Raw genomic sequence first — 42,963 nt, 5'->3', positions numbered from 1 at the left:
AATTATACGCCATACGATAACTTAAACAAAGACTCCAATTCAGACGGATCGGCTTAGGCACATTAATATGCACAGGGCATGCTGTTCAACCAACTGCAACAGATGCAGGATCAGATATCGCGCCAGCAAGGTGTGATCGAAGAACTGCAGAATCAGGTTGCGCGCATGAAGCAGGAATCCCTGGAGCGATACCAGGATCTTGATCGGCGCATAGGATCCGGTGCTGCACCTGCCGCGACTCCTGAGAATTCTTCTGCCGGTGGCGACGCAAGTGCTGCTGCCGGTGCTGCCGCTGGCGCCGGGGCTGCTGCCGCCCAGGCCCCTGCTGCAAGTAGCGAACCGGGTGATCCGGCCAAGGAAAAGCTGTATTACGATGCGGCTTTCGATCTGATCAAAGCCAAGGATTTCGACAAGGCCAGCCAGGCTTTCTCGGCATTCCTGCGCAAATACCCGAACAGCCAATACGCGGGCAATGCCCAGTACTGGTTGGGCGAAGTGAACCTGGCCAAGGGCGATCTGCAAGGTGCAGGTCAGGCTTTTGCCAAGGTTTCGCAGCTTTATCCCAAGCACAACAAAGTGCCGGATTCGCTGTACAAGCTGGCTGACGTAGAGCGCCGCCTCGGTCATACCGACAAGGTCAAAGGCATTCTGCAACAGGTGGTTTCCCAATACCCGGGGACCTCCGCTGCTCAGTTGGCCCAACGCGATCTGCAACGCATGTAAGTGTGTTTGACCCGTTTGGAAGAAACCCGCGCTTGTCGCGGGTTTTTTCGTTAGAATTCACGCCCTTTTTCTGAAACACGCTTCTGGTGATCTACGCGATGGCGGGGTTGCCGGAAGTGCCTGACGGAGGCGGACAGCCTGTTTAGCTGTTACGCCCGTGGCGACTATGCAAGACACATTGAGAATCACCGAAGTTTTCTACTCGTTGCAGGGGGAAACGCGGACTGCCGGGCTGCCCACTGTTTTTGTGCGCCTGACTGGTTGCCCATTACGTTGCCAATACTGCGACAGCGCCTATGCGTTCAGCGGCGGTACGATCCGCACCCTCGACGACATCCTCGAGCAAGTGGCCGGATATCGTCCGCGCTATGTCTGTGTGACTGGCGGTGAGCCGCTGGCACAGCCGAACGCCATCCCTTTGCTCAAGCAGTTGTGTGATGCCGGTTACGAGGTCTCGCTGGAAACCAGCGGCGCTCTGGATATCTCGGCGGTTGACCCGCGCGTCAGTCGCGTTGTCGATCTGAAGACGCCGGACTCCAAAGAAGCCCATCGCAACCGCTACGAAAACATCGAACTGCTGACCCCCAACGATCAGGTGAAGTTTGTCATCTGCTCGCGGGATGACTATGACTGGGCGGTCTCGAAGCTGATCCAGTACGGTCTCGATCGACGTGCGGGTGAAGTGCTGTTTTCCCCAAGTCATCATGACCTCAATGCCAGGGATCTGGCGGACTGGGTGGTGGCAGACAACCTGCCAGTGCGGCTGCAATTGCAGCTGCATAAATATCTATGGAATGACGAGCCGGGGCGCTGATATGACTGAACAACTCAACACTAATGAAAAACGTGCGGTAATCCTGCTGTCGGGTGGCCTCGATTCGGCCACGGTCGTGGCGATGGCCCGGGCTGAAGGCTACGCCTGCTACACCATGAGTTTCGACTACGGCCAGCGCTCCCACGCCGAACTGCATGCCGCCGCGCGCGTCGCTCGCGATCTGGGTGTGGTCGAGCACAAGGTGATCGGCCTGAACCTCAACGGCATGGGCGGCTCGGCGCTGACCGACACCAGCATCGACATCCCGGAAGAGCTGGGCGAGGGCATCCCGGTGACGTACGTGCCGGCGCGCAACACGGTGTTCCTGTCGCTGGCCCTGGGCTGGGCTGAAGTGCTTGGCGCCCGTGACATCTTTATCGGCGTCAACGCGGTGGACTATTCCGGTTACCCGGATTGCCGTCCGGAGTTCATCGAGTCGTTCGAACGCATGGCCAACCTGGCGACCAAGGCGGGTGTGGAAGGCAACGGTTTCCGCATTCAGGCGCCGCTGCAGAACCTGAGCAAGGCGCAGATCGTGCAGGCGGGTGTGAAGCTGGGTGTGGATTACGGCCTGACCGTTTCCTGCTATCAGGCCGACGATGACGGCCGCGCGTGCGGCAAATGCGACAGCTGCCGCCTGCGTGCAGAAGGCTTCGCAGCGGCCGGTGTAAGCGATCCAACACCTTATTTTTGATTTTTTTCAAAAAGGTGTTGAATAGTCCTTAAAAATCAGTATTATACGCGCCACCACACAGCGGGTCGTTAGCTCAGTTGGTAGAGCAGTTGGCTTTTAACCAATTGGTCGTAGGTTCGAATCCCACACGACCCACCATATTTGGCGGTTTAGAAAATCCGGAAGGCCCACGAAAGTGAGGATTTCCGGGTTTTTTTTTGCCTGCGATTCGGGCGCCTCTCCTTTCATCGTTGCCTGCGCTGACACAGGTCAGAATCATCTTTTGTATCAACGGGATATTCTGTAGCCTTGCGCAGCTTCAACGCTGTCCGTGCCTGATAAAACTCACTCTCCCGGCGGTACCCTCAAGCGGTCCGGAGCCGGGTGTATACTCGACTTTCGCGCGAAAGCGCCTGCAGGTCTTGCGAACATGACGCAGATTTCCGAACGCCTTCTGGTTCAAGCCCACCTCGATGCCAAACAGCCCAAACCGCTGACTGCCGAGGAAGAGGCCTACTACCGTTCCGCCATCGCCGCCGAGCTCAAGGCTCAGGACGCGGTGCTGGTTGCCCACTTCTATTGCGATCCGGTGATTCAGGCCCTGGCTGAAGAAACCGGCGGCTGTGTGTCCGACTCCCTAGAGATGGCGCGCTTCGGCAATGCCCATCCGGCCAAGACCGTGGTGGTCGCCGGGGTGAAGTTCATGGGCGAGACTGCAAAGATCCTCAACCCGGAAAAACGCGTGCTGATGCCGACCCTGGACGCGACCTGCTCGCTGGACCTGGGTTGCCCGGTGGACGAGTTCTCGGCGTTCTGCGATCAGCACCCGGAGCGCACGGTGGTGGTGTACGCCAACACTTCGGCCGCAGTCAAAGCCCGGGCTGACTGGGTGGTGACGTCGAGCTGTGCGCTGGAGATCGTCGAAAGCCTGATGGATAACGGCGAGACCATCATCTGGGGCCCGGACAAGCACCTGGGTACCTACATTCAGCGCAAGACCGGCGCCGACATGCTGCTGTGGGACGGCGCGTGCATCGTCCACGAAGAGTTCAAGTCCAAGCAGCTCGAAGACATGAAAGCGCTGTACCCGGACGCCGCGATTCTGGTGCACCCGGAGTCGCCGACCTCGGTGATCGAGCTGGCGGACGCCGTCGGTTCCACCAGTCAGTTGATCGCTGCCGCGCAAAGTCTGCCGAACAAGACTCTGATCGTCGCCACCGACCGCGGCATCTTCTACAAGATGCAGCAGTTGTGCCCGGACAAGGTCTTCATCGAGGCGCCAACCGCCGGTAACGGCGCAGCGTGCCGCAGTTGCGCACATTGCCCGTGGATGGCCATGAATACCCTTGAACGCACGCTCAAGAGCCTGAAGGAGGGGACGAACGAGATCTTTGTCGATCCGGCGTTGATTCCGCAGGCGATCCGCCCGTTGAAGCGCATGCTGGACTTTACTCAGGCGGCACGGATGAAGCTGGCCGGTAACGCCTAAGCTTTTTCTGCCAGACAAAAACACCTGTGGGAGCGGGCTTGCTCGCGAAGGCGGTGTATCAGTCACCATTTGCATCGACTGACACACCGCCTTCGCGAGCAAGCCCGCTCCCACATTGGTATCTGGCGTCTGGAATTTATTTGCTGTTTTTCGGAATCCGCACCACGCGGGTATCGGAATAGATGTCGTGCCAGGTGCGCTTCTGCTTGTCGTACAGCGACCAGAAGAATCCAAGCCCTGCGCACAGCCAAGAAGCGATCGACACCATGAAGCGCAGCAGCGCCTGCCACAGGCTGATCGCGCTGCCATCGGCGTTCTGCACGCGAATCCCCCACACCTGCATACCCAGTGTCTGCCCGCCGTGAGTCCAGAACTTGGCGAAGAACGCAAACAGCACCAACAGCAGTACCGTGGAATACAGTGGATCGCCATCCATTTTCCCGGCGTCGGTCAGCACGCGCAGGCGCTCTTCACCGATGATCGCTGCCTGAATCAACTTGTAGATGAATCCGGTGACGATCAGCAGGGCGGTGCACAACAGGAAGTCATAGAACATCGCGGCCAGGCGCCTGCCGAGGCCAACGGCAGGAAAGTCGCCCTGGGGAGTGAGCAGGTTTTTCGACATGGCAGCCTCTGGGCACGAAATGAAGCGCCATTTTACGGATTCGCGCGCACAAAAAAGCCCCTGATATCAATATCAGGGGCTTTTTCGTTACAGAAGATTAGGCTTCTGCTTGTACTTCATCAGCCTGCATGCCTTTCTGGCCTTGCACAGCAACGAAGGTCACTTTCTGGCCTTCTTTCAGGCTCTTGAAGCCGTTGCCCTGAATGGCGCGGAAATGCACGAACAGATCCGGACCGCTTTCTGGAGTGATAAAACCAAAACCTTTCTCGTCGTTAAACCACTTGACGGTACCGCTCTGACGTGTCGACATTTCTTATATCCTTTGACGCATAAATTGATGACAGTCTCTTTCTCATGAAAGAGTACTGGGGCTGGTTGCAGGAGAGTAAGAAGACGTCGAGCGGGATGTAGCTAACTTTGTAGGCTACTGCCCAGGTCACGATTCCAAGCTGACCCATGCAAACACAGTGAACAAACTCTACGCCAACTACGGGAGAAAAAACAAGCCCCGCGAAGGCCCCGGTTTTCCTGCCCCTGCTGGCAGTTAGTCAGTCTGCTAGTGCGGCTTAGACGATTGGCTTGTTCAGTTGTTTTCAATCGTTATAAGCAAAGTTCATATTCGAATCAGATGTTAGAAAATGCACTTTTTTGTGGCGATTGCGTTACACATTAGTGCACGTATAACGCAACCGCGTTACTTATAGAAACAGTCAATCAACCACGATAGTAGCGTTGTGGAACAAATGGCATTTTGCTTACAAGCATTTGCACCTTTTTCCCACGAACGATGGCCCACACAGGTGTATCGAGGGTGACATAAGCGCTGTCGAGGTAACCCATCGCCAACGGGCCACCCAAGGTCGGACCGAAGCCGCCGCTGCACACGCTGCCGATGATTTCGCCGGCTTCGTTGACGATTTCTGCGCCTTCACGCACTGGCGTACGCTCCTGTGGCAGCAGGCCGACGCGTTTGCGCGCGACACCGTTCTGTTGCTGGGCAAATACCTGTTCCGCACCCGGGAAACCACCGGCCCGCGCGCCGTCGGCACGGCGTGGCTTGGAGATTGCCCACAACAGGCTGGCTTCGATCGGGGTGGTCTCGGTGTTCATATCGTGGCCATACAGGCACAGGCCGGCTTCCAGGCGCAGCGAATCGCGGGCGCCGAGGCCGATGGCCTGGACTTCCGGTTCGGCCAGCAGGGCACGGGCGAGTTTTTCCGCATCGGCGGCGGGCACTGAGATTTCGAAACCGTCTTCACCGGTGTAACCCGAGCGGCTGACGAAGCAATCCACGCCCAGCAGTTGCACACGGTTGAACTGCATGAACGTCATCTTCGCCACTTCTGGTGCAAGTCGCGCCAGCACGGTGACCGCAGCCGGACCTTGCAACGCCAGCAGCGCGCGCGCTTCGAACAGCTCCGTAATGGTGCACTGGTCGCCGGTGTGTCGTTGCAGATGCGCCAGATCCTGCTCCTTGCACGCGGCGTTGACCACCAGGAACAGTTCGTCGTTGCCCAGATTGGCGACCATCAAATCGTCGAGAATGCCGCCGCTGTCATTGGTGAACATCGCATAGCGCTGCATGCCCACCGGCAGGTCGATGATGTCCACCGGTACCAGGGTTTCCAGGGCCTTGGCGGCATTGGCGCCGGTCAGGCGGATCTGGCCCATGTGCGAGACATCGAACAGCCCGGCCTGCTCGCGGGTGTGCTGGTGTTCCTTCATCACGCCCAGCGGGTATTGCACCGGCATGTCATAGCCGGCGAACGGCACCATGCGGGCGCCGAGTTCGAGGTGCAGAGCGTGCAGCGGGGTTTTCGACAGTTGTTCGGTGGACATGCGGAACTCCTTGATTCACACCAACCCTCTCCCGGAGGGAGAGGGGGCTAATTAGCATTCGATGATGTTGACTGCCAGACCGCCACGGGCGGTCTCTTTGTATTTGCTTTTCATGTCGGCGCCGGTCTGGCGCATGGTGCGGATGACCTTGTCGAGCGAGACGAAGTGTTGCCCGTCGCCGCGCATGGCCATGCGCACCGCGTTGATCGCTTTCACCGAGCCCATGGCGTTGCGCTCGATGCACGGCACCTGCACCAGCCCGCCAATCGGGTCGCAGGTCAGGCCGAGGTTGTGTTCCATGCCGATTTCCGCGGCGTTTTCCACTTGCTGCACGCTGCCGCCGAGCACTTCGCACAGGGCACCGGCGGCCATTGAGCAGGCCACGCCGACCTCGCCCTGGCAGCCGACTTCGGCGCCGGAGATCGAGGCGTTTTCCTTGTACAGAATGCCGATGGCGGCGGCAGTCAGCAGAAAACGCACCACGCCGTCATCGTTGGCACCCGGGATAAACCGCATGTAGTAATGCAGCACTGCCGGGATGATGCCCGCCGCGCCGTTGGTGGGCGCGGTGACCACGCGGCCGCCGTTGGCGTTTTCTTCGTTGACGGCGAGGGCGTACAGGTTGACCCAGTCGAGCACCGACAGCGGATCGCGCAGCGCCGATTCCGGGTTCTTGCACAGTTGCCGATGCAGCGCTGCCGCCCGGCGTTTGACCTTCAGCCCACCCGGCAGAATGCCTTCGTTGCGACAGCCAGCGGCGACGCAGTCCTGCATCACTTGCCAGATTTTCAGCAGACCGGCGCGGGTTTCCGCCTCCGGGCGCCAGGCGCTTTCGTTGGTCAGCATCACCTGGCTGATCGACAGACCATAGGTGGCGCAATGACCGAGCAAATCCTTGGCACTTTTGAACGGGAAGGTCAGCGGGGTGGCGTCTTCAACGATGCGGTCAGCGCCGGCGGCATCTTCATCAACGACGAAACCACCGCCGACCGAGTAGTACTCGCGACTGCGGATCTGAATGCCCGCCGCATCGAAGGCGCGAAAGATCATGCCGTTGGGGTGAAAGGCCAGCGGTTTGCGAATCATCGCCAGGTGTTCTTTTTCGTTGAACGCAATGCTGTGTTCACCGAGCAGATTCAGCCGGCCATTGCCGCGAATTTCCTGCAGGCGCGCGGCGACGGTTTCGGTGTCAACGGTGTCCGGGTGTTCGCCCTCAAGGCCAAGCAGCACGGCTTTGTCGCTGCCGTGACCCTTGCCGGTGGCGCCGAGCGAGCCGTACAGCTCGACTTTGACGGTGCTGGTGGCCGACAACAGATCGTCGCGGCGCAGGCCTTCGGCGAAGCGCGCAGCGGCACGCATCGGGCCGACGGTGTGGGAGCTGGAAGGGCCGATGCCAATCTTGAACAGGTCGAACACGCTTAACGACATGAGTGGTTCTCCGGTTTCTTGTTATAGGAATTGGCGGATTTTTGCGGCTGACCGCATTCCCTTGTAGGAGTGAGCCTGCTCGCGATAGCGGTGTGTCAGATAACAGTAATGTCGACTTATACACCGCTATCGCGAGCAGGCTCACTCCTACAGGGGATCTGCGGTGTTTGCGGGATCAGCGATAACTGATCCCGCATCCGTTTAAGCGTAGCTTTCGATCGACGGGCAGGCGCAGACCAGGTTGCGGTCGCCGAACACGTTGTCGACGCGACCGACCGGCGGCCAGTATTTGCCTTCGACCAACGACGCCACCGGGTATACCGCCTGCTCGCGGCTGTACGGATGGGTCCACTCGCCAACCAGCTCCGCCGCGGTGTGCGGAGCGTTTTTCAGCGGGTTGTCGTCCTTGTCCAGCGTGCCGTTTTCCACCGCGCGGATTTCCTCGCGGATGCGGATCATGGCGTCGCAGAAGCGGTCCAGTTCTTCTTTGGATTCGCTTTCGGTCGGCTCGATCATCAGCGTGCCGGCGACCGGGAACGACATGGTCGGGGCGTGGAAGCCGAAGTCGATAAGGCGCTTGGCGACGTCATCGACGCTGATGCCGCTGCTGTCTTTCAGCGGACGCAGATCGAGGATGCATTCGTGCGCCACCAGACCGTTGCTGCCGGTGTACAGCACCGGGTAGTGCTCTTCCAGACGACGGGAAATGTAGTTGGCATTGAGGATCGCCAGTTGCGAAGCACGCTTCAGACCGGCGCCACCCATCATCCGAATGTACATCCAGGTGATCGGCAGAATGCTCGCGCTGCCGAACGGCGCTGCGCAGACCGCGCCTTCCTTGCGCTCCATCTGGCCGTGACCCGGCAGGAACGGGGTCAGGTGCGACTTGACGCCAATCGGGCCGACGCCGGGGCCGCCACCGCCGTGCGGGATGCAGAAGGTTTTGTGCAGGTTCAGGTGCGACACGTCGCCGCCGAACTTGCCCGGCGCGCAGAGGCCAACCATCGCGTTCATGTTGGCGCCGTCGATGTACACCTGGCCGCCGTTGTCGTGAATGATCCCGCAGATTTCGCGGATGCCTTCTTCGAACACGCCGTGAGTCGACGGGTAGGTGATCATCAGCGCAGCGAGGTGTTCGCGGTGCTCGATGGCTTTGGCGCGCAGGTCTTCGATGTCGACGTTGCCGCGAGCATCGCACGCGGTCACCACCACGCGCATGCCGGCCATGTTGGCGGTGGCCGGGTTGGTGCCGTGGGCCGACGACGGGATCAGGCAGATATCGCGGCGCTCGTCGCCACGGCTCTGGTGGTAAGCGCGAATCGCCAGCAGGCCAGCGTATTCACCTTGCGAACCGGCGTTCGGTTGCAGCGAGATCGCGTCGTAACCGGTGGCGGCGCAGAGCATCGCTTCCAGTTCATCGGTCAGTTGCTGGTAGCCGGCGCTTTGTGCGGCCGGGGCGAACGGGTGCAGGGCGCCGAATTCAGCCCAGGTCACCGGGATCATTTCGCTGGCGGCGTTGAGTTTCATGGTGCACGAGCCCAGCGGGATCATGGTGCGATCCAGGGCCAGGTCCTTGTCCGCCAGTTTGCGCAGGTAGCGCATCAGCTCGGTTTCCGAGTGATAACGGTTGAATACCGGGTGGCTGAGGATCGGCGACTGACGTACCAGCGCCGCCGGGATGGTGCTTTGTACCGACGCGGCCAGCGCAGCGAAGTCCGGCAGGGTTTTGCCGTCGGCGAACAAGCCCCACAGGGATTCGATGTCAGCCTGAGTGGTGGTTTCGTCCACCGACAGGCCCAGACGCTGAGCGTCGATCACCCGCAGGTTGATCTGTGCAGCATGCGCCTTGTCGTGCAGCGCGGCGGTGTGTGCGCCGGTGGCGAGGGTCAGGGTATCGAAGAAGCTGGTCTGCTCGACGGTCCGGCCCAGTGCGCTCAGGCCCTTGGCCAGGATCGCGGTCAGGTGATGCACGCGGTTGGCGATCCGGGTCAGGCCTTTCGGGCCATGGTACACGGCGTACATGCTGGCGATGTTGGCCAGCAGCACTTGTGCGGTGCAGATGTTCGAGGTGGCCTTCTCGCGGCGGATATGTTGCTCGCGGGTCTGCATCGCCAGACGCAGGGCCGGCTTGCCGAAACGGTCAACCGAAACACCGACCAGACGGCCCGGCATGTCGCGCTTGAATGCATCCTTGGTGGAGAAGTAAGCCGCGTGCGGGCCACCGAAGCCCAGCGGCACGCCGAAGCGTTGCGCGGAACCGATGGCCACGTCGGCGCCGAACTCGCCCGGGGCGGTCAGCAGGGTCAGGGCCAGCAGGTCGGCAGCCACGGCCACCAGCGCGTTGGCGGCGTGGAAGCGCTCGGTCAGTTCACGGTAGTCGAACACATCGCCGTTGCTCGCCGGGTATTGCAGCAGTGCGCCGAAGAACGGCGTGACGTCACTCAGTTCACGCTCATCGCCGACCACCACGTCGATGCCCAGCGGCTCGGCACGGGTGCGCAGCACGTCGAGGGTTTGCGGGTGGCTGTGGATCGAGGCGAAGAACTGGTGGCTGCCCTTGTTCTTGCTCAGGCGTTTGCAGAAGGTCATGGCTTCGGCAGCGGCGGTGGCTTCGTCGAGCAACGAGGCGTTGGCGATCGGCAGGCCGGTGAGGTCGCTGATCAGGGTCTGGAAGTTCAGCAGCGCTTCGAGACGGCCCTGGGAAATTTCCGGCTGGTACGGGGTGTAAGCGGTGTACCAGGCCGGGTTTTCCAACAGGTTGCGCAGGATCGGCGACGGCGTGTGGCAGTTGTAGTAGCCCTGGCCGATGTAGGTCTTGAACAGCTGGTTTTTGCCGGCGATGGATTTGATCATCGCCAGTGCATCGGCTTCGCTCAGACCGTCGTCCAGGCCGAGCACGCTGGTGCCCTTGATGCTTTCCGGGATGACGCTGGCGCTCAGCGCTTCGAGCGAGTCGAAGCCGAGGCTGTTGAGCATGGCTTGCTCGTCACCGGCGCGCGGGCCGATGTGACGGGCGATGAATTCGTTGGCAGTGCCGAGGTTTACTTGGGTCATGTCGTTACTCCTCAGGCTTCGGCTTGGGCTTTGATCAGACGGTCGTAGGCGTCTTGATCCAGCAATTTCGCTACAGCGGCGGCGTCGCTTGGCTGGAAGCGGAAAAACCAGCCTTCGCCCAGCGGATCTTCGTTGACCAGTTCCGGGCTGCCGTCCAGTGCCGGGTTCACTTCCACGACTTCACCGTCGAGGGGCATGTACACGCCGCTGGCGGCCTTGACCGATTCCACGGTGGCGGCTTCGGCGCCTTTTTCGTAAGCCTGCAGCTCAGGCAGTTGCACGAACACCACGTCGCCCAGGGCGTTCTGCGCGAAAGCGGTGATGCCGACAGTAACGCTGCCGTCAGCTTCGGTGCGCAGCCATTCGTGATCTTCAGTAAAACGCAACTCGCTCATGGAAACTCCTAAGGGGGCCAGACTCGTCTGGTGGACGCGGTGGAAGGCTTGGGCATGAAAGCCCTGATTTTATGAACGGTTACTTAGCAAGAACGCGGCCATCTTGAATTTATCTATATAAATCAAATAGTTGTCTGTTTTTAGGAGTGGTCAGAATCGAGTGTCTGTAGCGAAATCGCTACAGCTTGGGGCGGGGAGAAAAGCTGAAGCGGATCAAAGCCTTGCACAGCGGTGATCGGAGGAGTTTGTAGCGATATCGTTCCGCTGTAGCGCTTTCAGTACAGATGGAGGTCGCTTTCAAGCAGAAAATACAAATCCAGAACTGCGAACCCGGACTGTAGGAGCTGCCGAAGGCTGCGATCTTTTGATTTTGTTTTTCAAGATCAAGATCAAGATCAAGATCAAAAGATCGCAGCCTTCGGCAGCTCCTACAGGGGGTATTTAAGACTTGCCTGGAATGCCGTATTTGCGCAGTCGATGGGCGATCGCCGTGTGCGAGGTCTGCAGGCGGCTGGCCAGTTGGCGGGTCGAGGGGTAGCTGACGTAGAGTTTTTCCAGCAGCGATTTTTCGAAGGATTCCACGGCCTGTTCGAGGCTGTCGACGTCGCTGTCGGCCTGCCGCGCCACCGAGGTGCCGGCGATATCGAGGTCGCCGATGTCGACCAGACTGCTTTCGCAGATCGCCGCCGCGCGGAAGATCACGTTCTGCAACTGCCGCACGTTACCCGGCCAGCGGTTGCCGAGCAGCGCCGGATAGGTGCCGGGGGCGAGTCGGCAGACCGGGCGCTGGATCTGCGCACAGGCCTGCTGCATGAAATAGCGCGCCAGCAGCAGGATGTCCTGCCCGCGTTCACGCAGCGGCGGCACTTCGACATTGAGCACGTTGAGACGATAGAACAGGTCTTCGCGGAACAAGCCTTCGCTGACCATTTTCTCCAGGTCGCGGTGCGTGGCGCTGAGGATCCGCACGTTGACCTTCACTTCGCGATCACCGCCGACCCGGCGGAAGCTGCCGTCGTTCAGAAAGCGCAGCAGCTTGGCCTGCAAGTACGGCGACATCTCGCCAATCTCGTCGAGAAACACCGTGCCCTGGTTCGCCAGTTCCATCAGCCCCGGTTTGCCGCCACGTTGCGCGCCAGTGAAGGCGCCGGGGGCGTAGCCGAACAGCTCGCTCTCGGCGAGGTTTTCCGGCAGGGCCGCGCAGTTCAGCGCGAGGAACGGCGCACTGTGCCGCGCACTGATCGCGTGACAGGCGCGGGCCACCAGTTCTTTGCCGGTACCGGTTTCGCCTTGAATCAACAGCGGTGCGTCGAGGGCGGCGACTCGTTGCGCGCGGGCCTTGAGGGTGCGGATCGCCGGGGACTCGCCGAGCAGCGCATCGAAGCCTTCGGCATGGTCATGGTGCAACGCCGAGAGCTGTTCGCCGATGCGGTTCGGCTGATACAGGGTCAGCAGGGCGCCGGCGTCGGTGATCGGTGTAGCGTCGAGCAGCAGAGTCTGGCCATTGACGGTGATCTCGCGGAGCGGCAGGCGAAAGCCTTGTTCGAGCAGGGTTTCCAGCAGACCGGTATCGTTGAACAGCTCAGATACACTTTCCCCCGCCGGTTCACGCCCGTACAACGCGATCAGTGCCGGGTTGGCCAGCAACACCTTGCCGGCGCTGTCCAGTGCCAGCACCGGATCGGTCATCGCCGCGAGCAACGCGTCGAGCTGCAAGTGCCGACGCTGGCCGGGGAGAATGTCGACCACCGTCACCGCTTCGACACCGAGTACGCGAAACAACGCATCTTTGAGTTCTTCGAGCACTTGCGGGCTCAAGGTCGGGGCGTCGATGTAGACGTTGGGCGGGATCATCTCCACCGCATCCAGATTGAGGTTGCGCCCACCGAGGATCGCCAGGACTTCCTGGGTGATGCCGACGCGGTCGATGAAGCTGACGTGGATACGCATGGGGGCGGTTCAGTGTTCTGCAATGCGGAGGGGGGCAAGTATGCCTTGATGGGGGACTGGGGTGAAATCTTGAGATTGTTGTCGTGCTGGAGATCTACCCCTCACCCCAGCCCTCTCCCCAGAGGGGCGAGGGGGAAAGGGAGCAGATTGGGGGCTTTTCAAAACTTGAGTTCGGCTCGCTATTTCAGGTCGGTGTACCTTGAGCGAGCAACTCGGTCAGTCCCCTCTCCCTCCGGGAGAGGGTTAGGGTGAGGGGGCTTTTGGGGTTACTCGAAATGCTCGGGATTAACCGGATCCCCGGATTGCATATTCAACTTCTGCCGGATGTCCTCAAACATCAGATCGTAATGTTTGTGCACCGAACCGATCTGGCTGTGAGCCTTTGGAATCCCGTATTTCTCGGCAATCCGGGTCACGTCGCGGGCGAAGTTGTAAGCCTCTTCCTTGGGCAGGAAGAAAGTCTCTTTCATGTCCTTGCCCTGAAGGTTGCCGTGCATCGTGAACTGTATGCCTTTGCCTTTCTGCGGATCGGTGAACACTTCATAGTCGAGGTGCACGTTGTAACTGACGTCATCCGGAGTCAGCGCGTGCCGCTCAATATGCAAATGACCGGGTTCAAACTGGGCCATGGGTTCCTCCTTTCAAGGCATGGGAGAAGGGCAGACTCTGGGCCTGCCCTCGGAGTTTCCAGTTATCGATAGCTGATGCCCGGCTTCGCCGTGCTGACCCGGGTACCGGCGGTGCCCTGGACGATGGCTTCGATGTCCGCCAGCGAGCCGATCACCGCGACCTTGCCAGTATGGCGCGCGAATTCACAGGCTGCCTGCACCTTCGGCCCCATGGAACCGGCGGCAAAACCGAGTCGTTCCAGTTCATCCGGATGTGCTTCGAAAATGGCTTTCTGCGTCGGTTTGCCGTAATCAATGAATGCCGCGTTGACGTCGGTGGCGATCACCAGCAAGTCGGCTTCCAGTTGCTCGGCGAGCAGCGACGAGCACAGGTCCTTGTCGATCACCGCCTCGATGCCCTTGAGGTTGCGGTGCTCGTCGTACATGGTCGGAATCCCGCCGCCACCGGCGCAAATCACGATGCTGCCCTTGTCCAGCAGCCACTTGATCGGGCGGATTTCGAAGATGCGCTTGGGCCGTGGGCTGGCCACCACACGGCGGAATTTGTCGCCGTCCGGGGCAATCGCCCAGCCTTTTTCGGCGGCGAGTTTTTCCGCTTCGGCTTTGTCGTAGACCGGGCCGATCGGTTTGGTCGGGTTCTGGAAGGCCGGGTCCTTGGCGTCGACTTCAACCTGGGTCAGCAGGGTGGCGAACGGCACTTCGAAGTCCAGCAGGTTGCCCAGTTCCTGTTCGATGATGTAGCCGATCATGCCTTCGGTTTCGGCACCGAGCACGTCCAGCGGGTAAGGGGTGACGGAGGTGTAGGCCGCCGCCTGCAGCGACAGCAGGCCGACTTGTGGGCCATTGCCGTGGGCGATGACCAGTTGGTTGCCGGGATGGATCTTGGCGATTTGCTCGGTGGCGATGCGGATGTTGGCGCGCTGGTTGTCAGCGGTCATCGGCTCGCCACGACGGAGCAGGGCGTTACCGCCCAGAGCTACGACGATACGCATGGTGCAATCCTTTTCAGCAGAGAAATGGCAAACGACTCGGTCTCCCTGTCGGAACCGGAATCCCCTGTGGGAGGGGGCTTGCTCCCGAAGGCGGTGTGTCAGGCTCCTTTGATGTCGCCTGACACGGCCTCTTCGCGAGCAAGCCCGCTCCCACATTTGGAACCGGTTCCTTCAGTGGGAGCTGTTTCAGTTACAGATCAGCCAGGGTCGAGACCAGGATCGCCTTGATTGTGTGCATGCGGTTTTCCGCTTGCTCGAAGGCGATGCAGGCTGGCGACTCGAATACGTCGTCGGTCACTTCGATGCCGTTGGCCAGGTGCGGATACTGTTCGGCGATCTGTTTGCCGACCTTGGTATCGCTGTTGTGGAACGCCGGCAGGCAGTGCATGAACTTGGTGCGCGGGTTGCCGGTGGCCTTCATCAGCTCTTTGTTGACCTGGTACGGCAGCAGTTGCTGGATGCGCTCGGCCCATGCCTCGACCGGTTCGCCCATCGACACCCAGACGTCGGTGTGGATGAAGTCGACGCCTTTGACTGCGGCTTTCGGGTCTTCGGTCAGGGTGATGCGGGCGCCGGATTCTTCCGCGTATTTCTTGCAGCGATCAACCAGATCGTCATGCGGCCACAGGGCTTTCGGCGCGCAGATGCGCACGTCCATGCCGAGCTTGGCGCCGACCAGCAGCAGCGAGTTGCCCATGTTGTTGCGCGCGTCGCCGAGGTAGGCGTAGCTGATTTCGTGGATCGGTTTGTCAGCGTGTTCACGCATGGTCAGCACGTCGGCGATCATTTGTGTTGGGTGATATTCGTCGGTCAGGCCGTTGAACACCGGCACCCCGGCGAACTTCGCCAGCTCTTCGACGATTTCCTGTTTGAAGCCACGGTATTCGATGGCGTCGTACATGCGACCCAGCACGCGGGCCGTGTCTTTCATGCTTTCCTTGTGGCCGATCTGCGAGGAATTCGGGTCGATGTAAGTGACGTTGGCGCCTTGGTCGTAGGCCGCCACTTCGAACGCGCAACGGGTACGGGTCGAGGTTTTTTCGAAGATCAGGGCAATGTTGTTGCCCTTCAGGTGTTGCTGCTCGGTGCCGGTGTATTTCGCGCGTTTCAGATCGCGGGACAGGTCGAGCAGGTAACGCAGCTCACGTGGGGTGTGGTGTTCCAGGCTGAGCAGGTTACGGTTGTGGATGTTAAAAGCCATGATGGATCTCCTTCGGTGTCGGTTATCCCCCTGGCCGCGCTTTGTAAGTCGCGGCCAGGGCTCAGAGGTTTAGTAATCGATTGGGTCGCGGATGATCGGGCAGGTCATGCAGTGGCCGCCGCCGCGTCCGCGACCGAGTTCGCCGGCGCTGATGGTGATGACCTCGACGCCTGCCTTGCGCAGCAGGGTGTTGGTGTAGGTGTTGCGGTCGTAGCCGATGACCACGCCCGGCTCTACCGCGACCACGTTGTTGCCGTCGTCCCATTGCTCGCGTTCGGCGGCGAAGCTGTTGCCGCCGGTTTCCACCACGCGCAGCTTCGGCAGGTTGAGGGCTTTGGCCACGGTGTCGAGGAAGGTGCCTTCTTCGCGGCGGATGTCGATGCCGCCCTGTTTGCTTTCGTCAGGACGCAGGGTGAAGGCGACGATCTGGTTCACCACTTCTGGGAAGATCGTCACCAGGTCGCGGTCGCAGAAGCTGAACACGGTGTCCAGGTGCATCGCCGCACGGGACTTTGGCAGGCCGGCGACGATGACTTTTTCCACCGCTTTGTTTTTGAACAGGTTCAGCGCCAGTTGGCCGATGGCTTGACGCGACGAGCGCTCGCCCATGCCGATCAACACCACGCCGTTGCCGATTGGCATCACGTCGCCGCCCTCAAGGGTCGAGCTGCCGTGATCCTTGTCCGGGTCGCCGTACCAGATCTCGAAATCGGCGTTGGTGAACTGCGGGTGGAATTTGTAGATGGCGGTGGTCAGCAGGGTTTCCTGGCGACGTGCCGGCCAGTACATCGGGTTCAGCGTCACGCCACCGTAGATCCAGCAGGTGGTGTCGCGGGTGAACTGAGTGTTCGGCAGCGGCGGCAGGATGAAACTGGAATGGCCGAGGAAGTCGCGGAACATCTGGATGGTCTTGCCGCCGAAGCTGTCCGGCAGATCATCGGCGGATACGCCACCGATCAGGTATTCGGCGATGTGTCGCGGCTCAAGGCTTTTCAGCCAGGATTTGACTTCGCTGATCAGGCCCAGGCCCACCGAGTCGGCGGTGACCTTGCGCTCGAGAATCCAGTCCAGCGCTTCAGGGATGGCGACGATGTCAGTCAGCAGGTTGTGCATTTCCAGCACGTCGATCCCGCGTTCACGCATCTTGGTCACGAAGTCGAAGTGGTCGCGCTTGGCCTGGGCGACCCACAACACGTCATCGAACAGCAGTTCATCGCAGTTGTTCGGGGTCAGGCGCTGGTGGGCCAGACCTGGGGAGCAAACCATGACTTTGCGCAGTTTGCCGGCTTCGGAATGGACGCCGTACTTAACTTTTTCCGTGGTCATTTCAGATCCTCCAGATAACCAATCAATCAGGTGTTACAGAGTCAGGAAGCCGTCGTAGAGGCCGTAGGCTGCCACCAGGGCACCGATGACCACCGCGGCGAAAATCAGCTTCTCGACGTTGGTGAAAACAGCTTGTTTGAGTTCGAGCTTGGCCTTGGCGAACAGGATTGCGCCGGGGGCATACAGCAGGGCCGAGAGCAGCAGGTATTTCACCCCGCCGGCGTACAGCAGCCAGATCGCATAGATCAGGGCGACACCGCCGATGATCAGGTCCTTGCGCCGCTCGGCCGCGAAGCCTTCGTAGGTTTCGCCGCGTACCGCCAGCAGCAGGGCATAGGCCGCCGACCACAGGTACGGCACCAGAATCATCGAAGTGGCGAGGTAGATCAGCGACAGGTAAGTGCTGGCCGAAAACAGGGTGATGATCAGAAACAGCTGGACCATCGCGTTGGTCAGCCACAGGGCATTGACCGGTACGTGGTTGGCGTTCTCGCGGCGCAGGAACTCCGGCATGGTGTGGTCTTTGGCGGCGGCGAACATGATCTCCGCACACAGCAGCACCCACGACAGCAGCGCGCCCAGCAGCGAGATGATCAGGCCGACGCTGATCAGCACCGCGCCCCAGTGACCAACCACATGCTCAAGCACGGCGGCCATCGACGGGTTCTGCAGTTTGGCCAGTTCCGGCTGAGTCATGATGCCCAGCGACAGTACGTTGACCAGCACCAGGAACAGCAGCACGGTGATGAAGCCGATCACGGTGGCCTTGCCGACGTCGGAGCGTTTTTCCGCCCGCGCCGAGAAGATGCTCGCACCCTCGATGCCGATGAACACCCATACGGTGACCAGCATCATGTTGCGCACCTGGTTCATCACGCTGCCCAGATCCGGGTTTTTCACCCCCCAGATGTCGGCGGTGAAGATGTCCAGTTTGAAAGCGAAGACGGCGATCAGCACGAACAGCAGCAGCGGCACGACCTTGGCGACGGTGGTCACGAGGTTGATGAACGCCGCTTCCTTGATCCCGCGCAGCACCAGAAAGTGCACGGCCCACAGCAGCACCGAGGCACCAACGACCGCGGCAACCGTGTTGCCTTCACCGAAAACCGGAAAGAAATACCCGAGGGTGCTGAACAGCAGAACAAAGTAGCCGACGTTGCCCAGCCAGGCGCTGATCCAGTAACCCCAGGCGGACGAGAAACCCATGTAGTCGCCGAAACCGGCCTTGGCATAGGCGTAGACACCGCCGTCCAGGTCAGGCTTGCGATTGGCGAGGGTTTGAAAGACAAAAGCGAGGGTGAGCATGCCGACAGCGGTGATGGCCCAGCCAATCAGTACCGCGCCGACGTCGGCGCTGGCGGCCATGTTTTGTGGCAAAGAGAATATCCCGCCACCAATCATTGAGCCGACTACCAAGGCAACCAGTGCACCTAGTCGTAGTTTTCCGGGAGCTTCAGACATTGCATGACTCCATTGCAGGAGAGAAGAGTTCACAGCGTAGATCTGTTGTCTGTTCAATCAGCTGACATAGATCAGTGCATGGCCACATTCCATTGTTAATGAATGACTTATGAAACAACTGGAGGCATAACGCTATCGCCTGGAAAGCCCGTCCTAGAGGCCTTTGCCTGATGTGGTTGGGAATTGCTCTTATTACTTTCGAATTAACACGCTAGTTCTTTTTCAGCTTTTGGCAAATTTTCGGCATCTGTTTTCAGTACAGAATTGATTTATTAGGATTCGCGCACAAAACTGTCTTAGCGTGCTAGGCGTTAGCGTCAGTCGCTATATATAAACGAGTATTTCTCGGTATTACCTGATAAACGTCGTGTGGTATTAGGCGTTTAGTTAATAGTTGTTACAAATGAATGAAGGGAGACTGGAATGTCGCAACCGACGCAAAAGCTGCGACTGGGTGCGTTGATCGCCCTGGTGGTGGGTTCGATGATTGGTGGCGGGATTTTTTCCCTGCCGCAGAACATGGCTGCCCGCGCCGATGCCGGGGCCATACTGATCGGCTGGGGGATCACCGCCATCGGCATGTTGACCCTGGCGTTCGTGTTCCAGACCCTGGCCAACCGCAAGCCCGAGTTGGACTCCGGGGTCTACGCCTACGCCAAGGCCGGGTTTGGCGACTACATGGGTTTTTCGTCGGCCTGGGGTTACTGGATCAGCGCCTGGTTGGGCAACGTCGGCTATTTCGTTCTGCTGTTCAGCACCCTCGGTTACTTCTTTCCGGTATTCGGCCAGGGCAACACGCCGGTCGCCATCGGCTGTGCCTCGCTGCTGTTGTGGGCCGTGCATTTTCTGGTGATGCGCGGGATCAAGGAGGCGGCGTTCATCAATCAGGTGACCACGGTCGCCAAGATCGTGCCGCTGATCATGTTCATCGTCATCGCGGCGGTGGCGTTCAAGGCCGATATCTTCACCCGCGACATCTGGGGCCGTAGCAACCCAAGCTTCGGCGGGGTGATGGATCAGGTGCGCAACATGATGCTGGTGACGGTGTTCGTGTTCATCGGCATCGAGGGCGCCAGCGTGTATTCGGCGCGGGCGGAGAAACGCAGCGACGTCGGGCGCGCCACGGTGATCGGTTTTATCGGCGTGCTGGCGTTGCTGGTGCTGGTCAACGTGCTGTCGCTGGGGATCATGAGCCAGCCCGAACTGGCCAGGTTGCAGAACCCGTCGCTGGCGGCGGTGCTGGAACACATCGTCGGGCCGTGGGGCGCGTTGCTGATCAGTCTCGGTCTGGCGGTGTCGCTGCTCGGCGCATTGCTGTCATGGGCGCTGCTGTGCGCGGAAATCCTGTTTGCCACGGCCCGGGACAAGACCATGCCGGCGTTCCTGAAAAAGGAAAACGCCAACCATGTGCCGGTCAACGCGCTCTGGCTGACCAACGTGATGATCCAGATTTTCCTGCTGATCACACTGTTTTCCGCCGGCACCTACACCAGCCTGATCTACCTCGCCTCGTCGATGATTCTGGTGCCGTATCTGTGGTCGGCGGCGTACGCGGTGTTGCTCAGCGGGCGTGGCGAAACCTACGAACATGCCTCGGCTGAACGCACCAAGGACCTGCTGATCGGCGGGATCGCCCTGTGCTATGCGGTGTGGCTGTTGTATGCCGGCGGGGTGAAATACCTGCTGCTGTCGGCGCTGCTGTATGCGCCGGGGGTGGTGCTGTTTGCCAAGGCCAAGCATGAGCAGGGCGAACCGCTGTTCACCCCTGTCGAGAAAGGCATTTTCGCCTGCGTGCTGATCGGCGCGGGGCTGGCGGCGTATGGTTTGTACAGTGGGGTGCTAGGGTTGTGAGGTTGAGGCTTGCGTATCAGCCGCCATACGACTGGGAGGCTATGTTCGGTTTTCTTGCAGCGCGGGCGGTGGTCGGGATGGAGACCGTGGTTGATGGTGTGTATTCGCGCAGCATCGGTTTGAACGGTGTGCATGGCACGGTTTCGGTTTGGCCTGGCCTGGGCGATGCGCTGGAGGTCGAACTGGATTTTCCTGATCCGGCGCTGCTGCCGCAGATTGTTGCAAGGTTGCGGCGGCTGTTTGATCTGGACGCCGATCTGGCAGTGATGCAAGGGCATCTGGCGAAAGACCCATTGCTGGCACGATTGATCGCCGAGCGTCCGGGGCTGCGGGTGCCGGGGGCGTGGGACGGTCTGGAGCTGGCGTTTCGCGCGGTGCTCGGCCAACAGATTACGGTGGTGGCAGCGATTCGCTTGGCAGGCAAGCTCGTGGCGCAATATGGTGCGCCGTTACGCTCGGTGTTGCCGGGTTTGAGTCATGTTTTCCCTCAGGCGAGTGTGTTGGCGGCGGCAGATCTGGCGGCGCTGGGCATGCCGAAGAGTCGCGGACGGACATTGTCGGGCGTGGCGCAGGCGCTGCTCGATGATCCGCTGTTGTTTGAGCCGGGGCGCGAGGGCGGCGTGGCGCAGTTATTGGCGTTGCACGGGATTGGCGAGTGGACGGCGCAGTACATCGCACTGCGGCAGTTACGCGATATGGACGGCTTCCCCCATGGCGATGTCGGGTTGTTGCGGGCGCTGGAGGTGCTGGAAGGCGTGCGGCCTGCGGCGCGGGAACTGGCTGATCGGGCTGAGGCCTGGCGGCCGTTTCGCGGGTATGCGGCGCAGGTGTTGTGGACGTCTTTGAGTCGGGCGGATTGAGCCTGAATCAGTGTTGTCGGTGCAGCCGTCTTCGCGAGCAAGCCCGCTCCCACAGGGGAACGCATTTCACCTGTGGGAGCGGGCTTGCTCGCGAAGGGGCCGGAATGGTCATCACCATTGTGGGCGATATGAACCCAGTTCGCTGGCCGGCAAGGCCCACTGCAGTGGCGTTCCGTTGATCGTCACTGGCGCGTGCAACCGATGCGCCGGCCCCCAAGGTGTTTGCTCCAGCTGCGGGTTTTGATCCTGCGCATCTTCAGCCCGCAACGCATCGTTCGTTCCCGGCCCCTGTTCGATCAACAGTCTGGCCGTACGCGCCAGCGACAGGCGCGCAGAGCCACCCTGACCGGTCCTTAAACGTTCGGTCAAAAGTCGGATCGCACTGGCCGCCATCAAATACCCGGTGCCGTGATCCAGCCCCTGCACCGGCAACGGTGTGGGTTTGTCGGCCTGCTTCCAGCGCTGTCCGGCCTCGGCGATGCCGCTGCTCATCTGCACCAGGCTGTCGAAACCACGACGGTTGCGCCACGGGCCGCTCCAGCCGTAGGCGTTGAGACTGACGTCGATCAGCCCCGGCGCCAGTTGTCGGCGGCGTTCGGCGCCGAAACCGAGATGTTCCAGGGCATTGGCGCGGTAGCCGTGCAGGAGGATGTCGGCGTCCTTCAACAGGTTTTCGAACAATGCACGATCGGCCGGCTGATGCAGATCCAGCCGCGCGCAGCGTTTGCCAAGGGTCATGTCCGGGATGACGCCCGGCTCATTCCAGCTCGGCGGATCGATGCGCAGCACATTGGCGCCCAGACCCGCGAGAAAACGGCTGGCGGTGGGACCGGCGAGCACGCGGGTCAGGTCCAGCACCTTGAGCCCGGCCAGCGGTTGCTCCACCGAGCCTTGCCACGTGTGGGTGATTTCATCCTGCGAATCGATGAAATGCACCAGCGGCTCGGCATTCACTGCCAACCCTTGTGGATGTTGTTGCCACTGCTCCCAGCTGCGCATTTCGGCGGCGCAGCCGTTGGCGTCGACTATCGCTTGCTCCAGATCGGTGCTGCGCCATTGCGCGACTTTCTTCGCCATCGCGGCACGGTCGGCGCAGGCACCGAGCACGCTTTCAGCGGCGGCGCGGTGATGCGGGGCGTTGGTGTGCAGGCGGATCCAGCCGTCCTCGGTTGCGTAGTCACCGGCGACCGGATCCCACAGCGGCGGGGTTTCCCAACCGATCGGGCGCAACGAAGTGGCGAACCAGAACGAGGCCAGACGCCGGTCAACTTCCACGGCGGACAAGTGCCCGGTCTGTTGCCGAAGCAGTTCGCTGACGGCCTGGCCGGCAGCGCCGATGCTGGCGCAGGCCAGATCGGTGACGGCGAACGCCGAGGGCAGGGCGCCATGGGCGGTGAACGGAATCGGCGTGCGGGGCAAGCCGAGTGCGGCTTGAATGGACGTGAGTAAATCAGTCATCGAAGGCCCTCCGGGAGAGAGGGCGATGATAGTGCAAAAGATCATCGAGTCAGATGAAATCCCCGAACGACGAACACTGCCCCCTGTGGGAGCTGGCTTGCCAGCGATTGCGGTGTGTCAGTCACACAAGTACTGACTGATCCACCGTCATCGCTGGCAAGCCAGCTCCCACAAAGGGACAGTGGTGGATTTCAGACGCGGAACTGATCCATCAATTTCATCTGTTGACTGGCCAGCGCATTGAGCTGACTGCTGATCGCCGCCGATTCAGTCGCCTGTTCAGTCAGGGTTTCAGTCACGGTGCGAATCGCCGAGACGTTGCGGTTGACCTCTTCGGCCACGGCGCTCTGTTGTTCGGCGGCGCTGGCGATCTGCAGGTTCATGTCGCTGATCACCGTCACCGCATCGCTGATCTTGCCCAGCGCGTCCACCGCCTGACGGATCTGCCCGGCGTTGTTGTGCGCCTGGGTCTGGCTCGAATGCATGGTCGCGACCACGCCACGGGTGCCGGTCTGGATGCGCTCGATGACGATGCGGATTTCTTCCACCGAATCCTGAGTGCGTTTGGCCAGATTACGCACCTCGTCGGCCACCACCGCAAAACCACGACCGCTTTCCCCGGCGCGAGCCGCTTCGATGGCGGCGTTGAGCGCCAGCAGGTTGGTCTGTTCGGCGATGCTGCGGATCACTTCCAGCACCGAACCGATCTGCTCGCTGTTGACCGCCAGTGCCTCGACTTCGGTCACCGCTTTGCTGACTTCATCGGCCAGTTGATTGATGTCACGGGTGCTGCGCTCGATGATCGACATGCCGTCCCGGGCCGACTGATCGGCACCCTTGGCAGCGTTGGCTGCGTTCGAGGCGCTGTTGGCGACGTCGTGGGCGGTGGCGCTCATTTCGTTGGACGCGGTGGCGACCTGATCGATTTCGCGGAACTGCACCTGCATGCCTTCGCTGGTCTGGCGGGCGATTTCCGAAGACTGATCGGCGGTGCCGCGCGCTTCGGTGATGCTCTGCTTGATCTGGGCGATGGTCGGTTGCAGCTTGTCGAGGAAGCGGTTGAACCAGTTCACCAGTTCGCCCAGTTCATCCTTCTTGGTGTAGTTCAGGCGCTGGGTCAGATCGCCTTCACCGCTGGCGATGTTTTTCAGCATCTCGGCGACGTTGTTGATCGGGCGTGTGACACCGGAGGCGGTCAGCCAGATCAGCAGCAAGCCAATCAAACCGGCAACCGCAGCCACCGCCAGTGCGGTGAGCACACCGGTTTCCTGCGCGTCGTCGAGCACCGCCTGCAGCTTGACCGAGTCGGCCAGCAGCACCTGTTTCGGCAGGTCGATGACCACGCCCCAGGCCCGCGAGTTGCCAATCGGATCGACCGGGTACACCGCACGAATCAGGTCGCCCTGTTCGAGAATCTTCGGCGTGCCGCTGCTGAGCAATTGCAGCAGATCCTTGCCGTCGGCGCCGAGGGTATCGCTGATCTTTTTACCGACCTTGGTCGCGTCGGAACTGTCGGCGCCGAGCACGCCGCTGCCGGAGACGATCAGCATGTGGCCGGCGTTGTTGAACAGGTTGCGCTGCGACTCCACCGCCGCCGCTTGCAGGGCATCGAGGGCGATGTCGACGCCGACCACGCCGATGGCCTTGCCGTCGACGATCAACGGCACGGAAATGGTGGTCATCAACATTTCCTTGTTGCCCACGGTGTCGGCATACGGATCGAGCAGGCAGGTGCGCTTGTTGTCGCGAGGGCAGGTGTACCAGCTGTTGTACGGCGTGCCGCTGACGCTGAGGGTGGTCTTGGTCATGTCTTCTTCGACCATGATCGTGTTCAGCGCCGAGCCGGCAGCGCGGCTCCAGTAGGTCGCAAAACGCCCGGCTTCGTTGGACTGACGCGCGGCGTCGTTGACGAACTGGCTGTCCTTGCCGTCGAGGCCGTTGGGCTCGAAGGCAAGCCAGATGCCGAGCACCTTGTCGTTGCGCTCGAACGCGGTTTTCAGGCTCTGATTCAACTCTTCACGCAGGGCACCGGCCTCCAGCGAACGCTTGGCGGCCAGTACGCGCATGTCTTTGATTTGATCGGCCAGCGCGGTGATCACCGTCAGGCTTTCGCCAAAAGTCTTCTGCACCCGCACCGCTTGCTCGGCCGCCTTGGCCTGCAACAGGTTCTGCACACTGGCGGTGAGCATCTTGCTGCTGGAGTCACTGACCAGGTCGTCGTTCTGGTTGGTCTGGTAAATGTTCATGCCGACGATCAGCGCAACCACACCCAGCAGGCACAGGCCGGAGAGCAGGACGATTTTCAGGCGAATGGAGAGAGAGTCGAACATGGGGCGATCTCGTGAATGAATGAGCCGGTGGCCACGGGATGAATTACCCGGTTCGCCAAATCCATTCAGCGCCATGCATTGCTCATCGGCGCGCAGCGAGGGCGCATGAGGCGCTTGCCGACGAACGGTCAGCGCTAAACGATTGCGCAGGGGATTGTGCTGAAAAGGCGATTAATTACAGGGAAGTTTCAGCCTGATGAACGCCGGAGAAATGATGAGGCTGTTGTGGCGAGGGAGCTTGCTCCCGCTGGAGTGCGCAGCGCTCCCCAGCATTCTTACTGACCTACCGCATGCGGAGGTTTTGCGACGGCTTCGCCGCCGAGCGGGAGCAAGCTCCCTCGCCACAGGGGAATCTGTGAGTCAGGAGGAGGGGAGGGTTTCCGGACGCGACCAGATCCACAGATTGCCCAGGCTCATCCCGGCAATCGCCAGATACACCGGCCAGCCGTGATCGAGCATCACCAGCATCAGCGTCGCGCACAGCAGCATGCTGACCGTGGCGCTGACCTTGGCCTTGCGCGCGATGATCTTGCCATTGCGCCAGTTGCTCAGGATCGGCCCGAACAGCCGATGGTTTTCCAGCCAGGCACTCAGGCGCGGCGAGCTGCGGGTTGCGGCCCAGGCGGCGAGCAGGATGAACTCGGTGGTCGGCAGGCCGGGCACGACGATGGCGATCAGGCCAATGCCGAGGCTGACGTAGGCCAACAGGCCGAACAGCAGGCGGGCGAGTTTCGAGGAGGCTGGTTGTGGCATGGGTTCAGCGGTTGCTTCTGAAGCGGGATGGGAATCTTACAGGCTTACACCGTTCACCTGTAGGAGCTGCCGCAGGCTGCGATCTTTTGATGTGGTTTTCAAGATCAAAAGATCGCAGCCTGCGGCAGCTCCTACAAGGGGATTTGCGGTGTGTCAGGCCGGTTCGGCTTCGGTCGCGTAAGCCTGTTCCAGCAGCACGGTGAAGCGGTTGAACGCGTCGATTGCGCCTTGCTCGACTTCGGCTTCTTCCTCCGCGCTGAACTGCAGCGAGTCGAGGGTGCGCACGAAGCTTTTCCAGCCTTCAGCGCGACCGCCTTCAGGCTCACCCAAGTGACGGGCGCCGAAGGTTTCGCTGAGGTCCAGCGCCACCGCGCGTTTGATCAGGAACGCTGCGCCGAGCTTCGAACCTTCCGAAACGAAGATCCAGCCCAGGGCGCGGGCCTTGCTCGGGTTTTTCAGCGCGCCGGCCACCGGTGCCGGGACTTCGGTGTCGAGATCCGCCAGGTCAGCCTTGGCCGCTTCGGCGCGGCAACGGGCCGGCAGGTCCGGGACGATGGCAGCCAGTTCGGCGTCGTTGTACAGGTCTACCAGCTCCGACTGGAACAGGTACTGCGCGACCACGAAACGCGCGAAGTTGGCGCGGGTTTCGAACGGCGCGTGGGCCTTGACCAGGGCGTCGAGCTTGCTGTGCGGCTCGTGGGTGATCTGGTTCAGGCGTTGTGAACGCAGGGATTTTTCCGAAGTGGTCATGGGGTGTCCTTGATAAAAGAGGCGCTTGATAACGAGACGTACGAGCCAGTGCCGAACCGTAAAAAAAGCCCCCGCGGCGCGCTGTTCAATGCGCGCTGCGGGGCGGTTCGGATCAGATGTCCCAGACCAGATTGATCGCGAAGTTGCGGCCCGGCTGGGTCAGGCGATCGAGGTTGGCCGGTTGTGTCACCGAGGCTTCGCCGACACTGTCGTAACCGCGCACGTCGTCCCACAGCCAGTATTTCTTGTCGGTCAGGTTGTAGATGCCGCCGCTGACGGTGACGTCGTCGGTAACTTTGTAATAGCCGGCCAGATCGAGAATGCCGAAGCCCGGGGTCTTGAACTGGCTGCTGACGCCATCCGGCGACTTGAAGTTGCTGTCGTCGACGCGGTCCTTTTTCTTCACCACGGTCCAGCTCAGCAGGCCGCCGTAGTTGTCCTGGTCGTAACCCAGGCCGAACACGCCGGTCAGCGGATTGACGCTGTTGAGCGGCTCGCCGTTGTCGTTGTTGCGACCGTAGGCGTAAGCGATCGAGCCTTGGGTGTAGAGGCCTTGTGGCGCGCCCAACGCATCGAGGTTCAGACGGCCTTTGACTTCGGCGCCCTTGATGGTCGCGTGCTTGATGTTGCTCGACTGGAAGGTCAGCTCGTCGTAGCCAGGAGTGACCGCATCTTCGTTGATGAAGTCGCGGTACTTGTTATAGAACACCGCCACGTCGAACGAGCCTTGCTCGAAGTTGCCGCGCAGACCGGTTTCATAGCTTTTGCTTTTTTCCGGCTCCAGGTTCGGGTTCGGCGCCACGTTGTAGCCGGTGGTGCTGTTTTCAAAACGTCCGTACAGCGCTTTCGCGGTCGGCGTGCGGAACCCTTCGGCGTATTGGCCGTACCAGGTGTAATTGTCGGTCAGGGCGTAGGTCAGGCCGAACTTGGGCGAGACTTTGTGCCAGGTCTTGTTCTCGTCGCTGACCGTGCCGTTGCCATCGGCGGCCACGGTGTTGAGGAATTCCTGGGTGATGTGCGGCTTGAGCTGGGTGTAGTCGTAGCGCAGGCCCGGCAGGAAGGTCCACTTGTTCCAGCTGATCTGATCCTGGGCGAACAGGCTGTAGGTGTTGATGGTCGGGTCCGGGAAGTCGCTGGATTTTTTCAGCACATCCGCCGCGCTGGTGGCGCCGATGGCGGTGCAACCACGGCCGACCGCCAGGCACTTGCCGTCGCCGCTGCGCGAACCGGTGACTTTCTGCTGCTTGATCGTGGTGCCGTAGGTCAGCACGTGATCGGTGTCACCGATGGCGAAGGCCTTGTCCAGTTGTGCATCGAATACCCACTGTTTTTCCTCGTAGATTGTGTCGCGGGTGCGCAGCACTTTACGGGTCATCGGGTAGTAAAACTCTTCGGTGCTCTGGTCAGTCTTGGCGATCTGGTGATTGAGGCTCCACTTCACGTTATCGGCCAGCAGGCTGTCGAGGGCGAAGCTGTGCTCCAGACCGAAACGCTCGCGGGTGATGGTGTCGTTGCCGGTGCGCCACTGGTACATGCCGCCGGGCAGCATGCTGTTGGGAATGGTTGGCGCGCCGTTGAAGTACGGGCCGCCGTAGGCACTTTTCTGATCGGTGTCGCGGTCGTCCTTGTATTTTTCGTAGGTCAGGCCCAGACGCGAATCTTCGTTGTAGTTCCAGCCGATCTTCGCCAGTACGTTGGTCGCTTTAACGTCTTCCGGGTTGGCGGCGGTGCGCGCAAGGCCTGTGCCGTTGTTGCTTCCATAGGAATCGGTTTCGTGACCGTCGCGCTGGCTGAAGTGCAGCAAGCCGTCGAACTGCTCGGCACGGCCGGCGACGGTGGCGGATTTCAGCCAGCTCTCATCGGCGGAGCTGTAACCGGTTTTCAACCGGGCGCCGACGTCTTTGCCGGGCTTGATGATGTCGTCCGGGTCGAGGGTGTAGTAGCTGACGGCGCCGCCGATGGCGTTGCTGCCGTACAGCACCGAGGCCGGGCCACGGAGGATTTCCACGCGTTTGACGATTTCCGGGTCGACGTAATTGCGCTGGGTTTTGGCATACGGGCCGTTGAAGAAACCGTCCGGCACTTCGACGCCGTCAACCTGAGTCAGGATGCGGTCGCCGTCGATGCCACGGATGTTGTAACCGCTGATACCGCCACGCTGGCCGGCGCCGCCCACCGACACGCCCGGCTCGTAGCGCACCAGATCCTTGATGGTGTTGACGTTGTTGCGGTCGAGGTCCTGGCGGGTCTGCACGGTGACGGTGGCCGGTACGCTGTTGACCGACTGTTCCTGGCGGGTGGCGCTGATGGTCACCTGATCCAGATTCAATGTGCCGCTGGCGTTACGTTTTTCCAGCACCACGTTGTTGTTGCTCAGCTTGCGGAAGCTCAGGTTGGTCCCCACCAACAGGCGCTCCAGGGCTTTTTCCGGCGGCAGCGAACCGCGCACGCCCGGCGACGATACGCCCTGACCCAGTTCCGCCGGCAAGCCGACCTGCCAACCGGTGACGGCGGTGAAGGCGTTGAGCGCCGACACCAGCGGTTGCTGGCCGATGGAGAACGAGTAATCACCCATGTTGCGTGCCGGTTGTTCGGTGGCAGCCATCAGCGGTGCAGTGCCGGCCATGAGAATGGCGGCCGTCAGCAACGACAGTACGCGGGAAGGGGAAGCAGTCTGGCGGGTAAGGCGAGAGGACATCGATAGCGCTCCGTGTCGCACGAATCTTTATAGGTGCTGATCCGCCTCCGAAGATGCGAATCAATTGCATTGGCTATAACGAGACGAACGGGATTCGGCTATCGAGTAAAAATAATTCTCATTTAGTTCAAAATCACCAGCGCCGGGAATTCCTGCAGGCGCGCCGAGGTGATGTGAGCGAGGGAACGCACCACGTCCAAAGGTTGATCGAGGCGGTAGTTGCCAGTGACGTTGACGTCGGCCAACTGCTCGTTGGTGTTGATGATCCAGCCCGGGTAGTAGCGGCGCAGTTCGGCCAGCACCTGATTCAACGGGCAGTTCTCGAACACCAGACGGCCCTGAACCCAGGCCAGATCAGTCCCGGCATCGAGCTTGGCCGGGCGATCAAAGCCGTTGGGGCCGATGCGAATGCTTTCGCCGGCGCTCAAACGCACTCGCGCGTCGTTGTGCGTGGCGCGCAGATCGACATCGCCGCGCTGCACATTGACCTGCGCCACGCCGTCCAGATAGCGCACGGCGAAATCGGTGTCGCGCACGCTGGCCTGTACCGGGCCGGCGTCGATTTCCATTGGCTGAGCCCGGTTGGCCGCTACCTCGAAAAACGCTTCGCCCTGATACAGCCGCGCCACGCGCTGGCGCTCATTGATGGTGCTGGAGAATGCCGAATTGGTGTTGAGCAACACCTTGGAGCCGTCCTCCAGTTGCAGGCGCTGACGCTCGCCGACCACGGTCAGGTGATCAGCCTGAAGGCGCATCGGCAGATTGCTGAAGCTGAACAGGCCGAGCACCAGCACCGCTGCAGTCGCCAACGGTTTCCAGTGCGGACGCAGACGTTTGATGAGAGTCACTTTCGCCGGCTTCGCCGCGAGGCTCTGCGCACATTGCACCACTTGCGGCCCGTCCCAGATCGCCTGGGCCTTGGCGAACGCCTCGGCATTCAATGGATCGGCCGCCAGCCATGCGTGAAATTGCCGGGTCTGCTCTTCGTCCGCGCTGCCGAGCACGATGAGCCAGTCCAGAGCCTGGTCCATTGCACGGGCGGCGTCCTGCGCCGTTGCGGGCGAAGGCGAGCGGTGGGTGTCCGTCACGGTGTGTCCTCGGCAGTGTCTGTGCACGGCTGTTTTTTTAGTGAAGCGTAAAAGTCGGGCAAGGGTAGCAAAGCCCGATGATCAGTGCAGTCGATGCTGATGCTGACAGAAATTGCCCGCGAGCTCAGTCGCCATCCAAGCGCTCGGCAACACCGATGCAGATCGACATGATCAGCTTGAGTTCCTTCTGCACGGTACTGAGGGATACGTTCAACTCGTCGGCGATTTCCTGATAGCTGTGCCCGAGCAGGCGGCTGAGGATGAAAATCTGCTGCTGACGCGGGCTGAGTTGACTGAGGCTCACGTTCAGGCGCTCCAGCAATTGTTCGGCGTGGGCGGCGTCTTCGGCGCTGCTGGCGGGGGCGGCGACGCTGTGCACCACGTCCTGCGGCACGTCATCGACCATGGTTCGTGACTGGATCTTGCGCGCACGCAAATGATCGAGCGCCAGGTTGCGCGCAGTCTGAAACACGAAGGGCTCAAGGTGATCGATGGCGCGCTCGCTCAGCGCCCGCGTGACGCGCAGGTAGGTCTCCTGCAACAGGTCTTCGGCGGTGCTGTGGTTGTTGACCATCCGCTCGATCGTGCGCAGCAGCGAGGTGCGCTGAGAGAGGAAGACATGATTGAAGCGCGATTGACTCACGGGGGAACCTGATCCATTTCGAGCGAATGATAATGCTTATCATCTAGTCGAGTGGTCAAGCCTTGATTTTGAATACAGCAAAAAACCTGTAGGAGTGAGCCTGCTCGCGATAGCGGCCGCCCAGTCACAACTTCTATGACTGACAGACCGCAATCGCGAACAGGCTCACTCCTACAGGAATAGGGAATTACTCGGCGTTGCAGAGCGCCAGGCAGTTATCCAGCATGCGATTGGAGAAGCCCCATTCGTTGTCGTACCAGGCCAGCACCTTCAGCAGTTTGCCGCTGGCCTTGGTGTGGTTGGCGTCGAAGATCGACGACAGCGGGTTGTGGTTGAAATCGCTGGAAACCAGCGGCAACGTGTTGTAACCCAAAATTTTCGAGTGCTGGCTGGCCGCCTTCATCAGCGCGTTGACTTCCTCGGCCGTGGCTTCCTTCTTCAGCTGCACCGTCAGGTCCACCAGCGACACATTGATCACCGGCACCCGCACGGCCATGCCGGTCAGTTTGCCTGCCAGTTCCGGCAGCACCAGGCCTACCGCTTCGGCGGCGCCGGTCTTGCTCGGGATCATGTTCTGTGTGGCCGAACGCGCGCGGTACGGGTCGGTGTGGTAAACGTCGGTGAGGTTCTGGTCGTTGGTGTAGGCATGAATCGTGGTCATCAGACCGCTCTCAATGCCCAGCTCGCGGTGCAGCACCTGCGCCACCGGCGCCAGGCAGTTGGTGGTGCACGAAGCGTTGGAGATGATCTGGTGCGACTGGCGCAAAATGTCGTGGTTCACACCATAAACCACCGTAGCGTCGGCGCCTTTGGCCGGGGCCGAGATGATGACTTTGCGGGCGCCGGCAGTAAGATGCGCGGCGGCTTTGGCACGGTCGGTGAACAGACCGGTGCATTCGAACACCACATCAATTTTTTCCGCGGCCCACGGCAGGTCGGCCGGGTTGCGAATCGCGCTGACCGAAATGCGGTCGCCATTGACCGTCAGGCTCTCATTGTCATGGGCCACTTCGGCGTCGAATGTGCCGTGAACGGTGTCGTATTTGAGCAGATGGGCATTGATCGAGCTGTCGCCCAGATCATTGATGGCGACGATCTGCAAATCCTGTCGATAGCCTTGGGTATACAGTGCGCGCAGGACATTACGGCCGATGCGGCCAAAACCATTGATTGCGATTCGAAGAGTCATTGAACAGCGCCGCCGTCGTTTTGTTGTTGGAATTACAAGATTATTCGCATAAAAATAGAAAACAAGCCTTTTTAGTGGCAATATTTTGTTTTATCTACAACGAGTGACCTGAATCAACTGGTCCGAATGGTCAAAAAAGCCGTCTGTCATTCCAACAACAACGGCGTTTGATCAGCATAGACAATCAGGTCGCCACATCCGTTAGCCTGGAGTTCTACACATGCATCCCCGCGTTCTTGAGGTCACCGAACGGCTTATCGCCCGCAGCCGCGCCACGCGTCAGGCTTACCTTGCACTGATTCGCGGCGCCGCGACCGACGGGCCGATGCGCGGCAAGCTGCAATGCGCCAACTTCGCCCACGGCGTGGCCGGGTGCGGCAGCGAAGACAAGCACAGCTTGCGGATGATGAACTCGGCGAACATCGCCATCGTTTCTTCGTATAACGACATGCTCTCGGCGCACCAGCCGTACGAAGTCTTTCCCCAGCAGATCAAAAACGCCTTGCGCGAAATCGGCTCGGTCGGCCAGTTCGCCGGCGGTACGCCGGCGATGTGCGATGGCGTGACTCAAGGCGAGCCGGGCATGGAGCTGAGTCTGCCGAGCCGCGAAGTGATTGCCATGTCCACGGCGGTGGCGCTGTCACACAACATGTTTGACGGCGCGCTGATGCTCGGCATCTGCGACAAGATTGTGCCGGGCCTGATGATGGGCTCCCTGCGCTTCGGCCATCTGCCGACGATCTTCGTCCCGGGCGGGCCGATGGTCTCGGGGATTTCCAACAAGGAAAAAGCCGACGTGCGGCAGAAGTACGCCGAAGGCAAGGCGACCCGCGAAGAGCTGCTGGAATCGGAGATGAAGTCCTACCACAGCCCGGGCACTTGCACCTTCTACGGCACCGCCAATACCAACCAGTTGCTGATGGAAGTCATGGGCCTGCACTTGCCGGGCGCGTCTTTCGTCAACCCGAACACCCCGCTGCGTGATGCCCTGACCCGCGAAGCCGCGCATCAGGTCACGCGTCTGACCAAGCAGAACGGCAACTTCATGCCGATCGGCGAAATCGTCGACGAGAAGGCACTGGTCAACTCGATCGTCGCGCTGCACGCCACCGGCGGCTCGACCAACCACACCCTGCACATGCCGGCCATCGCCATGGCTGCGGGTATTCAATTGACCTGGCAGGACATGGCCGACCTCTCCGAAGTCGTGCCGACCCTGAGCCACGTCTACCCGAACGGCAAGGCCGACATCAACCACTTCCAGGCCGCTGGCGGTATGTCGTTCCTGATCCGTGAGCTGCTTGAAGCGGGCCTGCTGCACGAAGACGTCAACACCGTGCTCGGCCACGGTCTGAGCCGCTACACCAAAGAGCCGTTCCTCGATAACGGTGAGCTGGTGTGGCGCGAAGGCCCGATCGAAAGCCTCGACGAAAACATCCTGCGCCCGGTCGCCCGTGCATTCTCCGCCGAGGGCGGTCTGCGGGTGATGGAAGGCAACCTTGGTCGCGGCGTGATGAAGGTTTCCGCGGTGGCGCTGGAAAACCAGATCGTCGAAGCGCCGGCCATGGTGTTCCAGGATCAACAGGACTTGGCCGATGCGTTCAAGGCCGGTCTGCTGGAGAAGGATTTTGTCGCGGTGATGCGCTTCCAGGGCCCGCGCTCCAACGGCATGCCGGAACTGCACAAGATGACGCCGTTCCTCGGCGTGCTGCAGGATCGTGGCTTCAAAGTCGCGCTGGTCACCGACGGGCGCATGTCCGGCGCGTCGGGGAAAATCCCGGCGGCGATTCACGTCAGCCCTGAAGCTTATGTCGGTGGTGCTTTGGCGCGGGTGCAAGAGGGCGATATCATCCGCGTCGATGGCGTCAAAGGCACTTTGGAACTCAAGGTCGACGCCGCCGAATTTGCAGCGCGCGAACCCGCCAAAGGCCTGTTGGGCAACAACATCAGCTCGGCGGAGCAGGGCGCCAGCGCCTTCACTTCTGCCCTGGAGACGCTTAATTGAAACTGGCTTTGGTCGGTGATATCGGAGGCACCAACGCGCGGTTCGCGTTGTGGAAAAACCAGCAACTGCAATCGGTTCAGGTGCTGGCAACAGCCGACCACGCCAGCCCGGAAGAGGCGATCAGCCTCTACCTGAGCGGCCTCGGTCTGGCGCCGGGTTCGATCGGTTCGGTGTGCCTTTCGGTGGCAGGGCCGGTGAGTGGTGATGAATTCAAATTCACCAACAACCACTGGCGCCTGAGCCGCACAGCGTTCTGCAAGACCTTGCAGGTCGAGCAGTTGCTGCTGATCAACGACTTCTCGGCGATGGCGCTGGGCATGACCCGTTTGCAGCCCGGCGAATTCCGCGTGGTCTGCGAAGGCACGCCGGAGCCGTTGCGCCCGGCGGTGGTGATCGGCCCGGGCACTGGCCTGGGCGTCGGCACCTTGCTCGATCTGGGCGAAGGCCGGTTTGCCGCGTTGCCGGGGGAGGGCGGTCATGTTGACCTGCCGCTGAGCAGCCCGCGTGAAACCCAGCTCTGGCAGCACATCCACAACGAAATCGGTCATGTCAGCGCCGAGACCGCGTTGAGCGGCGGCGGTTTGCCACGGGTGTACCGGGCGATCTGCGCAGTGGACGGACATGAACCGAAGCTTGATACGCCGGAAGCAATCACCGCAGCCGGTCTGGCCGGTGACCCGATTGCCCTGGAAGTGCTGGAGCAGTTCTGCTGCTGGCTCGGCCGCGTGGCCGGCAACAACGTGCTGACTACCGGTGGTCGTGGCGGCGTGTTCATCGTTGGCGGGGTGATTCCGCGCTTTGCCGATTTCTTCGTCAACAGCGGCTTCGCCCGCAGCTTCGCCGACAAGGGCTGCATGAGCGATTACTTCAAGGGCATTCCGGTGTGGCTGGTGACGGCGCCGTATTCCGGGCTGGTGGGTGCCGGTGTTGCGCTGGAGCAAGCAATCCCGACCTGAAATGCAATCAAACTGTAGGAGTGAGCCTTTGTGGCGAGGGGATTTATCCCCGATGGCCTGCGAAGCAGGCCCTGCTTTTCCAGGGTCGCTGCGCAACCCATCGGGGATAAATCCCCTCACCACAGGTTTGTTCCCACAGGGGTTTCTGTAGTGTTTGTAAGTTCGATGCTTAAGGCATAATCCGCCCCAATTCCAACAACAAGGATGCCTTCGAAGTGAGCTCAGTCAACAAGTCGATATTGTTGGTCGATGACGACCAGGAAATACGCGAGTTGCTGGAAACCTACCTGACCCGCGCCGGGTTTCAGGTGCGGGCCACCGCCGATGGCGCCAGTTTCCGCCAGGCACTCAATGAGGCCCCGAGCGATCTGGTGATCCTCGATGTGATGCTGCCCGATGAAGACGGTTTCAGCCTGTGCCGCTGGGTGCGCCAGCACCCGCGTCAGGCGCAGGTGCCGATCATCATGCTCACCGCCAGTTCCGACGAAGCCGACCGGGTGATCGGGCTGGAGCTCGGCGCTGACGATTACCTCGGCAAACCCTTCAGTCCCCGCGAGCTGCAAGCCCGAATCAAGGCACTGTTGCGACGTGCGCAGTTCGGTCAGGAGCGCAGCGGCAGCGACGTGCTGGCGTTCGACGAGTGGCGGCTGGACATGGTCAGTCATCGACTGTTCCACACCGACGGCGAAGAAGTGATTCTCTCCGGTGCCGACTTCGCGCTGCTGAAGTTGTTTCTCGATCATCCGCAGGAAATCCTCGACCGCGACACCATCGGCAACGCCACCCGGGGCCGTGACCTGATGCCGCTCGACCGGATTGTCGACATGGCCGTCAGCCGCTTGCGCCAGCGCCTGCGCGATACGGAAAAACCGCCGCGACTGATCCGCACCGTGCGCGGCAGCGGCTACCAACTGGCAGCCAATGTGGTTGCCGGCAATGGTCACTGAGTCGCTGCGCAGCCTCGCCAGTAAAGTCCCGGTGCCGCGTTCGCTGCTCGGGCGGATGCTGCTGCTGACCTTGCTCGCGGTGCTGTTCGCGCAGACCCTGTCGAGCGTGATCTGGGTCTCGCAACTGCGCGCCACCCAGCTCGAAGGCCTGGTCACCAGCGCCCGCAGCCTCGCCCATTCGATGACCGCCAGCGTCAGCTATTTCCGCTCGCTGCCAGTGGCGTACCGACCGCTGGTGCTCGACCAGTTGCGCAGCATGGGCGGCACCCGGTTTGTGGTGACGCTCAACGACAAACCGCTGGGCATGGACGTGCTGCCGATCACCCCGCGCAAGGCCGCGGTGATCGAGGCGGTGGACGAAGTGCTGCGTCAGTCGCTGGGGCATGACACAGATATCTCGGTGACCTTCGTCAGCCCCGAGGATCTGCGGATCTTCAATGCCGGGCTGAAACTCGATGAGCTGCCGCGTTCCTGGGCGCATTACGCGTTGACCCTGGAACCGGTGAATCCGCCGGTGCTGGTCACGCAGATCCAGATGGCGCCGGGCGAGTGGCTGTACATCGCCTCGTTGCTGCCCGAACCCTACACCAGCCTCGAAGAACAAGGCCTGCCGGCGCAGCAGGTGTGGTTCATCGTCCTCACCAGCGGCTTTTTGCTGTTGTTCATCGGCTTGCTGGTGCACTGGCAGAGCCGGCCGCTCAAGCGCCTGGCGCGGGCGGCGCGGGATCTGTCGCTGGGCGCCGATGTCGAACCGGTGGCCGAGGGCGGCGGCAGCGAAGTGGTGGAAGTGGGTCGTGCGTTCAACACCATGCGCGAACGCATCAGCCGCTACCTGACCGAACGCAGCCAGTTGTTCAGCGCGATTTCCCATGACCTGCGTACGCCGATCACCCGTCTGCGTCTGCGCGTCGAACTGCTCGAAGACGAGAAGCTGCAAGCCAAGTTCGGTCGCGATCTGGATGAGTTGGAGCTGCTGGTCAAAGGCGCGCTGCAATGCGTGAAAGACACCGACATCCACGAGAATATCGAGCCGGTGGATCTCAATCATGTGCTCGATTGTCTGGTGGAGCCGTACCTGGCGCCCAACGGCAATGGCCGCGTGACCCAGCAAGGCAAGGCGCTGGCGGCGTATCCGGGCAAGCCTTTGGCGTTGAAGCGCTGCATCGGTAACCTGATCGACAATGCGTTGAAGTACGGGCAGAACGCCCATCTGCACATCGACGACGATGAGCGCGCATTCGTCCTGCACGTCGACGACGAAGGTCCGGGCGTGCCGGAGCAGCGGCTGGAGCAGGTATTCGAGCCGCACTTCCGACTGGCCGGGCAGCAGCAGGGTTATGGTCTCGGTTTGGGCATTGCACGCAACATTGCTCATAGCCATGGCGGTGAGGTGACGTTGCAGAACCTGCGTGAGGGTGGGTTGCGGGTGACGTTGCAGTTGCCGCGCTCAGTAGACTGAAGAGCAAAAGATCGCAGCCTTCGGCAGCTCCTACACCGTACTCTGTAGGAGCTGCCGAAGGCTGCGATCTTTTGACTTTGCTTTTCTAATGTCACGGCTCAGTGACAAAACCCGCCCCCTTCGTTACAAGACCACCGCGGCCCGTTGTTTAGACTCCCCGCAGTCATAACAACAAAAAAGGCCACCCATGGATCTTTTCCACCCAGGCTTCAGCAGTTGGCTGAATGCCCCTGCCCACCAGCAATGGCTCGCCGACGAAGGCCTGCGCCTGCTGGCGTTCGCCAAGGCTTCCAGACTGCCTGAAGGTTTCGGCAACCTCGACGAGCGCGGCCGTCTGCCGGCGAACGCGCAAGCCGAAACCATGAACACCGCGCGCATGACCCACAGTTTCGCCATGGCTCATATTCAGGGGCTGCCGGGGTTCGCCGAACTGGTCGATCACGGCATCGCAGCTCTGCGCGGGCCGCTGCGGGATGCGCTACACGGTGGCTGGTTTGCGGTCGCCGAGCACCGCGCTGGCAACACCGGCAAGAACGCTTATCTGCATGCCTTTGTCGCGCTCGCGGCCAGCTCGGCGGTGGTCGCGCAGCGTCCCGGCGCCCAGGCGCTGCTGGATGATGCGATCGACATCATTGACACGTATTTCTGGAGCGAAGAAGAGGGCGCCATGCGCGAATTCTTCAATCGCGACTGGCGCGAAGAAGAGGCCTATCGCGGCGCCAACAGCAACATGCACGCCACCGAAGCGTTCCTCGCGCTGGCCGATGTCACTGAAGATCCACGCTGGCTGGTACGCGCACAACGCATCGTCGAGCGGGTAATCCACGGTCACGCCGCCGCCAACGGCTACATGGTCATCGAGCATTTCGACCGCGACTGGCAACCGCTGCGCGAGTACAACCGTGATAATCCGGCCGACGGTTTCCGTCCCTACGGCACCACCCCCGGCCACGGTTTCGAGTGGGCGCGGCTGCTGCTGCACCTTGAAGCTGCGCGGGTCCAGGCCGGGATGCTCACGCCGGGCTGGCTGGCAACCGATGCGCAAAAACTCTTCGAGCAGAATAGCCGAAACGGCTGGGACGTCGACGGCGCGCCGGGGATCGTTTACACCCTCGACTGGGACAACAAAGCCGTGGTGCGCCATCGCTTGCACTGGACCCATGCCGAGGCCAGCGCGGCGGCCAGCGCCTTGCTCAAACGCACCGGTGATGCGCAATACGAGACCTGGTACCGGCTGTTCTGGGAATTCTGCGAAGACCATTTCATTGATCGCTGTGACGGCAGCTGGCATCACGAACTCGATCCGCACAACCGCCCGAGCGCCGATATCTGGCCGGGCAAACCCGATCTGTATCATGCCTGGCAAGCAGTACTGATCCCTCGGCTACCCTTGTCACCGAGTATGGCAACGGCTCTGGGGCAATTGTCCCGGGCTGTTCCTGTGTAACCATGTGGTGACATTTGCACGTCCCTTCGTTACCTGCGAAGGGAAACGTCCTGTTTAAACTCCTGTGCAGCGCAAGCACCAGACTTGCATGCATAACAACAAGAAAGGTACATCTCAGATGAATGCGATTTCTCGCCTCGCTACTGTCATTTCTGTCGCCTCCCTGTTCCCGCTCGCAATTCTGCCTCTCAGTGTTTCCGCTGCCGAATCCAAAGGTTCGGTCGAAGTCGTGCACTGGTGGACGTCCGGTGGCGAAAAAGCCGCTGTCGATGTGCTCAAGGCGCAAGTTGAAAAAGACGGTTTCACCTGGAAAGACGGCGCTGTCGCCGGCGGTGGCGGTGCCACGGCCATGACCGTGCTGAAAAGCCGCGCTGTTGCCGGCAACCCGCCGGGCGTCGCCCAGATCAAGGGCCCGGACATCCAGGAATGGGCCTCCACCGGTCTGCTCGACACCGACGTCCTGAAGGACGTGGCCAAAGAAGAGAAGTGGGACAGCCTGCTCGACAAGAAAGTCTCCGATACCGTGAAGTACGACGGTGATTACGTGGCCGTACCGGTGAACATTCACCGGGTGAACTGGCTGTGGATCAACCCGGAAGTCTTCAAGAAAGCCGGCATCACCAAGAACCCGACCACCCTCGAAGAATTCTACGCCGCTGGCGACAAGCTCAAGGCTGCGGGCTTCATCCCGCTGGCCCACGGCGGTCAGCCTTGGCAGGACAGCACCGTGTTCGAAGCCGTGGTGCTCTCGGTCATGGGCGTTGATGGCTATAAGAAAGCCCTGGTCGATCTGGACAACAAGGCGCTGACCGGCCCGGAAATGGTCAAGGCGCTGACCGAGCTGAAGAAAGTCGCGACCTACATGGACGCCGACGGCAAGGGTCAGGACTGGAACCTGGAAGCGGCCAAGGTCATCAACGGCAAGGCCGGCATGCAGATCATGGGTGACTGGGCCAAGTCCGAATGGACCGCCGCCAAGAAAGTCGCCGGCAAGGATTACGAGTGCGTAGCCTTCCCGGGCACCGACAAGGCGTTCACCTACAACATCGACTCCCTCGCGGTGTTCAAGCAGAAAGACAAAGGCACTGCGGCCGGTCAGCAGGACATCGCCAAAGTGGTGCTGGGTGAAAACTTCCAGAAAGTCTTCAGCATCAACAAAGGCTCGATTCCGGTGCGTAACGACATGTTGAACAACATGGACAAACTCGGTTTCGACTCCTGCGCGCAGACCGCTGCCAAGGACTTCCTGGCAGACGCCAAGTCCGGCGGCTTGCAGCCGAGCATGGCGCACAACATGGCGACCACGCTGGCAGTGCAGGGCGCGTTCTTTGATGTGGTGACCAACTACATCAACGACCCGAAAGCCGATCCGGCCGATGCGGCCAAGAAACTCGGCGCGGCGGTTCAGTCGGCCAAGTAATCCTTGGCCCCTGTAGGAGTGAGCCTGCTCGCGATAGTGATCTGTCAGGTAAAGGATTCATCAACTGACACACCGCAATCGCGAGCAGGCTCACTCCTACAAGGGGAATGCCCTCGTACATAATTATTCTGGATTTCCCCATGAGTTCTGTTGCTGTGTTCAGCAAAGCCTCGCCGTTCGATGCACTGCAGCGCTGGCTACCGAAACTGGTGCTGGCGCCGAGCATGTTCATCGTGCTGGTGGGCTTCTATGGCTACATCCTGTGGACGTTCGTGCTGTCGTTCACCACCTCGACGTTCCTGCCCAACTACAAGTGGGCCGGTCTGGCGCAATACGCGCGGTTGTTCGACAACGACCGTTGGTGGGTGGCGAGCAAGAACCTCGCGGTGTTCGGTGGCATGTTCATCGGCATCACCCTGGTGATCGGTGTGCTGCTGGCGGTGTTCCTCGACCAGCGCATCCGTCGCGAAGGCTTTATCCGCACCATTTACCTGTACCCGATGGCGCTCTCGATGATCGTCACCGGTACCGCGTGGAAATGGCTGCTCAACCCGGGCATGGGCCTGGACAAATTGTTGCGTGACTGGGGCTGGGAAGGCTTCCGTCTCGACTGGCTGATCGACCCGGATCGCGTGGTCTACTGCTTGGTGATCGCTGCCGTGTGGCAAGCCTCGGGCTTCATCATGGCGATGTTCCTCGCCGGCCTGCGCGGGGTTGATCAATCGATCATCCGTGCCGCGCAGATCGATGGCGCGAGCATGCCGACCATCTACTGGAAAGTCGTGCTGCCAAGCCTGCGTCCGGTGTTCTTCAGTGCGGTGATGATCCTCGCCCACATCGCGATCAAGAGCTTCGACCTGGTCGCAGCCATGACGGCCGGTGGCCCGGGTTATTCCTCCGACCTGCCGGCGATGTTCATGTATTCCTTCACCTTCAGTCGCGGCCAGATGGGCATGGGCTCGGCCAGTGCGATTCTGATGCTCGGTGCGATTCTCGCGATCATCGTGCCTTACCTGTACTCCGAGCTGAGGACCAAGCGTAATGACTAGTCTCGCTGCCAAACCCGCCTTCAGCCTGAGTCGCGTCGCGATCTACGCGGTGCTGATCCTCGCGGTCCTGCTGTACCTGATTCCACTGGTGGTGATGCTGCTGACCAGCTTCAAGACCCCGGAAGACATCAGCACCGGCAACCTGCTGAGCTGGCCGACCGTGGTCAGCGGCATCGGCTGGGTCAAGGCCTGGGCCACGGTTGACGGTTATTTCTGGAACTCGATCAAGATCACCGTGCCGGCCGTGGTCATCTCCACCGCCATCGGCGCGCTGAACGGATACGTGTTGTCGATGTGGCGCTTCCGTGGTTCGCAGCTGTTCTTCGGTCTGCTGCTGTTCGGCTGCTTCCTGCCGTTCCAGACCGTGCTGCTGCCGGCCTCGTTCACCCTCGGCAAGATGGGCCTGGCGAGCACCACCACCGGCCTGGTCTTCGTTCACGTGGTCTATGGCCTGGCGTTTACTACGCTGTTCTTCCGTAACTACTACGTGAGCATTCCCGATGCGCTGGTCAAAGCGGCACGTCTGGATGGCGCGGGTTTCTTCACGATTTTCCGGCGGATCATTCTGCCGATGTCGACCCCGATCATCATGGTCTGCCTGATCTGGCAGTTCACCCAGATTTGGAACGACTTCCTGTTCGGTGTGGTGTTCTCCAGCGGTGATTCGCAACCGATCACGGTGGCGCTGAACAACCTGGTCAACACCAGCACCGGGGCCAAGGAATACAACGTGGATATGGCAGCGGCGATGATCGCCGGGCTGCCGACCCTGCTGGTCTATGTGGTCGCAGGCAAGTATTTCGTGCGCGGGCTGACGGCCGGCGCAGTCAAGGGGTAATCATGGCAACGCTCGAACTTCGCAACGTCAACAAGACCTACGGTGCCGGCCTGCCGGACACCCTGAAGAACATCGAACTGTCGATCAAGGACGGTGAGTTCCTGATCCTGGTCGGCCCGTCGGGCTGCGGCAAGTCGACCCTGATGAACTGCATCGCCGGCCTCGAGACCATCACCGGTGGCGCGATCATGATCGGCGACCAGGACGTCAGCGGCATGAGCCCGAAGGATCGCGACATCGCCATGGTGTTCCAGTCCTACGCGCTGTACCCGACCATGAGCGTGCGCGAGAACATCGAGTTCGGTCTGAAGATCCGCAAGATGCCGCAGTCGGCGATCGACGAAGAAGTCGCGCGCGTGGCCAAGCTGCTGCAGATCGAACACCTGCTCAACCGCAAGCCGGGTCAGCTCTCCGGTGGTCAGCAACAGCGTGTGGCGATGGGCCGTGCACTGGCGCGTCGGCCGAAGATCTATCTGTTCGACGAACCGCTGTCCAACCTCGACGCCAAGCTGCGCGTCGAGATGCGCACCGAAATGAAACTGATGCACCAGCGCCTGAACTCCACCACGGTCTACGTGACCCACGACCAGGGCGAAGCGGTGAGCCTGGGCGACAAAGTGGCG

Annotated in this window: 33 protein-coding genes, 1 tRNA gene and 3 pseudogenes; 16 read left to right on the top strand and 21 right to left on the bottom strand. The window is 60.9% G+C overall.

Features of this window, described 5'->3' with window-relative positions:
• Positions 1-72: 72 nt before the first annotated feature.
• The 5 genes and pseudogenes from ybgF to nadA form a co-directional block, all read left to right on the top strand.
• Positions 73-723 (top strand): annotated as a pseudogene (gene ybgF / locus ACIOUG_RS19285) (tol-pal system protein YbgF); the annotation flags it as partial.
• Positions 724-889: 166 nt separating this feature from the next.
• Entirely contained in the window at positions 890-1,537 is a 648-nt protein-coding gene (gene queE, locus ACIOUG_RS19280; RefSeq protein WP_202368850.1) for a 7-carboxy-7-deazaguanine synthase QueE, read from the top strand.
• A 1-nt stretch (position 1,538) separates the two neighbouring features.
• Complete coding sequence (queC, locus tag ACIOUG_RS19275; protein ID WP_131671159.1) at positions 1,539-2,231, top strand: 7-cyano-7-deazaguanine synthase QueC; 693 nt, start codon at positions 1,539-1,541, stop codon at positions 2,229-2,231.
• Positions 2,232-2,293: 62 nt separating this feature from the next.
• Positions 2,294-2,369 (top strand) — tRNA-Lys (locus tag ACIOUG_RS19270).
• A 271-nt stretch (positions 2,370-2,640) separates the two neighbouring features.
• Positions 2,641-3,699: a quinolinate synthase NadA gene (nadA, locus tag ACIOUG_RS19265; RefSeq protein ID WP_003227499.1), complete on the top strand. Its 1,059-nt coding sequence runs from the start codon at positions 2,641-2,643 to the stop codon at positions 3,697-3,699.
• A gap of 136 nt (positions 3,700-3,835) precedes the next feature.
• Here the strand turns inward: nadA and ACIOUG_RS19260 are convergent, their stop codons facing one another.
• The 12 genes from ACIOUG_RS19260 to arcD (ACIOUG_RS19205) form a co-directional block, all read right to left on the bottom strand.
• The gene (locus tag ACIOUG_RS19260; RefSeq protein WP_401067789.1) at positions 3,836-4,324 is read right to left on the bottom strand and encodes an RDD family protein; all 489 of its coding nucleotides are present in this window, start codon (positions 4,322-4,324) and stop codon (positions 3,836-3,838) included.
• 97 nt (positions 4,325-4,421) lie between these two features.
• Positions 4,422-4,634, bottom strand: coding sequence for a cold-shock protein (locus ACIOUG_RS19255; protein WP_003227496.1), 213 nt, complete (start codon positions 4,632-4,634; stop codon positions 4,422-4,424).
• A 404-nt stretch (positions 4,635-5,038) separates the two neighbouring features.
• Positions 5,039-6,163: a glycine cleavage system aminomethyltransferase GcvT gene (gcvT, locus tag ACIOUG_RS19250; protein ID WP_401067786.1), complete on the bottom strand. Its 1,125-nt coding sequence runs from the start codon at positions 6,161-6,163 to the stop codon at positions 5,039-5,041.
• A 51-nt stretch (positions 6,164-6,214) separates the two neighbouring features.
• Positions 6,215-7,591: an L-serine ammonia-lyase gene (locus ACIOUG_RS19245; protein WP_401067783.1), complete on the bottom strand. Its 1,377-nt coding sequence runs from the start codon at positions 7,589-7,591 to the stop codon at positions 6,215-6,217.
• 201 nt (positions 7,592-7,792) lie between these two features.
• Positions 7,793-10,645: an aminomethyl-transferring glycine dehydrogenase gene (gene gcvP / locus ACIOUG_RS19240; protein ID WP_401067780.1), complete on the bottom strand. Its 2,853-nt coding sequence runs from the start codon at positions 10,643-10,645 to the stop codon at positions 7,793-7,795.
• A gap of 11 nt (positions 10,646-10,656) precedes the next feature.
• Positions 10,657-11,040: a glycine cleavage system protein GcvH gene (gene gcvH, locus ACIOUG_RS19235; RefSeq protein WP_338802809.1), complete on the bottom strand. Its 384-nt coding sequence runs from the start codon at positions 11,038-11,040 to the stop codon at positions 10,657-10,659.
• Positions 11,041-11,481: 441 nt separating this feature from the next.
• The gene (locus tag ACIOUG_RS19230; RefSeq protein ID WP_401067777.1) at positions 11,482-12,990 is read right to left on the bottom strand and encodes a sigma-54-dependent transcriptional regulator; all 1,509 of its coding nucleotides are present in this window, start codon (positions 12,988-12,990) and stop codon (positions 11,482-11,484) included.
• Between the two features lie 266 nt (positions 12,991-13,256).
• On the bottom strand, positions 13,257-13,619 hold the full coding sequence (locus tag ACIOUG_RS19225) for a DUF5064 family protein (protein WP_123588678.1): 363 nt from the start codon (positions 13,617-13,619) through the stop codon (positions 13,257-13,259).
• A 62-nt stretch (positions 13,620-13,681) separates the two neighbouring features.
• Positions 13,682-14,611: a carbamate kinase gene (arcC, locus tag ACIOUG_RS19220; RefSeq protein ID WP_401067774.1), complete on the bottom strand. Its 930-nt coding sequence runs from the start codon at positions 14,609-14,611 to the stop codon at positions 13,682-13,684.
• 190 nt (positions 14,612-14,801) lie between these two features.
• Positions 14,802-15,812 (bottom strand): ornithine carbamoyltransferase, encoded by a 1,011-nt coding sequence (locus tag ACIOUG_RS19215; protein WP_003227481.1) that lies wholly within the window; start codon positions 15,810-15,812, stop codon positions 14,802-14,804.
• A gap of 69 nt (positions 15,813-15,881) precedes the next feature.
• Positions 15,882-17,138 carry an arginine deiminase gene (gene arcA, locus ACIOUG_RS19210; RefSeq protein ID WP_401067771.1) on the bottom strand — a complete coding sequence of 419 codons (1,257 nt, stop codon included), beginning with the start codon at positions 17,136-17,138 and terminating at the stop codon, positions 15,882-15,884.
• A 33-nt stretch (positions 17,139-17,171) separates the two neighbouring features.
• Positions 17,172-18,599, bottom strand: a complete 1,428-nt coding sequence (arcD, locus tag ACIOUG_RS19205; protein ID WP_401067768.1) for an arginine-ornithine antiporter — start codon at positions 18,597-18,599, stop codon at positions 17,172-17,174.
• Positions 18,600-19,022: 423 nt separating this feature from the next.
• On the opposite strand from arcD (ACIOUG_RS19205), the gene arcD (ACIOUG_RS19200) reads away from it, so the two are divergent.
• The gene (arcD, locus tag ACIOUG_RS19200) at positions 19,023-20,450 is read left to right on the top strand and encodes an arginine-ornithine antiporter (protein ID WP_401067765.1); all 1,428 of its coding nucleotides are present in this window, start codon (positions 19,023-19,025) and stop codon (positions 20,448-20,450) included.
• Positions 20,447-21,310, top strand: coding sequence for a DNA-3-methyladenine glycosylase family protein (locus tag ACIOUG_RS19195; protein ID WP_401067763.1), 864 nt, complete (start codon positions 20,447-20,449; stop codon positions 21,308-21,310). Before arcD (ACIOUG_RS19200) ends, ACIOUG_RS19195 begins: the two co-directional genes overlap by 4 nt.
• 111 nt (positions 21,311-21,421) lie before the next feature.
• Here the strand turns inward: ACIOUG_RS19195 and ACIOUG_RS19190 are convergent, their stop codons facing one another.
• From ACIOUG_RS19190 to gap, 9 genes and pseudogenes are all read right to left on the bottom strand, one after another.
• Entirely contained in the window at positions 21,422-22,768 is a 1,347-nt protein-coding gene (locus ACIOUG_RS19190) for a CoA transferase (protein WP_401067760.1), read from the bottom strand.
• Positions 22,769-22,959: 191 nt separating this feature from the next.
• Positions 22,960-23,487, bottom strand: a pseudogene (locus tag ACIOUG_RS19185) (methyl-accepting chemotaxis protein); the annotation flags it as partial.
• Between the two features lie 378 nt (positions 23,488-23,865).
• Positions 23,866-24,834: pseudogene (locus ACIOUG_RS19180) on the bottom strand (cache domain-containing protein); the annotation flags it as partial.
• Between the two features lie 624 nt (positions 24,835-25,458).
• Positions 25,459-25,851, bottom strand: coding sequence for a YbaN family protein (locus ACIOUG_RS19175; RefSeq protein WP_401067757.1), 393 nt, complete (start codon positions 25,849-25,851; stop codon positions 25,459-25,461).
• Between the two features lie 153 nt (positions 25,852-26,004).
• Positions 26,005-26,601, bottom strand: a complete 597-nt coding sequence (locus ACIOUG_RS19170; RefSeq protein ID WP_401067754.1) for a biliverdin-producing heme oxygenase — start codon at positions 26,599-26,601, stop codon at positions 26,005-26,007.
• Between the two features lie 112 nt (positions 26,602-26,713).
• A complete protein-coding gene (locus ACIOUG_RS19165) occupies positions 26,714-29,299 on the bottom strand; it encodes a TonB-dependent receptor (protein WP_401067751.1) in 2,586 nt (861 codons plus the stop codon).
• A 122-nt stretch (positions 29,300-29,421) separates the two neighbouring features.
• Positions 29,422-30,387: a FecR family protein gene (locus ACIOUG_RS19160; RefSeq protein WP_401067749.1), complete on the bottom strand. Its 966-nt coding sequence runs from the start codon at positions 30,385-30,387 to the stop codon at positions 29,422-29,424.
• A gap of 124 nt (positions 30,388-30,511) precedes the next feature.
• Positions 30,512-31,030: an RNA polymerase sigma factor gene (locus ACIOUG_RS19155; protein WP_401067746.1), complete on the bottom strand. Its 519-nt coding sequence runs from the start codon at positions 31,028-31,030 to the stop codon at positions 30,512-30,514.
• Between the two features lie 187 nt (positions 31,031-31,217).
• The gene (gene gap, locus ACIOUG_RS19150) at positions 31,218-32,219 is read right to left on the bottom strand and encodes a type I glyceraldehyde-3-phosphate dehydrogenase (RefSeq protein WP_401067743.1); all 1,002 of its coding nucleotides are present in this window, start codon (positions 32,217-32,219) and stop codon (positions 31,218-31,220) included.
• Between the two features lie 220 nt (positions 32,220-32,439).
• Between gap and edd the strand changes: the two genes are divergently transcribed.
• From edd to ACIOUG_RS19105, 9 genes are all read left to right on the top strand, one after another.
• Positions 32,440-34,224 carry a phosphogluconate dehydratase gene (gene edd / locus ACIOUG_RS19145; protein WP_401067740.1) on the top strand — a complete coding sequence of 595 codons (1,785 nt, stop codon included), beginning with the start codon at positions 32,440-32,442 and terminating at the stop codon, positions 34,222-34,224.
• The gene (locus tag ACIOUG_RS19140; protein WP_401067737.1) at positions 34,221-35,180 is read left to right on the top strand and encodes a glucokinase; all 960 of its coding nucleotides are present in this window, start codon (positions 34,221-34,223) and stop codon (positions 35,178-35,180) included. Before edd ends, ACIOUG_RS19140 begins: the two co-directional genes overlap by 4 nt.
• Before the next feature lie 215 nt (positions 35,181-35,395).
• Positions 35,396-36,127, top strand: a complete 732-nt coding sequence (locus ACIOUG_RS19135; RefSeq protein ID WP_003227460.1) for a response regulator — start codon at positions 35,396-35,398, stop codon at positions 36,125-36,127.
• Complete coding sequence (locus ACIOUG_RS19130; RefSeq protein WP_401067735.1) at positions 36,117-37,586, top strand: ATP-binding protein; 1,470 nt, start codon at positions 36,117-36,119, stop codon at positions 37,584-37,586. Before ACIOUG_RS19135 ends, ACIOUG_RS19130 begins: the two co-directional genes overlap by 11 nt.
• Before the next feature lie 187 nt (positions 37,587-37,773).
• On the top strand, positions 37,774-39,033 hold the full coding sequence (locus ACIOUG_RS19125) for an AGE family epimerase/isomerase (RefSeq protein WP_401067733.1): 1,260 nt from the start codon (positions 37,774-37,776) through the stop codon (positions 39,031-39,033).
• Between the two features lie 118 nt (positions 39,034-39,151).
• Entirely contained in the window at positions 39,152-40,453 is a 1,302-nt protein-coding gene (locus tag ACIOUG_RS19120) for an ABC transporter substrate-binding protein (protein ID WP_007969316.1), read from the top strand.
• Positions 40,454-40,593: 140 nt separating this feature from the next.
• Positions 40,594-41,502 (top strand): carbohydrate ABC transporter permease, encoded by a 909-nt coding sequence (locus ACIOUG_RS19115; RefSeq protein WP_007917874.1) that lies wholly within the window; start codon positions 40,594-40,596, stop codon positions 41,500-41,502.
• On the top strand, positions 41,495-42,340 hold the full coding sequence (locus ACIOUG_RS19110; protein ID WP_047599569.1) for a carbohydrate ABC transporter permease: 846 nt from the start codon (positions 41,495-41,497) through the stop codon (positions 42,338-42,340). Before ACIOUG_RS19115 ends, ACIOUG_RS19110 begins: the two co-directional genes overlap by 8 nt.
• 2 nt (positions 42,341-42,342) lie before the next feature.
• A partial coding sequence (locus ACIOUG_RS19105; RefSeq protein WP_401067730.1) for an ABC transporter ATP-binding protein occupies positions 42,343-42,963 on the top strand: 621 nt, incomplete at its 3' end.

The sequence above is a fragment of the Pseudomonas sp. NPDC087803 genome (assembly GCF_044742995.1).
GTDB lineage: Bacteria > Pseudomonadota > Gammaproteobacteria > Pseudomonadales > Pseudomonadaceae > Aquipseudomonas.
The sequence above is the reverse complement of the archived record's forward strand: the minus strand, read 5'-3'. Positions and strand labels throughout refer to the sequence as shown.

Bases quoted from the DNA above. Each gene is read 5' to 3' on its own strand.
- queE (WP_202368850.1), top strand. From the start codon at position 890: ATGCAAGACACATTGAGAATCACCGAAGTTTTCTACTCGTTGCAGGGG.
- queC (WP_131671159.1), top strand. From the start codon at position 1,539: ATGACTGAACAACTCAACACTAATGAAAAACGTGCGGTAATCCTGCTG.
- nadA (WP_003227499.1), top strand. From the start codon at position 2,641: ATGACGCAGATTTCCGAACGCCTTCTGGTTCAAGCCCACCTCGATGCC.
- ACIOUG_RS19260 (WP_401067789.1), bottom strand. From the start codon at position 4,324: ATGTCGAAAAACCTGCTCACTCCCCAGGGCGACTTTCCTGCCGTTGGC.
- ACIOUG_RS19255 (WP_003227496.1), bottom strand. From the start codon at position 4,634: ATGTCGACACGTCAGAGCGGTACCGTCAAGTGGTTTAACGACGAGAAA.
- gcvT (WP_401067786.1), bottom strand. From the start codon at position 6,163: ATGTCCACCGAACAACTGTCGAAAACCCCGCTGCACGCTCTGCACCTC.
- ACIOUG_RS19245 (WP_401067783.1), bottom strand. From the start codon at position 7,591: ATGTCGTTAAGCGTGTTCGACCTGTTCAAGATTGGCATCGGCCCTTCC.
- gcvP (WP_401067780.1), bottom strand. From the start codon at position 10,645: ATGACCCAAGTAAACCTCGGCACTGCCAACGAATTCATCGCCCGTCAC.
- gcvH (WP_338802809.1), bottom strand. From the start codon at position 11,040: ATGAGCGAGTTGCGTTTTACTGAAGATCACGAATGGCTGCGCACCGAA.
- ACIOUG_RS19230 (WP_401067777.1), bottom strand. From the start codon at position 12,990: ATGCGTATCCACGTCAGCTTCATCGACCGCGTCGGCATCACCCAGGAA.
- ACIOUG_RS19225 (WP_123588678.1), bottom strand. From the start codon at position 13,619: ATGGCCCAGTTTGAACCCGGTCATTTGCATATTGAGCGGCACGCGCTG.
- arcC (WP_401067774.1), bottom strand. From the start codon at position 14,611: ATGCGTATCGTCGTAGCTCTGGGCGGTAACGCCCTGCTCCGTCGTGGC.
- ACIOUG_RS19215 (WP_003227481.1), bottom strand. From the start codon at position 15,812: ATGGCTTTTAACATCCACAACCGTAACCTGCTCAGCCTGGAACACCAC.
- arcA (WP_401067771.1), bottom strand. From the start codon at position 17,138: ATGACCACGGAAAAAGTTAAGTACGGCGTCCATTCCGAAGCCGGCAAA.
- arcD (WP_401067768.1), bottom strand. From the start codon at position 18,599: ATGTCTGAAGCTCCCGGAAAACTACGACTAGGTGCACTGGTTGCCTTG.
- arcD (WP_401067765.1), top strand. From the start codon at position 19,023: ATGTCGCAACCGACGCAAAAGCTGCGACTGGGTGCGTTGATCGCCCTG.
- ACIOUG_RS19190 (WP_401067760.1), bottom strand. From the start codon at position 22,768: ATGACTGATTTACTCACGTCCATTCAAGCCGCACTCGGCTTGCCCCGC.
- ACIOUG_RS19175 (WP_401067757.1), bottom strand. From the start codon at position 25,851: ATGCCACAACCAGCCTCCTCGAAACTCGCCCGCCTGCTGTTCGGCCTG.
- ACIOUG_RS19170 (WP_401067754.1), bottom strand. From the start codon at position 26,601: ATGACCACTTCGGAAAAATCCCTGCGTTCACAACGCCTGAACCAGATC.
- ACIOUG_RS19165 (WP_401067751.1), bottom strand. From the start codon at position 29,299: ATGTCCTCTCGCCTTACCCGCCAGACTGCTTCCCCTTCCCGCGTACTG.
- gap (WP_401067743.1), bottom strand. From the start codon at position 32,219: ATGACTCTTCGAATCGCAATCAATGGTTTTGGCCGCATCGGCCGTAAT.
- edd (WP_401067740.1), top strand. From the start codon at position 32,440: ATGCATCCCCGCGTTCTTGAGGTCACCGAACGGCTTATCGCCCGCAGC.
- ACIOUG_RS19130 (WP_401067735.1), top strand. From the start codon at position 36,117: ATGGTCACTGAGTCGCTGCGCAGCCTCGCCAGTAAAGTCCCGGTGCCG.
- ACIOUG_RS19125 (WP_401067733.1), top strand. From the start codon at position 37,774: ATGGATCTTTTCCACCCAGGCTTCAGCAGTTGGCTGAATGCCCCTGCC.
- ACIOUG_RS19120 (WP_007969316.1), top strand. From the start codon at position 39,152: ATGAATGCGATTTCTCGCCTCGCTACTGTCATTTCTGTCGCCTCCCTG.
- ACIOUG_RS19115 (WP_007917874.1), top strand. From the start codon at position 40,594: ATGAGTTCTGTTGCTGTGTTCAGCAAAGCCTCGCCGTTCGATGCACTG.
- ACIOUG_RS19110 (WP_047599569.1), top strand. From the start codon at position 41,495: ATGACTAGTCTCGCTGCCAAACCCGCCTTCAGCCTGAGTCGCGTCGCG.